This window comes from Cryobacterium tagatosivorans (genome assembly GCF_004402215.1).
GTDB lineage: Bacteria > Actinomycetota > Actinomycetes > Actinomycetales > Microbacteriaceae > Cryobacterium > Cryobacterium tagatosivorans.
In genome coordinates, this window is sequence record NZ_SOEZ01000073.1 from 1 (window position 1) to 47703 (window position 47703).

Annotated in this window: 39 protein-coding genes, 1 tRNA gene, 1 pseudogene and 1 riboswitch; of the genes and pseudogenes, 26 read left to right on the top strand and 15 right to left on the bottom strand. The window is 70.1% G+C overall.

The annotated features are described in order from the left end of the window. Positions 1–736 (bottom strand): annotated as a pseudogene (locus E3O23_RS14980) (hypothetical protein); the annotation flags it as partial. A 207-nt stretch (positions 737–943) separates the two neighbouring features. On the opposite strand from E3O23_RS14980, the gene sucC reads away from it, so the two are divergent. The 11 genes from sucC to E3O23_RS15030 all read left to right on the top strand — a co-directional run bounded on the left by sucC (position 944) and on the right by E3O23_RS15030 (position 14192). Then, positions 944–2113: an ADP-forming succinate--CoA ligase subunit beta gene (gene sucC, locus E3O23_RS14985; RefSeq protein ID WP_134492372.1), complete on the top strand. Its 1170-nt coding sequence runs from the start codon at positions 944–946 to the stop codon at positions 2111–2113. Positions 2114–2124: 11 nt separating this feature from the next. Next, entirely contained in the window at positions 2125–3012 is an 888-nt protein-coding gene (gene sucD / locus E3O23_RS14990) for a succinate--CoA ligase subunit alpha (protein ID WP_134492374.1), read from the top strand. 281 nt (positions 3013–3293) lie between these two features. Next, entirely contained in the window at positions 3294–4526 is a 1233-nt protein-coding gene (locus E3O23_RS14995; protein WP_134492376.1) for a cell division protein PerM, read from the top strand. Between the two features lie 9 nt (positions 4527–4535). After that, entirely contained in the window at positions 4536–5129 is a 594-nt protein-coding gene (gene purN / locus E3O23_RS15000) for a phosphoribosylglycinamide formyltransferase (protein ID WP_134492378.1), read from the top strand. Next, positions 5126–6811 carry a bifunctional phosphoribosylaminoimidazolecarboxamide formyltransferase/IMP cyclohydrolase gene (gene purH, locus E3O23_RS15005; RefSeq protein WP_134492380.1) on the top strand — a complete coding sequence of 562 codons (1686 nt, stop codon included), beginning with the start codon at positions 5126–5128 and terminating at the stop codon, positions 6809–6811. The genes purN and purH overlap by 4 nt, the downstream gene beginning before the upstream one ends. Positions 6812–6987: 176 nt before the next feature. Next, complete coding sequence (locus tag E3O23_RS15010) at positions 6988–8100, top strand: Glu/Leu/Phe/Val dehydrogenase dimerization domain-containing protein (protein WP_134492382.1); 1113 nt, start codon at positions 6988–6990, stop codon at positions 8098–8100. Positions 8101–8154: 54 nt separating this feature from the next. Continuing rightward, the gene (ddaH, locus tag E3O23_RS15015; protein WP_134492384.1) at positions 8155–8925 is read left to right on the top strand and encodes a dimethylargininase; all 771 of its coding nucleotides are present in this window, start codon (positions 8155–8157) and stop codon (positions 8923–8925) included. A gap of 169 nt (positions 8926–9094) precedes the next feature. After that, positions 9095–9223 (top strand): hypothetical protein, encoded by a 129-nt coding sequence (locus E3O23_RS18710; RefSeq protein ID WP_255453310.1) that lies wholly within the window; start codon positions 9095–9097, stop codon positions 9221–9223. Positions 9224–9408: 185 nt separating this feature from the next. Beyond that, entirely contained in the window at positions 9409–11262 is a 1854-nt protein-coding gene (locus E3O23_RS15020) for an ABC transporter ATP-binding protein (protein ID WP_134492386.1), read from the top strand. After that, positions 11259–13064, top strand: coding sequence for an ABC transporter ATP-binding protein (locus tag E3O23_RS15025; protein WP_134492388.1), 1806 nt, complete (start codon positions 11259–11261; stop codon positions 13062–13064). Before E3O23_RS15020 ends, E3O23_RS15025 begins: the two co-directional genes overlap by 4 nt. A 54-nt stretch (positions 13065–13118) precedes the next feature. Next, complete coding sequence (locus tag E3O23_RS15030) at positions 13119–14192, top strand: tellurite resistance/C4-dicarboxylate transporter family protein (protein WP_134492390.1); 1074 nt, start codon at positions 13119–13121, stop codon at positions 14190–14192. Here E3O23_RS15030 and E3O23_RS15035 read toward each other — a convergent pair. The 4 genes from E3O23_RS15035 to E3O23_RS15050 are packed head-to-tail and all read right to left on the bottom strand — an operon-like array spanning position 14137 to position 16863. Next, positions 14137–15633: an alpha-amylase gene (locus E3O23_RS15035; RefSeq protein WP_166790534.1), complete on the bottom strand. Its 1497-nt coding sequence runs from the start codon at positions 15631–15633 to the stop codon at positions 14137–14139. The genes E3O23_RS15030 and E3O23_RS15035 overlap by 56 nt on opposite strands. Positions 15634–15688: 55 nt before the next feature. Further along, positions 15689–16042 carry a cupin domain-containing protein gene (locus E3O23_RS15040; protein WP_134492394.1) on the bottom strand — a complete coding sequence of 118 codons (354 nt, stop codon included), beginning with the start codon at positions 16040–16042 and terminating at the stop codon, positions 15689–15691. A gap of 50 nt (positions 16043–16092) precedes the next feature. After that, on the bottom strand, positions 16093–16383 hold the full coding sequence (locus E3O23_RS15045; protein ID WP_241983498.1) for an MGMT family protein: 291 nt from the start codon (positions 16381–16383) through the stop codon (positions 16093–16095). A gap of 27 nt (positions 16384–16410) precedes the next feature. Next, positions 16411–16863 carry a GNAT family N-acetyltransferase gene (locus E3O23_RS15050; RefSeq protein ID WP_134492398.1) on the bottom strand — a complete coding sequence of 151 codons (453 nt, stop codon included), beginning with the start codon at positions 16861–16863 and terminating at the stop codon, positions 16411–16413. Between the two features lie 157 nt (positions 16864–17020). On the opposite strand from E3O23_RS15050, the gene E3O23_RS15055 reads away from it, so the two are divergent. From E3O23_RS15055 to E3O23_RS15070, 4 genes are all read left to right on the top strand, one after another. After that, positions 17021–18235: an NADP-dependent isocitrate dehydrogenase gene (locus tag E3O23_RS15055; protein ID WP_134492400.1), complete on the top strand. Its 1215-nt coding sequence runs from the start codon at positions 17021–17023 to the stop codon at positions 18233–18235. 147 nt (positions 18236–18382) lie between these two features. Next, positions 18383–20275, top strand: a complete 1893-nt coding sequence (locus E3O23_RS15060; RefSeq protein WP_134492402.1) for a heavy metal translocating P-type ATPase — start codon at positions 18383–18385, stop codon at positions 20273–20275. A gap of 129 nt (positions 20276–20404) precedes the next feature. After that, positions 20405–23491 carry a S8 family serine peptidase gene (locus E3O23_RS15065; protein WP_241983499.1) on the top strand — a complete coding sequence of 1029 codons (3087 nt, stop codon included), beginning with the start codon at positions 20405–20407 and terminating at the stop codon, positions 23489–23491. Positions 23492–23590: 99 nt separating this feature from the next. Next, the gene (locus E3O23_RS15070) at positions 23591–24805 is read left to right on the top strand and encodes an MFS transporter (protein WP_134492404.1); all 1215 of its coding nucleotides are present in this window, start codon (positions 23591–23593) and stop codon (positions 24803–24805) included. On the opposite strand, the gene E3O23_RS15075 is transcribed toward E3O23_RS15070, so the two are convergent. Then, a complete protein-coding gene (locus tag E3O23_RS15075; RefSeq protein ID WP_134492406.1) occupies positions 24798–25151 on the bottom strand; it encodes a YrdB family protein in 354 nt (117 codons plus the stop codon). The two genes, E3O23_RS15070 and E3O23_RS15075, sit on opposite strands and share 8 nt — an antisense overlap. Before the next feature lie 91 nt (positions 25152–25242). Beyond that, on the bottom strand, positions 25243–26115 hold the full coding sequence (purU, locus tag E3O23_RS15080) for a formyltetrahydrofolate deformylase (protein ID WP_134492408.1): 873 nt from the start codon (positions 26113–26115) through the stop codon (positions 25243–25245). Between the two features lie 164 nt (positions 26116–26279). On the opposite strand from purU, the gene E3O23_RS15085 reads away from it, so the two are divergent. The 5 genes from E3O23_RS15085 to E3O23_RS15105 all read left to right on the top strand — a co-directional run bounded on the left by E3O23_RS15085 (position 26280) and on the right by E3O23_RS15105 (position 32488). After that, on the top strand, positions 26280–27518 hold the full coding sequence (locus E3O23_RS15085) for an MFS transporter (RefSeq protein ID WP_134492410.1): 1239 nt from the start codon (positions 26280–26282) through the stop codon (positions 27516–27518). Between the two features lie 94 nt (positions 27519–27612). After that, a riboswitch (ZMP/ZTP riboswitch) is annotated at positions 27613–27701 on the top strand. A 27-nt stretch (positions 27702–27728) separates the two neighbouring features. After that, positions 27729–29015 carry a serine hydroxymethyltransferase gene (glyA, locus tag E3O23_RS15090; protein WP_277613943.1) on the top strand — a complete coding sequence of 429 codons (1287 nt, stop codon included), beginning with the start codon at positions 27729–27731 and terminating at the stop codon, positions 29013–29015. Continuing rightward, on the top strand, positions 29012–29896 hold the full coding sequence (locus E3O23_RS15095; RefSeq protein ID WP_134492414.1) for a bifunctional methylenetetrahydrofolate dehydrogenase/methenyltetrahydrofolate cyclohydrolase: 885 nt from the start codon (positions 29012–29014) through the stop codon (positions 29894–29896). Before glyA ends, E3O23_RS15095 begins: the two co-directional genes overlap by 4 nt. A 57-nt stretch (positions 29897–29953) precedes the next feature. After that, positions 29954–30787: a nitrilase-related carbon-nitrogen hydrolase gene (locus E3O23_RS15100; protein ID WP_241983500.1), complete on the top strand. Its 834-nt coding sequence runs from the start codon at positions 29954–29956 to the stop codon at positions 30785–30787. A 3-nt stretch (positions 30788–30790) separates the two neighbouring features. Then, complete coding sequence (locus E3O23_RS15105) at positions 30791–32488, top strand: flavin monoamine oxidase family protein (protein ID WP_134492417.1); 1698 nt, start codon at positions 30791–30793, stop codon at positions 32486–32488. Positions 32489–32516: 28 nt separating this feature from the next. Here E3O23_RS15105 and E3O23_RS15110 read toward each other — a convergent pair whose 3' ends face one another. Beyond that, the gene (locus E3O23_RS15110) at positions 32517–33056 is read right to left on the bottom strand and encodes a gamma carbonic anhydrase family protein (protein WP_134492419.1); all 540 of its coding nucleotides are present in this window, start codon (positions 33054–33056) and stop codon (positions 32517–32519) included. Positions 33057–33096: 40 nt separating this feature from the next. On the opposite strand from E3O23_RS15110, the gene E3O23_RS15115 reads away from it, so the two are divergent. The 3 genes from E3O23_RS15115 to E3O23_RS15125 are packed head-to-tail and all read left to right on the top strand — an operon-like array spanning position 33097 to position 35478. Next, on the top strand, positions 33097–33573 hold the full coding sequence (locus E3O23_RS15115) for a YbaK/EbsC family protein (protein WP_198415196.1): 477 nt from the start codon (positions 33097–33099) through the stop codon (positions 33571–33573). Positions 33574–33605: 32 nt separating this feature from the next. After that, the gene (locus E3O23_RS15120; RefSeq protein WP_134492421.1) at positions 33606–34502 is read left to right on the top strand and encodes an ABC transporter substrate-binding protein; all 897 of its coding nucleotides are present in this window, start codon (positions 33606–33608) and stop codon (positions 34500–34502) included. A gap of 34 nt (positions 34503–34536) precedes the next feature. Next, on the top strand, positions 34537–35478 hold the full coding sequence (locus tag E3O23_RS15125; protein ID WP_134492422.1) for an aldose 1-epimerase family protein: 942 nt from the start codon (positions 34537–34539) through the stop codon (positions 35476–35478). Here the strand turns inward: E3O23_RS15125 and E3O23_RS15130 are convergent. From E3O23_RS15130 to E3O23_RS15145, 4 genes are all read right to left on the bottom strand, one after another. After that, positions 35475–36980 carry an APC family permease gene (locus E3O23_RS15130; protein WP_134492424.1) on the bottom strand — a complete coding sequence of 502 codons (1506 nt, stop codon included), beginning with the start codon at positions 36978–36980 and terminating at the stop codon, positions 35475–35477. The two genes, E3O23_RS15125 and E3O23_RS15130, sit on opposite strands and share 4 nt — an antisense overlap. Before the next feature lie 56 nt (positions 36981–37036). Further along, complete coding sequence (locus tag E3O23_RS15135) at positions 37037–38482, bottom strand: aldehyde dehydrogenase family protein (protein WP_134492426.1); 1446 nt, start codon at positions 38480–38482, stop codon at positions 37037–37039. Positions 38483–38621: 139 nt separating this feature from the next. Then, complete coding sequence (locus E3O23_RS15140; protein WP_134492444.1) at positions 38622–39584, bottom strand: AraC-like ligand-binding domain-containing protein; 963 nt, start codon at positions 39582–39584, stop codon at positions 38622–38624. 108 nt (positions 39585–39692) lie between these two features. After that, positions 39693–40289, bottom strand: coding sequence for a TetR/AcrR family transcriptional regulator (locus E3O23_RS15145; protein WP_134492428.1), 597 nt, complete (start codon positions 40287–40289; stop codon positions 39693–39695). Positions 40290–40426: 137 nt separating this feature from the next. On the opposite strand from E3O23_RS15145, the gene E3O23_RS15150 reads away from it, so the two are divergent. Then, positions 40427–42376: a primary-amine oxidase gene (locus E3O23_RS15150; RefSeq protein WP_134492430.1), complete on the top strand. Its 1950-nt coding sequence runs from the start codon at positions 40427–40429 to the stop codon at positions 42374–42376. A 55-nt stretch (positions 42377–42431) separates the two neighbouring features. Beyond that, positions 42432–43703, top strand: coding sequence for a DUF445 domain-containing protein (locus tag E3O23_RS15155; protein ID WP_134492432.1), 1272 nt, complete (start codon positions 42432–42434; stop codon positions 43701–43703). Positions 43704–43718: 15 nt separating this feature from the next. Here E3O23_RS15155 and E3O23_RS15160 read toward each other — a convergent pair whose 3' ends face one another. From E3O23_RS15160 to E3O23_RS15170, 3 genes are all read right to left on the bottom strand, one after another. Further along, complete coding sequence (locus tag E3O23_RS15160; RefSeq protein WP_134492434.1) at positions 43719–45365, bottom strand: AMP-binding protein; 1647 nt, start codon at positions 45363–45365, stop codon at positions 43719–43721. A gap of 117 nt (positions 45366–45482) precedes the next feature. Continuing rightward, the gene (locus E3O23_RS15165; protein ID WP_134492436.1) at positions 45483–46664 is read right to left on the bottom strand and encodes a MarP family serine protease; all 1182 of its coding nucleotides are present in this window, start codon (positions 46662–46664) and stop codon (positions 45483–45485) included. 152 nt (positions 46665–46816) lie between these two features. Then, a tRNA-Lys gene (locus E3O23_RS15170) sits at positions 46817–46889 on the bottom strand. 91 nt (positions 46890–46980) lie between these two features. Between E3O23_RS15170 and E3O23_RS15175 the strand changes: the two genes are divergently transcribed. Next, positions 46981–47610: a DNA-directed RNA polymerase subunit beta gene (locus tag E3O23_RS15175; RefSeq protein ID WP_134492438.1), complete on the top strand. Its 630-nt coding sequence runs from the start codon at positions 46981–46983 to the stop codon at positions 47608–47610. Positions 47611–47703: the final 93 nt, after the last annotated feature.

The window sequence follows — 47703 nt, forward strand, 5'->3', positions numbered from 1 at the left end:
CCGGCCCGGATGCCGCCGCCGCGGCGGGCGCCGGCGACCGGGGCTGCGCCGCGAGGAAGCGGTCGGCCACGTCGTAACGGAGCCGGGACACGGCCGACAACAGCCACAGCCCGACGGTGAGCCCGGCGGGGGCGAGCGAGAGCAGGGCCATCCGCCGTCCGGTCGTCCACCCGGCCAGCGCCTCGAACGGCCCCGGCAGCACGGTGCAGTCGAGCGTGCGGCCGGTGTAGCACTGCTGGGCGAGCACATCGACGGCGAGGGAGGTGGTCGTGGCCACCAGCAGGAGGGTGAGGAGCACGCCGAAGAGGCGGATGATCCCGGCCCGGGCGCTCCGCCCGGCCGCGGGGCCGTGGGTCGGCAACCGCCAGCTCCAGGCCGCGGCGTTGGCGATGCTGAACGGGAGGAGGAGGGCCCAACCCACCCGGGCCAGGGCCGCGACGACGATACCGCCCGGCCCGGCGGCATCCGGGGTGCTGCGCACCATGCCGCCCCAGGAATACGCCTCGCGCCGGATCCGGGGAGGCACGGACCCCCGGGGCGCCGACGTTCCGCGCGCGCGCCGGCGCCCCAGCGACTCCGCGGTGGGGCGCCAGAAGCTGCCGAGCGTGTCGCCGGCGACCCGTTCGCTTTCGTCGCCGGGCAGGTCGAGCAGCACGTTCGGGGCGGTGTTGTTGATGCCGTGGACGCGCAGTTCGAGCACGTGGGGCGGCGCGGTAGCCGCCGGCTGCGAAGCCATCGCCCGGGCCCCCTCTCCGTCGCGACACGCTCAGGAGCGTGTGCGTCAGATGCTATTGCCGACCGCCGCGATTAGCCACTGTTTGACCCGGACGGTAGAGTTTGTCCGGGTCGTATGTCTTGACGTCGAGCTAAATCCGATGCCGACAGCGCCGCCCGACACCCCCTCACCATGCACGAACGCTATGACGCGGATTGGAAGAGCAGCGTGGATCTTTACGAATACCAGGCAAGAGACCTGTTTGAGCACTATGGAGTCCCGGTTCTCCCGGGCATCATCGCGGACACCCCCGAAGAGGTGCGTGCGGCCGCCGAGAAGCTCGGCGGCGTCGTCGTCGTCAAGGCGCAGGTGAAGGTCGGCGGCCGCGGCAAGGCCGGCGGCGTCAAGGTCGCGAAGACCCCGGATGACGCAGAGGCCGCAGGCCGTGCCATCCTCGGCCTCGACATCAAGGGCCACACCGTCAACCGGGTCATGGTTGCCGGCGGCGCGCGCATCGCGCAGGAGTTCTACTTCTCCGTGCTGCTCGACCGGGCCAACCGCTCCTACCTCTCACTCGCCAGCTACGAGGGCGGCGTGGAGATCGAGGTCCTGGCCGTTGAAAAGCCGGAGGCGCTCGCCTACGTGTCGATCGACCCGCTCGCCGGGATCGACCTGGCCAAGGCCCGTGAGATCGCGATCGACGCGAAGTTCCCGGCCGAGCTCGTTGACAAGGTCGCACCGATCTTCGTGCAGCTCTACAACGTCTTCACGGGCGAGGACGCCACCCTCGTCGAGGTCAACCCGCTCGTGCTCACCGAAGAGGGCGACATCATCGCGCTCGACGGCAAGGTCACGCTCGACGAGAACGCCGGCTTCCGCCACCCCAAGCACGCGTTCCTGGAAGACGCCGCCGCCGCCGACCCGCTCGAGGCGAAGGCCAAGGAGAACGACCTCAACTACGTCAAGCTCGACGGCGAAGTGGGCATCATCGGCAACGGCGCGGGGCTCGTCATGAGCACCCTCGATGTCGTCGCGTACGCCGGTGAGAACCACGGCGGCGTCAAGCCGGCCAACTTCCTCGACATCGGCGGCGGAGCATCCGCCGAGGTCATGGCCGCCGGCCTCGACGTCATCCTCGGCGACCCGCAGGTCAAGTCGGTCTTCGTCAACGTCTTCGGCGGCATCACCGCCTGTGACGCCGTCGCCAAGGGCATCGTGGGCGCGCTCGCCGAGCTCGGCACCTCCGCGAACAAGCCGCTCGTCGTGCGCCTCGACGGCAACAACGTCGAAGAGGGCCGCCGCATCCTGGCCGAGGCCAACCACCCGCTCGTCACACTGGCCGCAACGATGGACGAGGGCGCCGCCAAGGCCGCCGAACTCGCCCACGCAGCGAAGTAAGGAACCCCGGAATGTCAATCTTCCTCAACAAGGACTCCAAGGTCATCGTCCAGGGCATCACCGGCGGCGAGGGCACCAAGCACACCGCCCTCATGCTCAAGGCCGGCACCCAGGTCGTCGGCGGCGTGAACGCCCGCAAGGCCGGAACCACGGTCCTGCACGGCGACGTCGAGCTGCCCGTGTTCGGCACGGTCGCCGAGGCGATGGAGAAGACCGGCGCGGATGTCTCCATCGCGTTCGTCCCGCCCGCCTTCACCAAGGACGCCGTGATCGAAGCGATCGACGCCGGCATCCCGCTGCTCGTCATCATCACCGAGGGCGTCCCGGTGCAGGACTCCGCCGAGTTCTGGGCCTACGCCCAGGCCAAGGGCAACACGACCCGCATCATCGGGCCGAACTGCCCCGGCATCATCACCCCCGGTGAGGCGCTCGTCGGTATCACCCCGGCGAACATCACCGGCAAGGGCCCGATCGGCCTGGTCTCCAAGTCGGGCACCCTGACCTACCAGATGATGTACGAACTGCGCGACCTCGGGTTCTCCACCGCGATCGGCATCGGCGGCGACCCCATCATCGGCACCACCCACATCGACGCCCTCGAGGCGTTCGAGGCGGACCCGGAGACCAAGGCGATCGTCATGATCGGTGAAATCGGCGGTGACGCCGAGGAGAAGGCGGCCGAGTACATCCGGGCGCACGTCACCAAGCCCGTCGTCGGCTACGTCGCCGGCTTCACCGCCCCCGAGGGCAAGACCATGGGCCACGCCGGTGCCATCGTCTCCAACGGGGCCGGAACCGCCCAGGGCAAGAAGGAGGCCCTCGAGGCCGCCGGGGTCAAGGTCGGCAAGACGCCGAGCGAGACCGCGACCCTGCTGCGCGAGGTTCTCGCCGCACTGTAGAGAAGCATCCAGTGGAGGGGCCCGGCGTTGCTCGCCGGGCCCCTCTTGCGTGCGCCATACTGGTCCATATGGAGACTTTTCTCACCCTCGGACTCACCGGATTCGTCGTCGTCGGCGCGATCCTCGGCCTCGCGGCGATCATCGCCATGGTCCGGGCGCCGTACCACAAGTAGCCCTGCACGGCGGCCCGAAATCTCGGCCGCCCGGAATCGCCGCGGAATTCGCACGCACCGGGCGCGCACGCCGGGCGCCGCCGGATCGGCGGGTAGGCTCAGAGGCCGATGAACCGCATAACGACAGCCCTGCTCGCCGCGCTCGAGGCGCTCATTGTCGTCGCCATCGGCATCGGCATCGCGCTCGTGCCGCTGACCATCCTCTGGGCGACGCAGTTCGACCTCGGCGTCGACTGGCTCGTCTTCTGGCGGGCCGCCGCCGACGCGTGGCTGCTCGGCAACGGGGTCGATCTGCACGTGCAGCTCGGCCCCGGAGTCGTCGCCGCCCTGGGGATGCCGGCCGCCCTCGAGCCGTTCCCGGTCACCATCGCCCTGCTCGGCGTCGCCCTCATCGCCTGCCTGTTCGGGGTGCGCACCGGCCGCCGCGTCGCCGAGACCCCGCACCGCTGGGTCGGCGTCGCCTCAGCCGTCGCCACCTACGGCCTGCTCGCCACCCTGGTCACCCTCTCCGCGGGGACCGAGCTCGTGCGGCCCTCCGTGCCGCAGGGGATCATCCTGCCGACCCTGGTCTACGCCCTCGGCGTGCTGGCCGGCTCCCTGGAGGGCCCCGGCTCCGTCGGCATGCGAGCCCGTTTCGCCGGCCTGCATGCCCGGACCCGCACGGTGGCCGCGGCGGCCCTGCGCGGCGGGACAGCGGCGGCGCTCGGCGTGATCGCGGTCTCCGCGGCCGCCGTCGCCGTGCTCACCGTGGTCAACTATGCGACCGTCATCGGGCTCTACGAAACACTGCAGGCCGGGGTGATGGGCGGCATCGCGCTCACCCTGGCCCAGCTCGCGCTGATCCCCAACCTCGTCATCTGGGCCGCAGCCTGGTTCGTCGGCCCGGGCATCGCCCTCGGCGTCGGCACGAGCGTGTCGCCGGTCGGCACCTCCCTCGGCGCCGTCCCCGGGCTGCCGATCCTCGGCGTCCTGCCGCACGGCACACTCGAGCTCGGCTTCGTCGGGCTGCTCGTCCCCGTGCTCATCGGCTTCGGCGCCGCCCGGCTGACCCGCCGGCTGGCGGATGCGCAGGGCTCGACGGGTGCCCCCGCGCCGGGCGCGGCGCAGCGCCTGCTCACCGGGCTGGCGATGGGGCTCGTGGGCGGCAGCATCCTCGGGCTGCTCGCCTGGTGGTCGGCCGGCGCGATGGGCCCGGGGCGCCTGGCCGCAGTCGGACCGAACCCGCTGCTGGTCGGCGCCCTCGCCGCCGTGGAGATCGGCCTGGCCGCCGGCCTCGGCCTGCTGGTCGGCGGGCGGGCGGTCACTCTCCCGGCCCCGGAGTCCTCCTGGGCGAAACGGTAAGCTCGAAGCGTGCTGTCACTGGTCGTTTTGATCTCCGGCGGAGGATCGAACCTCCGCGCCCTTCTCGAGGCGTCCGAGGACGCCGAGTTCCCGGCCCGGGTCGTCGCGATCGGCGCCGACCGGGATGCCGACGGCCTCGCCCTCGGCGAGGAGTTCAACGTGCCGACCTTCACCGTCCCGTATTCCTCGCACGCCGACCGGGAGAGCTGGGGTGACGAGCTCCTCGCGCAGATCCAGCAGTGGCAGCCCGACCTCGTCGTGCTCAGCGGCCTGATGCGCCTGCTGCCGCCGCGCGTCGTCGCCGCGCTCTCCCCGAACCTGATCAACACGCATCCGGCGTACCTGCCCGAGTTCCCCGGCGCCCACGGCGTGCGGGACGCGCTCGCCGCGGGGGTCAGCCAGACCGGGGCCAGCCTGATCGTGGTCGACAACGGCGTCGACGACGGGCCGATCATCGCGCAGGAACGGGTGCCCGTCCTGCCGGGCGACACCGAATCCACCCTGCACGAACGCATCAAGACCCTCGAGCGTCGCCTGCTGGTGCAGGCCGTCCTCGACATCGCCAACGGACACGTCAACCTCAAGGAGCCTTCCCACACATGAGCGGCCACACACAGAGCACGGCAGCGAGCCTCTACCGCGACCGGGACGTCATTCCCGTGCAGCGCGCCCTCATCTCGGTCAGCGACAAGACCGGCCTGATCGACCTCGCCGACGCGCTCGCCGCCGCGGGCGTCGAAATCGTCTCCACCGGCTCGACGGCGGCCACCATCCGCGCGGCCGGCCACGAGGTGACGGACGTCGCCACGGTCACCGGGTTCCCCGAATCCCTCGACGGCCGGGTGAAGACCCTGCACCCCGCCGTGCACGCCGGCATCCTGGCCGACCTGCGCCTCGAGGCGCACGAGGACCAGCTGAAGGACCTGAGCATCGCCGCCTTCCAACTCGTCGTCGTGAACCTGTACCCGTTCGTCGAAACCGTGCAGTCCGGCGCGGCCCCGGCCGACGTGATCGAGCAGATCGACATCGGCGGTCCAGCCCTCGTGCGCGCCTCGGCCAAAAACCACGCGAACGTCGCGATCGTGGTCGACCCGGAGGACTACCCGGAGATCATCGCCGCGGTGCAGGCCGGCGGAACCACGCTGCGCCAGCGCCAGAAGCTCGCCTCACTCGCCTTCGAGCACACCGCCGGCTACGACCTGTCGGTGTCGGCCTGGTTCACCGAGAACGTGTACGACCAGTGGGCCGACGACACCGAAGCCCTCGGCGAAGACATCGTGGAGGCCTTCGACGCCGTCAGCGGGGTCGAGGTCGAGATCGAGATCCCGTTCTTCCCGGACACCCTCGTCATCGAGGCCAGCCGCAGCGCCGTGCTGCGGTACGGCGAGAACGCCCACCAGTCCGCCGCGCTCTACGCCGGCGAGGGCGGGCAGGGAATCGCCCAGGCCGTGCAGCTGCACGGCAAGGAGATGTCCTACAACAACTACGTCGACGCGGATGCCGCGGTGCGCGCCGCCTTCGACTTCGACCAGCCGGCCGTCGCGATCATCAAGCACGCCAACCCCTGCGGCATCGCCGTCGCCGCGGCGAAGGCGCCGGATGCGATCGCCTCCGCGCACCGTCGGGCGCACGACTGCGACCCGGTCTCCGCGTTCGGCGGCGTGATCGCCGCCAACCGCACGGTCACCCTCGGCATGGCCGAGACCGTCAGCCAGATCTTCACCGAGGTGCTCGTGGCCCCCGGCTTCGAACCGGCCGCGTTCGAGCTCCTCCGGGCGAAGAAGAACATCCGCCTGCTCGAACTGCCGGCCGACTACCGGCGCTCGTCGCTCGAGCTGCGCCAGATCTCCGGCGGCCTGCTCGTGCAGGAGTCCGACACGTTCGAGGACTTCAGCTCGGCCGGCTGGACGCTCGCGGCCGGAGCGGAGGCCGACGAGGCCACCCGTGCGGACCTCGAGTTCGCGTGGAAGGCGTGCCGCTCGGTGAAGTCGAATGCCATCCTGCTGGCGCGCGGCGGAGCATCCGTCGGCGTCGGCATGGGCCAGGTCAACCGGGTCGACTCCTGCCACCTCGCGGTGCTCCGGGCCGGCGACCGCGCGGCCGGTTCGGTCGCGGCCTCCGACGCGTTCTTCCCCTTCGCCGACGGCCTGCAGGTGCTGCTCGACGCCGGCGTCACCGCGGTCGTGCAGCCGGGCGGTTCGGTGCGCGACGAGGAAGTCATCGCCGCCGCGGCCCTGGCCGGCGTCACCATGTACTTCACCGGCGAACGCCACTTCTTCCACTAGCACCCCTTCCCCCTCGTGTGGTCCCGCGAAACCGCAGTTGTGCACGTTATGCGTGCCTTTTAATGCGCACAACTGCGGGTTCGCGGCGGGGGAAAGGCTTTAGTCTTGAGGTATCCCGCCCAACACAATTGAGCGGCACACACCTGCCCACAAGGCCTCCACAGGAAGAACCATTCATGACTCTCACGCAACCATCACTGTCGCTGGATGCCCTCGCCGGAATCCCGTTCACGCACGAGCGCGTGCTCATCAGCACGGGCGTGCGTTCCGGACTCGTCATCACCGTCGCCGTGCACTCCACCCGCCTGGGCCAGGCCCTCGGCGGCGCCCGCGTCTGGCAGTACGAGAACTGGACCGAAGCCGTCGCCGACGCGCTGCGGCTCTCGGCCGCGATGACGCTCAAGAACTCGGCCGCCGGCCTCACCCGCGGCGGCGGCAAATCGGTCATCTACCTGCCGACCGGGACTGTGCTCACCGACGAGCAGAAGCGCGACGCCATGCTCGACCTCGGCGACGCCATCGAAAGCCTGAACGGCGCCTACATGACCGCTGAGGATGTGGGCACGAGCGCCGAGCTCATGGCCATCGTCGCCGAGCGCACGCCGAACGTCTGCGGCCTGCCCGCGTCCAGTGGCGGGGTGGGCGAACCGGCCGACGCGACGGCCGCGGGCGTCTACGCGAGCCTCGTCGCCACCCTCGAGGCGCTGTTCGGCAGCCGTGAGGTCGCCGGGCGCCACATCGTGATCTCCGGCCTCGGCCAGGTCGGCGGCCGGCTCGCCCGGGCGCTCGCCGCCGCCGGCGCGCAGCTGACCGTGACCGACGTCAACCTCGACAAGCGCGAGCTGGCCGAAGAACTCGGCGCCGACTGGGTCCCCGTCGCCGGCGCCCACCGCGTGCAGGCCGACCTGTTCGTGCCCTGCGGCCTCGGCGGGGTCCTCACCCCGCAGGTGATCGGCGAGCTGAACGTGCTCGGCGTCGTCGGAGCCGCCAACAACCAGCTCGAGTCGTCCGAAGGCGCCGCCGAGCTCGACGCGCGCGGCATCCTCTGGGCCCCCGACTTCGTGGTCAACGCGGGCGGCGTGATCTACCTCGCGCTCGCCGGCGAGCCGGACGCCGACCTCGACGCCATCGCCGCCCGGGTCGACGCCATCGGCGACACCGTCGCGACCATCTTCACGGATGCGCGCGCGCAGGGCATCACGACGCTGGAGGCCGCCGAGCGCCTGGCCGCCGCCCGCCTCGAAGTACCCCGCGAACCCGCAGTCGTGCGGGTTATGAACGCCGAATGACGCGCACAACTGCGGGTTCGCGGGGGGAAAAGGCGCGGGAACTAGGCTGACGGGATGAAGCACGCGAGGCGCATTGCCCTGGTCCGACGTCCGGCGAGCACCCTGGCCGAGGGGCAGTTGACGCACATCGAACGCACCCCGATCGATGCCCGGCTGGCCCGCGCGCAGTGGCGTGACTACGTCGCCGCCCTCGAAGCCGAGGGCTGGGAGACCCGGGAGGTCGATCCGGCCGACGAGCTGCCCGACTCGGTCTTCATCGAGGACGCCGTCGTCATGTTCGGCGACGTGGCCGTCGTCACCAGCCCGGGAGCCGAGAGCCGCCGCGGCGAGAGCGCGGGGGCCGCGGCCGCGGTCGGCGGGCTCGGCGTGACCGTGCACCGGCTCGAGCTGCCCGGTACCCTCGACGGCGGGGACGTGCTGAAGGTCGGGAACACCGTCTACGTCGGCCAGAGCCTCCGCACGAACGCCGAAGGCACCCGCCAGCTGGCCGCCATCGTGGTCCCGCTCGGCTACGCGGTCGTCCCGGTGCCGGTCACCCGCGCCCTGCATCTGAAGACCGCCGTGACGGCCCTGCCCGACGGAACCATTGTCGGCTACCCGCCGCTCGTCGACGACGAGGGGCTGTTCGATCGTTTCCTGGCCGTCCCCGAGGCGGAGGGCACCGCAGTCGTCGTGCTCGACGAGCAGACCGTGCTGATGTCCTCGTCCGCGCCGCGCAGCGCGGACCTGTTCCGCGAACGCGGCTACCGCGTCGTCACGGTCGGCATCTCCGAATTCGAGAAGCTCGAGGGCTGCGTGACCTGCCTGAGCGTGCGCATCCGCTGACCAGCACCCCCGCGAAACCGCAGTCGTGCGCGTTATTCGCGTGTTTTAGCGCGCACAACTGCGGTTTCGCGGAAAAGAGCAGCTTGCGCGGCGGCGGCCCGGGGCCTAGTCTGAAAGGCTGCCTGATCAGGGGGGCAAAGACGAAGAACGACGCGCTCAGGAGGCCGACATGACGAAGACAGCACAGCCCAGGTTCGCAACGATTGCGAGCAGCGGCGCTGCCTTTGGCATCTCCATCGCCTCGGCCAGCCCGTTCGCTGCCCGTCCGCTCGTCGCCGGCCCGCTGACCGCCGCTTAGCGCCTCGGGCTCCAGCGCGCGGCTGCCCAGCGCAGCACCGCGCGGCAGCCCCCAGCACAGCCAATTTCGTTGGCGGCAGCCGCCGCCTGCACGCCGGAAGCGCACGTCTTCCGCCGCCCGCGCGCGATTCCGATCGCCGCGATGCCCGCTTTTCTCGACGCCACGCACCTTTTCAGGACTCCCAGATGACCGCACTAGCCGAACACTCACCCCCGGCGCCCCCGGAGGCGACTCCACACGCCCGGAAGAACACCTTCCGCACCCTGCTGCGGCTCTACCCGTACGCGAAGCCGGCCATGCCGCGGATCTACCTCGGCATGGTCGCCGCCCTGCTCGCGGGCCTCGTCGCGCTGGCGATCCCGCAGGTGCTGCAGTGGCTCGTCGACGGGACCCTGTCGCAGGGCGACCCGAGCCAGATCTGGCCGGCCGTGCTGATGGTGCTCGCCCTCGGCGTCGTCGAGGCGATCCTGATCGCCCTGCGGCGCTGGTTCGTACTGCGCCCCGGCACCTTCATCGAGGCCCGGATGCGCAACGGCCTCTACGCCCGGCTGCAGGACCTCCCCGTCACGTTCCACGACCGCTGGCCGAGCGGCCAGCTGCTCTCCCGCGCGGTCAGCGACCTCAACCTGATCCGCCGGTGGATCTCCTTCGGCCTCGTGCTGCTCGTCGTGAACTTCCTCACCATCGTCGTCGGCGTCGTGATCCTGGTCTCGATGAACTGGATCCTCGGCGTGATCTTCGTCGTCTGCTCGATCCCGATCTGGATCTACGGCTACGTCTTCGAGGAGAAGTACTCGATCATCGCCCGGCGCAGCCAGGACCAGGCCGGCGACCTCGCGACCGCCGTCGAGGAGTCCGTGCACGGCATCCGCGTGCTCAAGGCCTTCGGGCGCGGCAGCCACGCCATGAAGAACTTCGCTTCGCAGGCCGAAAGCCTGCGCGGCACGGAGATCGAGAAGGCCAAGGCGATCGCCGGCATCTGGCTCTGGCTGCTGCTGGTGCCCGATGTCGCCTTTGCGCTCTGCCTCGTCGCGGGCGTCTGGCTGGCCGGGCAGGGCCAGTTCAGCGTCGGCGAGCTGGTCGCCTTCTTCGCGACGGCGACCGTGCTGCGCTTCCCGGTCGAATCGATCGGGTTCCTGCTGTCAATGACGTTCGACGCGCGCACGGCCACCGACCGCTTCTTCGACATCCTGGATGCGCCCAACGCGATCACCGACCCGGAGCGGCCGGTCACGATCGAGGCGCCCCGCGGCCGACTGGCCTTCGAGGACGTGCACTTCCGCTACCAGGATTCGCCCGAGCGCTTCCCGGACCTGCTGGACGGCATCGACCTGGTGCTCGAACCGGGCGAGACCATGGCTCTGGTCGGCCTCACCGGCTCCGGCAAGTCGACCCTGACCGCACTGACCACGCGGCTCTACGACGTGACCGGCGGCCGGGTGACCCTCGACGGAATCGACGTGCGCGACCTCGGCCGGGAGGAACTGCGGACCCACCTGGCGATGGCGTTCGAGGACGCCACCTTGTTCTCGGCCTCCGTACGCGACAACGTGCTGCTCGGCCGGTCTGAGCTCGCGGAGCCGAGGCCCGAGGCGGATGCCGTGCTCGAGGAGGCCCTGCAGATCGCCCAGGCCGGGTTCGTGCACGACCTGCCGCAGGGCGTGGACACGCTCGTCGGCGAGGAGGGCATGAGCCTCTCCGGCGGCCAGCGGCAGCGCCTCGCACTCGCCCGCGCGGTCGCGGCCAGGCCGGCCGTGCTCGTGCTCGACGACCCGTTGTCGGCGCTCGACGTGGACACCGAGGCGCTCGTCGAGGCCGCCCTGCGCCAGGTGCTCGCGTCGACCACGGCGCTGGTCGTGGCCCACCGCCCGTCGACGGTCATGCTGGCCGACCGGGTGGCTCTGCTCGAGGACGGCCGGATCACGGCCGTCGGGCGGCACTCCGAACTGCTCGCGCGCAGCGAGCACTACAAGTTCGTCATCTCCAGCCTGGAGGACGAAGAACGACGAGAGTCGATGCGGAAAGAGGACTCGCTGTGAGTGTCACCGGGGTAGAGGGCGAAGAACGCCATGACTTCACCCGGGCGGAAAGCGCCCAGATTCGCCGGCGGTCCCTGCGGCTGCTCGGCTCGCTGCTGCACCCGGTGCGCTGGCCGGTGGTCGGGGCCATGCTCGTCGTGGTCGTCTCCACGGCCGCGCAGGTGGCCGGCCCGGCGCTGATCGCCTTCGGCATCGACAAGGGACTGCCGGCGCTCATCGCCCAGGACTGGATGCCGCTGGCCCTGGCCGGCGGCGCCTACCTGTTGACCGGGATCATCGGCGCGCTGCTGATCGCCTGGTACACCGTGCTATCCGCCCGGATCAGCCAGGCCGTGCTGATCGACCTGCGCAAGCGGGTGTTCCTGCACACCCAGAAGCTGAGCCTCGAGTTCCACGAGTCGTACACGTCGGGCCGGATCATCTCGCGCCAGACCAGCGACCTCGACGCGATCCGCGAGCTCCTCGACTCGGGCATCAACCAGCTCGTGCAGGGCGTGCTCTACATGGTCTTCACGGCCATCGCGCTGTTCTCGCTCGACGGGCAGAGCGGCCTCGTGCTCTTCGTTGCGCTCGTGCCGCTGATCGTGCTCACCCGCTGGTTCCAGCTGCGCTCGCAGACCCTGTTCCGGCAGTCCAGGGTGGCCTCGGCGAGCCTGATCGTGCACTTCGTCGAAACGATGACCGGCATCCGGGCGGTCAAGGCGTTCCGCAAGGAGAAGCGCAACGAACAGCAGTTCGCCGGCCTGGTCGAAAGCTACCGCGACGTGAACGGCCGGGTCATCCAGTTGTTCGGCATCTTCGACCCCGGCCTCGTGCTGATCGGCAACGTCACGGTCGCCGCCGTGCTGCTGGTGGGCGGATTCCGCGTCGTCGACGGCCAGCTGGCCATCGGCGCGCTCCTGGCCGCGCTGCTCTACACCCGACGATTCTTCGACCCGATGGAGGAGATGGCGATGTTCTACAACTCCTACCAGTCGGCCGCGGCCGCGCTCGAGAAGATCTCCGGCGTGCTCGAGGAGCGCCCGGGCGTGCCCGACCCGATCAAGCCGGTCGACCTGTGGAAATCCGAGGGCGACGTGCGTTTCGACAACGTGCAATTCGCCTACAAGAGCGATCGCGTCGTCCTGCCGCACTTCGACCTCACGATCCCGGCCGGGCAGACCATCGCCCTCGTCGGCTCGACCGGGGCGGGCAAGTCGACGCTGGCGAAGCTGATCTCGCGGTTCTACGACCCGTCCGCGGGCCGCGTGTTGCTCGACGGCGTCGACCTGCGCGACCTGCACCCGAAGGACCTGCGCCGGGCGATCGTCATGGTCACCCAGGAGGCGTACCTGTTCAGCGGGTCCGTGGCCGACAACATCGCCATCGGCAAGCCGGATGCCACCCTCGAGGAGATCATGGCGGCCGCGCGGGCGGTGGGCGCGCACGACTTCATCGAGGGGCTCCCCTCCGGCTACGACACCGACGTGAACAAGCGCGGCGGACGCGTGTCGGCCGGCCAGCGCCAGCTGATCTCGTTCGCCCGGGCGTTCCTCGCCGACCCCGCCGTGCTCATCCTCGACGAGGCGACGTCCTCGCTCGACATTCCGAGCGAACGCCTCGTGCAGGAGGCGTTGCAGACCCTGCTGAGCGACCGCACCGCCGTGATCATCGCGCACCGGCTGTCGACCGTCGCGATCGCCGACCGGGTGCTCGTGATGGAGAACGGGCGGATCGTCGAGGACGGCACGCCGGAGGAGCTCATCACGGGCACCGGCCGGTTCTCCCAGCTGCACGCGGCCTGGCGCGAGTCGCTCGTCTAGGAACCGGCGACCTGCCGCGGGTGCATCGGGCACCCGCGGCAGTACCCTGAGCCTGTGACGAATGACATCGGGGCGCGGGTCGGTGCGGCGGTCCGCGGGATGCCCCCGGGCTACTTCGCCCTCGTCATGGCCACCGGGATCGTCTCGGTCGGAATGAACCTGATCGGGGCCCTTCCGCTCAGCTTCGTCCTCCTGGTCGTCTGCGCCGCGGCCTACGCCGTGCTCGTCGTGCTGACTCTCTGGCGGTTCGTCGCCTACCGGTCGGCCTTCGTCGGCGACCTGCACGACCCGCACCGCGGGTTCCAGTTCTTCACCTTCGTCGCCGGCACCAATGTGCTCGCCGCCCGCCTGGCCGTCGAGGGCTGGTACGGCGCGGCCACGGTGCTGCTCGGGATCGCCGGGGTCGCCTGGCTGCTGCTCGGCTATGCCGTGCCCTGGTTCGCGGTGCTCGGCAACGAGGTGCGCCCCGCGCTCCCGGCGGCGAACGGAACCTGGTTCATCTGGGTGGTCGCCAGCCAGTCGATGGCGGTGGTGGCGGCCTCGCTGGAGCCCGTGTCCGGCGACGCCAGGTCGTTGCTTGCGGTACTCGCGATCCTGTCCTGGTCGGTGGGCCTCTTCCTCTATGGGGCGGCCGGCGTGTTCGTGACCCTGCGCCTGATGCTCTACGAGATCCGCCCGGAGAACCTCGACCCGCCCTACTGGGTGTCGATGGGCGCCTGCGCGATCACAGTCCTCGCCGGCGCGCGGATCGTCGAAATGGCGGACACGCCGATGGTGAACGCGACCCGCGGCCTCGTGGCGGGCGTCTCCGTGCTGTTCTGGGCCTTCGCCACCTGGCTGATCCCGGTGCTCATCGCGGTCGGGGTGTGGCGCCACGCCTGGAAGCGGGTGCCGCTGCGCTACGAGGCGACGATGTGGAGCATCGCGTTCCCGGTGGGGATGTACGCGGTCGCCGGGATCTACCTCGGGCAGGCCGACGAGCTCCCGCTGGTCGGGCAGATCGGGGCGGTCTCGCTCTGGGTTGCGCTGGCCGTCTGGCTGACCGTGTTCGTCGCGATGGCCCGGCAGCCGTTCAGGACAGGCGGGCTCCCACGTGAATGGCAACGGCGCCAACGGGTGGCACGCTGAGCGAGGCCGTGCCGTCGGCGGCGACCTCGACGGCGTCGCCCGAACAGGCTTCGGCGGCCGTCGGCGTGCTCCCGCCGGTCACGACGTCGCAGTAGGTCCCGGAGGCCAGGCCGGTCTGGAACCGCCGGGCGAGCGGCGCGTCGCCCGCGTTCATCGCGACGAACCCGCGCTCGCCGCGGCTGAACGCGTACCCGTCGCCCCGGGTCCACGAGTTGACGAGGGGGGCGTCGCCGACGGCGCTCCGCCAGGACACCATGCCGGCGATCGCGTCCCAGCGGTGCTGGCAGACCCAGTCGCCGTCGGCGTACCTCTCGGCGGGGCCGACCGTTCCACAGTCCGCATCCTCCACCCGGCCGGAGGCGTCCTGGGCCGGCCCGTCATCGCCGGGGCTGAAGGCGTAGCCGGAGTAGAGCACGGGGGCACCGTAGGGGAGGGCAAGCGTGAGCACGTTGGCGAGAACGTACTCGGCGCCATCCGTGTAGTTCAGGGTTTCCCCGTTGCGTTCCGTGTCGTGGTTGTCGACGAAGGTGCGGGCGACCCGGCCGGGCAGGAAGCCCCAGTCCTCGCCGAACCCCTCGCTGACGCTCATCGTGCCGGACTCGACCATGCCCTCCAGTTCGCGCGCGAAGCCGAACTCGAACACATCGCCGTTGCCCGTGTACATCTCGGGCTGGACGGCCTCCCGGGAGCCGCGGATGACCTCCTGCACGACGTAGGTGTCCGGCGGCAGCGGCGCGAGGATCGCCGCCAGGTCGGCGGCCGCGATGTGCTTGGCCGCGTCGATCCGGAAGCCGTCGACTCCGAGCGAGAGCAGGTCCGCCAGGTACGCAGTGAGGGTGCCCCGCACGTGCGTGGTCTCCGTGGCCAGGTCGGCGAGGTTCACGAGTTCGCAGTTTTGCACGTCGAACGCCGCGCGGTAGGTGGTGATGTCGTCGCCCTCGCCCCGGCCGCAGTGGTGGAAGTCCCCGGCGGCGTCGGAGTAGAGCCCCGGGTAGTCGTAGTGTTCGTGGCTGCTTTCGGCCCAGCCCACGCCCGCCGCGTCCCGGCCGGTCATGTGGTTCAGCACGGCGTCGGCGAGCACGTCGACGCCCGCCTCGTGGCAGGTCGCCACCATCGACGCGAACTGGTCGCGGGTGCCGAGGCGTGACTCGACCCGGTAGCTGACCGGCTGGTAGCTCGTCCACCATTCCGGTCCGGTGACGTGCTCGTTCGGGGGAGAGGCGAGCACCCAGGCGATGCCGGCGGGCCCGAGGTTGTCGGTGCATTCGCGGGCGATCGAGTCCCAGTTCCACTGGAACAGTTCCACGCCCACATCGTGGGTGCCGGCCGGCCTGTCGGCGGCGGGCCGGACCGCGGGGGCCGGGCCGGAGCATCCGGCGAGCAGGGTGACGGATGCCGCGATCAGCGCGGCCGCGGCGGCAATCGGCGTTCGGTGGGACAACTCGGCACCGCTTCCCGCGCCGCCTCGATGCAAGCGCTTGCACCGAGGATAGCGGCTAGTCGGTGCTCGGGCCGAGGCGCGCCTCGCCGGAGGGCGCGCCCCCGCCCGCCGGTGCGTCCTTCAGCTCGACGAAGATGGTGTGTGTTTCGCTGTCGCCGATGTTCTCGCCGGCGTGAACCTGTGCGGGCAACCATCGGGGAACGCCGGCCGGGAGCTCGACGTCGACCTCCGCTCCGTCGGAAGAGAGCCTCCGGCGGAAGGAGCTGAGCGTGAACATCACACTGTCCGGATGATGGTGCGGCGTGGTCTTGTCGCCGGGTCCGTCGCGGTACTCGAGCACGCGCACGCGCTCGTTCTCCATGATGACGCGGTACAGGCCGGGGTTGCTGACGACGGGGTCGCTGCTCATGGTGCACGATAACACCGCGTGCGGCGGCGTGGCCAGAGGCTCTTCCAGGGCTACTCGGGCGACCAGCGGGCTGCGGCGTAGTCGATCCGGTACGCCGCCCCGCCCGAACCCACCAGCGGCGTGCCTTCGGCCAGGTAGAACGGCAGGGCGCGGTCCTCGTGCTCGGTCGGCGGATGCCCGCCCGCGCGGATGACGCGCCACCACGGCACGTCCGACCCGTAGTTCGACATGACCTGGCCGACGGCGCGGGCCGCCCGGGAGCCGAGCGCGGCGGCCACATCGCCGTAGGTCATCACCCGGCCGGGCGGAATCGCGTCGACGACGTCGAGCACGTGCGCCACGAACGCGCTGTCGGGGCCCGGGCGCACCTAGAGCTGGAGCGCGCCGATGGTCTCGCCGAACTGGGTCTGGCCCACGTCGGTGAAACCGATCCGGTGGAAGAACTCTTCCGGGCCTTCGGCGCCCGGCTCCCAGATCACGTTGATGTGGTCGAACCCGCGCGAGCGGGCCTCCTCGGCGAGGGCGTCCGCGGCGAACTTGCCCACGCCCTTGCCCTGGGCCGCGGCGTCGACGTTGATCCGCCAGATGCAGGCGCGGAACTCCTCGTGCTCGGACTCGGGGTCGAAGTTGCCGTGAATGAAGCCGACGACGTCATCGCCCTGGAGCACCACCCGCTGCCAGGACGTGGCCGGGTTGATCACCGTGGCCGCTACCGAATAGGAGACCGGCGCGATGAACTGCTCCTGCCCCGGCTTCAGGCTCAGGTTGTTGGCCGCAACGATGTTGCGTGCAGACAGTTCTTCCAGTCGGAGCGTAGCCATGGGAACAGGCTAGCCTGCGGCCGGTCCGGCCGGTAGTCGGGGAGGCGCGCGCACCAGATGAACTCCCGGTAAAGTCTCTCGATGTCAAGATACTTGCACTCCTCTAGTAAGCTTGGCGTCGGCCATTCGCGGCCCACCTACTTTCTGAGGAGAACCATTGTCGAAGATCAAGGTTGAAGGCACAGTCGTCGAGCTCGACGGCGACGAGATGACCCGCATCATCTGGCATGCCATCAAGGAAACGCTGATCCACCCGTACCTCGACATCGACCTCGAGTACTACGACCTGTCGATCCAGAAGCGCGATGAGACCGACGACCAGATCACGGTCGACGCGGCCCACGCCATCCAGAAGCACGGCGTCGGCGTCAAGTGCGCGACCATCACGCCCGACGAGGCACGCGTCGAGGAATTCGGCCTGAAGAAGATGTGGGCCTCGCCCAACGGCACCATCCGCAACATCCTCGGCGGCACGATCTTCCGCGAGCCGATCATCATCTCCAACATCCCGCGCCTGGTCCCGGGCTGGAACAAGCCGATCATCATCGGCCGCCACGCATTCGGCGACCAGTACCGCGCCACGAACTTCCGCTTCGAGGGCGAAGGCACGCTCAGCATGACCTTCACCCCGAAGGACGGCAGCGCACCGCAGCAGTTCGAGGTCTTCCAGTCGCCCGGCAGCGGTGTCGCCATGGGCATGTACAACCTCGACAAGTCGATCACCGACTTCGCCCGTGCCTCGCTCAACTACGGCCTCGAGCGCAACTACCCGGTGTACCTCTCCACGAAGAACACCATCCTCAAGGCCTACGACGGCCGGTTCAAGGACATCTTCCAGGAGATCTTCGACGCCGAGTTCAAGCCCGCCTACGAGGCTGCCGGCCTCACCTACGAGCACCGCCTCATCGACGACATGGTCGCGTCCGCCATGAAGTGGGAGGGCGGCTACGTCTGGGCCTGCAAGAACTACGACGGCGACGTGCAGTCGGACACCGTCGCGCAGGGCTTCGGCTCACTCGGACTGATGACCAGCGTGCTCTCCACCCCCGACGGCAGGGTCGTCGAGGCCGAGGCCGCGCACGGCACGGTGACCCGCCACTACCGCCAGCACCAGCAGGGCAAGCCCACCTCGACCAACCCGATCGCATCGATCTACGCCTGGACCCGTGGGCTCACCCACCGGGCCAAGCTGGACGATAATGCGGCCCTGGCCGAGTTCGCGCTCACGGTCGAGGATGTCGTCATCAAGACCGTCGAAAGCGGCAAGATGACCAAGGACCTCGCGCTGCTCGTGGGACCGGACCAGTCCTTCCAGACCACCGAGGAGTTCCTCGCGGCGATCGACGAGAACCTCCAGGCGCGCCTGGCCTAACGGCCCCGCACGTCCCCGCTGCCGCCCGGCAGGGTAACAGCCCCGACCTCACCAGGTCGGGGCTGTTTTCGCATCCGGGCGGGGGAGCGGGTCAGGACAGCCTGTCCTTGCTGGCGAGCGACACCGGCCGGGGGAAGAATGTTGACCATGCAAACCCTCGTCCATGCCGCACGCCGGTATCCCATCGTCGCGGCCACCATCCTGGTCGCTGTGGTGGGCCTGGCCCTCTGGCTGGCCGGCGCCGCCGCCGCCGTGCAGTGGCTCTTCAGCGGGTTCGGCCTGTTCGTCGCCGGGATCGAGGCCGTCGGCATGGCCAGGCAACTGCGCCGGGGCAGCTTCGGCATCGACTTCCTCGCGATCACGGCCATCGTCGCCACCGTCCTCGTCGGCGAGTACCTGGCCACGCTGATCATCGTGCTCATGCTCTCCGGCGGGGCCGCCCTCGAGGACTACGCGGTCAACCGGGCCAAGCGGGAGTTGAACGCGCTGCTGAAGCGCGCACCGCAAGTCGCGCACCGGGTGCGGGACGGGCAGGCGGAGGTCGAGGATGTCCCGGCGGGCGAGGTGCGGGTCGGCGACCTGATCCTCGTGCGCCCGGCCGAAATCGTCCCGGTGGACGGCGACCTGGTGTCCGACGGGGCCGCGTTCGATGAGTCCTCGCTCACCGGGGAGAGCCTCCCGGTCGAGCGCGGCAGCGGGGATCCGGTGCTCAGCGGATCGATCAACGGCCGGGCCGCGGCGACAATCCGGGCCACCTCGACGGCCGCGAACAGCCAGTACCAGCAGATCATCGCGCTGGTCGAGGAGGCGTCGGCGAGCAAGGCGCCGGTCGTGCGCCTGGCCGACCGTTACGCGGTGCCGTTCACGGCCGTGTCCCTGGCGATCGCCGGCCTCGCCTGGTTACTCTCCGGCGATCCGACCCGGTTCGCCGAGGTGCTCGTCGTCGCCACCCCGTGCCCGCTGCTGATCTCGGCGCCGGTCGCCTTCATGGGCGGCATGAGCCGCGCCGCCCGCAACGGCATCATCGTCAAGGGCGGCGGCGTGCTCGAGACGCTCGCGCGCGCCCGCACCGTCGTCTTCGACAAGACCGGCACGCTCACCCACGGCCAGCCGACCATCGTCGGCGTGCGCCCGGAGCATCCGTTCACCGAGCGCAATCTGCTCGCGCTCGCGGCCTCGGCCGAGCAGTATTCCTCCCACGTGCTTGCGGCGTCGGTCATCGTGGCCGCCAGGGACCGGGGCCTGGAACTCACGAGCACCGAGCGGGCCAGCGAGGTGCCGGCCAACGGCGTGGTCGCCCGCCTGGGCGACCTGGAGGTCATGGTCGGCAAGTTGTCCTTCGTCGCCGATCGGGCCCCGGACGCGGCGGCGACGCCGCTGGACGGCGGCGAACTGGCGATCTACGTGGCCGTCGACGGACGCTTCGCCGGGAGCATCGTGGCCGCCGACCGGCTGCGGGACAACGCGAAGGCCACCATCTCGGCGTTCGCCGCCCGCGGGGTGCGCGACACCGTCATGCTCACCGGCGATGCCCGGCCGACGGCCGAGCACATCGCGGAGCTGGTCGGCATCACCCGCGTGCAGGCCGATTGCCTGCCCAGGGACAAGGTCGACGCCGTCCGGGCGATCGCCGGCCGCCCGGTCATCATGGTCGGCGACGGCGTCAACGACGCGCCGGTGCTCGCCGCCGCGGACGTCGGCATCGCGATGGGGGCGAAGGGCGCGACGGCCGCCAGCGAGTCGGCCGACGTCGTCATCCTGCTCGACGACCTCTCGCGCACCGCACGCGCAGTGGCCATCGGCCAGGACACGATCCGGATCGCGCTGCAGAGCATCTGGCTCGGGATCGCCCTGAGCCTGGGCCTCATGCTGCTGGCCGCATTCGGCTTCATTCCGGCCACGGCCGGCGCGCTCTCCCAGGAGCTCGTCGACCTGGCCACGATCCTCAACGCCCTGCGCGCGATCGGCGGCCGGCGGGATGCTGCGGTGTCCGCCGCGTCGACGCCTGTGCGTCTTGCGCCCTCCGCAGCCCGGACCTGAGCGTCGTGCCCCCAGTACGGGGGTCATTCTCCACACAATGCACCGATCATCCGCTAGTTTCGGTCTCGTGCGCGTCCCTCGGGCGGGGGCCAGCATGCCATTCAACGACGAACGGATTGGACACCGCACGTGATCTTACGAACCCGGCGACGCAGCTCCTCTGGACACGAACCACGAACGGGCCGGGCGCTGCTGCGCAGCGCGACCGCCGTGACCCTGACCGTCGGGATGGTGGCCGCTGCGGCCCTCCTCGGCGGCACCGCGGCTACGGCCGCAGCCCCGCCCGCTACCAGCGCGGCGACGACCAAGCCGGCCGCGAGCTTTGAGAGCGGCCGCTACGTGGTGACCCTGGCCGCCAGCGCCGTCGCCACCTACGCCGGCGGGGTGAACGGATTCGCGCCGACCAAACCGGCCAAGGGAAAGCAGCTCGACGCCCGGTCGAAGAATGCCACGGCCTACGCCGGCTACCTCAAGGCCCAGCAGAAGAAGATCGCGGCCTCCGCGGGAGTGAGCATCAGCGACTCCTTCACCACCGCGATCAACGGCTTCGCCGCCAACCTGACAGCGGCCCAGGCCGCCAGGCTCTACGCGAACCGCGCGGTGCTCTCGCTCGAGAAGGACTCGATCCGCCACATCACGGCGACGCCCTCGACCGAGTTCCTCGGCCTCGGCAACTCCGCGGGCCTCGGCGGCCTCTGGGAGTCCACGGGCGGTGTCGCCACCGCCGGTGCCGGTGTCGTCGTCGGCATCGTCGACACCGGCATCGCGCCGGAGAACGCCTCGTTCGCCGGCGCCCCGCTCGGAACCACGGCCGGCGCAGCACCGTACCGCGCGGCCGACGGCAGCATCAGCTTCAAAAAGGCCGACGGCGGAACCTTCACCGGCGCCTGCGTCACCGGCGAGCAGTTCGCCGCCTCCGACTGCAGCACGAAGATCGTCGGGGCCCGGTACTACGTCAACGGCTTCGGCGCCTCGCAGATCGGCAATGCGAGCGTCGGCGAGTACGTCTCCCCGCGCGACGGCGACGGACACGGTTCGCACACGGGCAGCACGGCCGTGGGCAACCACGCCGTCGCGGCATCCGTGGGCGGAATCAACTTCGGCACCATCTCCGGTGTCGCCCCCGCGGCGAAGATCGCCGCGTACAAGGTCTGCTGGTCGGGTCCGGACCCGGTCAGCCAGGACGACGACGGATGCGCGACCAGCGACCTCGTCGCCGCGATCGACCAGGCCACTGCCGACGGCGTCGACGTGATCAACTTCTCCATCGGCGGCGGCGCGGCGCAGACCACGGTCTCCGCCACCGACGTCGCCTTCCTCGGGGCGGCATCCGCCGGCATCTTCGTGGCAGCCTCGGCCGGCAACTCCGGTTCGGCGGCCTCGACGCTGGACAACGCCTCTCCGTGGATCACCACCGTCGCGGCCAGCACCATCCCGAGCTACGAAGCCACCGCCACCTTCGGCAGCGGCGCGAAGTACGCCGGCGGCTCGATCACTGTCCCGACGGCCGGTCTGACCGGTTCCCTGGTGCGCGGCGACCTGGTGGCCGCCCGCCGGGGTGTCGACCCGCTGCTCTGCGGCCCGAACTCGCTCGACCCGACCAAGGTGGCCGGCAAGATCGTCTTCTGTGCACGCGGCGTGTACGCCCGCGTCGACAAGTCGGCCGAGGTCCTGCGCGCCGGCGGCATCGGCATGGTGCTGGTGAACCCGTCGTCGAGTTCGCTCGACCTGGACCAGCACTCGGTTCCGACCGTGCACCTGAACGGCGACGCCTACGCCACGGCCTTTGCCTACGCCGCCACCGCCGGTGCGACGGTCACGCTCACGCCCGGCAACGTGCTGGGCACGACGCCGCCCACGCCGCAGGTCGCCGGGTTCTCCTCGCGCGGACCCGTGCTGGCCGACGGCAGCGACATCATCAAGCCGGACATCTCGGCCCCCGGTGTCGCCATCCTGGCCGACGGCGCCAACGCAGCGGGCCAGGCCGGCACGTACCAGTTCCTCTCCGGAACGTCGATGTCTTCACCGCACATGGCCGGCCTCGCCGCGCTGTACTTCGGTGAGAAGCCCACGGCCACCCCGGCCGAGGTGAAGTCGGCGTTCATGACCACCGCCTACAACACGAAGAACGCGACCGGCGGGGCGGTGACCGACCCGTTCACCCAGGGCGCGGGCCACGTCGACCCGACGAAGTTCTTCAACCCGGGCTTCGTCTACCTCAACGGCGCGGGCGACTGGTGGTCCTTCATCAAGGGCGCCGGCTACACCTGGGATGGCTCGGACGACGTCACCGCGGTCGACCCGTCGAACCTCAACCTGGCGTCCATCGGCATCGGATCCCTGACCAAGGCCGAGACGGTCACCCGCACGGTGACGTCCACGCAGGCGGGCACCTTCACCCCCACGGTGATCGGGCTCGACGGCATCACCGCGGTGACCTCGCCGGCTGAGCTCGTCTTCGATGCGGCCGGCCAGGTCAAGTCGTACACGGTGACGTTCACCCGCACGACGGCGCCCCTCGACAAGTTCGCGACCGGTTCGCTGAACTGGACGAGCGGCACAACCGTGGTGCACAGCCCCCTGGCGGTCAAGCCCGTCACGCTCGAGGCGCCCGGCAACGCCGCCGGAACCGGCGTGTCCGGCTCCGTGAGCATCGCCGTGACGCCGGGTTCGACCGGCCCGATCGCCCTGACGACCGACGGCCTCGCGGCCGGCGTGCAGCTCAAGGAGAAGAAGGGCGGCCCGGGCAAGGCCTACAGCGGTAACGGAGTCGCCGGCACGGAGATCACCTTCAACGTGCAGGTTCCGGCGGGGACGGCGCTGCAGCGCTTCGACCTCGACTCCCTCACCGATGCCGCCGACCTGGACCTCATCGTCTACCGGTTGGACGGCAAGGGCGGCACCGCGGTCGCGGGCTGGCAGTCGGCCACCGCGGCGACGGACGAGCACGTCGACCTGATGAACCCGACCGCCGGGTACTACCAGGTCATCGTGTCGGTCTTCAGCGGCACCGACAAGTACGACCTGACCACCTACACGGTCATGCCGGACGGCGGCGTCGGAACCTTCACGGTGCCGGCCTCCATCGACGGTGTCCAGGGCGTCCAGACGTCATACACGGCGTCCTGGTCCGGGCTGGCAGCCGGAACGGACTACCTGGGCCTGGTGCGCTACGGCACCTCCGGCTTCTCGACGATCGTGTCGGTGAAGAACTAGGGGGAACGGGCGGCTCGGCCGCCAGACGAGGGCGACGGATGACACCATCCGTCGCCCTCGTTGCGTTGCGGCACCCGGCTGAACGCCTAATCTGAGGGGATGCGACGCGTCCACTTTCTGCCCGGCCCCCGGCGCCAGGCGGGGAGGCCGCGCTTCTCCCGCGACGTCTACGTGCTCGGCGTCATCGCGTTCTTCGTGATGGTGGGTTTCGGCGTGGTCGTGCCTGTGCTGCCCGTCTACGTGCGCAGCTTCGGGGTCGGCTACGTCGAGGTCGGGGCCGTCGTCTCCGCGTTCGCGCTGATGCGCCTCGTCGCCAGCCCGTTCTGCGGCCGCTTCATCGACTGGTGGGGCGAGCGCACGACCCTGGCCGTCGGGATCGGAATCGTCGCGGTCTCCAGCGGACTGGTCGGCATCGCCCAGGACTACCCGCAGCTGCTTCTCCTGCGCGGTGCGGGCGGCATCGGCTCGGCCATGTTCACCGTGTCGGCGATGACGCTGCTGCTCGGCTCGACGTCGCCGGGCATCCGGGCAAGGGCGATCGGTTTCTACCAGGGCGGGTTCCTGATCGGCGGCATGGCCGGTCCCGCGCTCGGCGGGCTGCTGGCCACGATCTCGCTCACCGCCCCGTTCTTCTTCTACGCCGGCACCCTCGCCGTCGCCGGCCTGGTCGGCCTCTTCCTGCTGCGCCCGGCCACGCGCGGCGTCGCCGCCGGCCCCGGCGGCCAGGCCGAGCGCATCCCGTTCCGCACGGTGCTCCGCGACCGCCGGTTCCGCGCCGCCTGCCTGGCCAACTTCTCGCAGGGCTGGACGTCGTTCGGCGTGCGCAACTCCCTCATTCCCGTGCTCGTCGTCGAGGTGCTGCGGGGCCCCAGCTCCTGGACGGGCCTCGCCTTCGCCGCCGCGGCCGTCGCCCAGACGCTCGCGCTCGCCCCGGCCGGCCGGTTCGTCGACCTGGTCGGCCGCCGCCCGGCGATGATCGGGGCCTTCGCCCTGGCGGCCGTGACGATCCTGGCCGTGCCCTTCGCCGGCAATATCTGGCTGCTCACGGGCCTGCTCTGCCTGTACGGCGTGGCGGCGGCGTTCATGGGCACCGCGCCGGCCGCGGCCGTCGGGGACGCGGCGGGGGCATCCGGGGGACGGCCGGTGGCGGTGTTCTCGATGTTCGCCGACGTCGGCGCCATCGTCGGGCCGCTCGTGGCCGGCCTGCTCGCCGACACCGTCTCCTACCCGGCCGCGTTCGCGGTGGGCGCCCTGCTGTTCCTGGCGACGTCCGCCTACGCGCTGCGGATGCCGCGGGAGGCGCGCGTCAGCTGAGCTCCTTGCGGCCGGAAATGATGCCGCTGACCGTGGCGACGACCGCGAAGACCGCGGCGACGACGGGCTGGCCGAGGTCCCACCAGGCGAGCGCCGCCGCGCCGAAGACGCAGATCTCGACCACGGCCTTGCCGAACGGGTCGAGCCGGATGACGGCCTTGGGGGAGCGGAACAGGCCCCAGAGAAGGATCGCGAAGGCCGGGGCGAGGATGCCGACGAGCACGCCGGGCCAGGGCAGCGGCCACCCGGCGAATCCCCAGAAGCCGAGGCTGAAGAAGGCGAACAGTTCCAGCAGGAAGCGCAGGATGTCGTTGGGGCCGATCTTCGTCTCGCTGGTGTCCGTCACCCGCCAATCCTACCGACGCCCAGCCCCCGCGAAACCGCAGTTGTGCGCGCTAAAACGCCCTTATAGCGCGCACAACTGCGGTTTCGCGGGACTATCTGAAGATGATGGTGCGGACGCCGTCGACGAGCACCCGGTTCTCCGCGTACCACTTGACCGCCTGGGTGAGCGTGCGGCTCTCCTCGTCCTGGCCGATCGCGACGAGCTCGCCCGGGGTGCGGGAATGGTCCACCCGGACGACGTTCTGCTCGATGATCGGCCCCTCGTCGAGGTCGCCGGTCACGAAGTGAGCGGTCGCGCCGATCAGCTTCACCCCGCGGGCGTGCGCCTGCTTGTAGGGGTTCGCGCCCTTGAACCCGGGCAGGAAGGAGTGGTGGATGTTGATGGCCCGGCCGGCGAGGCGTTCGCACAGCCCGGGCGAGAGGATCTGCATGTACCGGGCGAGCACCACCAGCTCGATGTCGTTCTCCTCGACCGCGTCGACGACGCGAGCCTCGAACGCGGCCTTGCTGGCGGCATCCGTGATCGGCAGCGACTCGAAGGGCACACCGTAGAAGCCGACCAGGTCGCGGAGGGAACCGTGGTTGCTGAGCACCAGCGGGATCTCGACCGGCAGCTGCCCGGCGCGCTGGCGGAAGAGCAGGTCGTTCACGCAGTGCCCGGCCGTCGAGGCGAGCACGAGCGTGCGCAGCGGGCGGCCGACGACGTCGATGACGGGCGTCATCCGGTAGCGCTCGATCACGGGCGCCAACTCGGTCTCGAGCTCCGCGCGGTCGGCGGGGGACTCCACCTGGAGGCGCATGAAGAACCGGCCCGTGTCGGCGCTGGAGAACTGCTGGCTCTCGGTGATGTTCCCGCGGGCCCGGACGATCGCCCCGCTCACCGCGTGCACGATCCCGGGCTGGTCGGCGCAGACGAGCGTGATCACCCAGTGGTGGTGGGCAACCGGCGGCGGGTTACTGGTCATGCCCCCAGATTAGCGGCCCCTCGGCGCCGGCGCCCCCGTCGGTTAGACTGCTTCCGGCCGGCGGAATCCGCCCGGCCCCGGGCGCGCACGTCGGCGCGCAGTCGATCCTTGCCCCGCCCACCGGTGTGAACGGCAGGATCCGCCGTCCGTGAGCCATAGCCCCCATGTCGAAAACCACCCCCCACGTTCCGCTCCGCAGCCCGGCTGTCTTCCCCTGGCTCGGCCTGATCACGCTCTCCTCCGCCGTCTTCCTCTCGGTGACGTCCGAGATGCTGCCGACCGGGCTGCTGCCCGAGATGAGCCGCGACCTCGACGTCACCCAGTCCCGGATCGGGCTGCTGGTCAGCTGGTTCGCCTTCACCGTGGTGCTCACGAGCACTGGGCTCGCGCACCTGACCCGCCGCCTGCCCCGGCATGGGCTGATCGTGGCCGTGCTGATCGCGTTCGCGCTGGGCAACGTGCTCACCGCCGTTGCCCCGACCTACGAGTTCCTCGTCGTCTCCCGGGTGGTCGGCGGGATGGCGCACGGGCTCTTCTGGTCGGTCGTCGGCGCGTATGCCGCGCACCTGGTGCCCAAGGAGCAGATCGGCCGCGCCGTGTCGATCACGATCGCCGGCGGCACGGTGGCCTTCGTGTTCGGCGTCCCGGTGGCGACGGCCGCCGGGCAACTCCTCGGCTGGCGCCTGTCGTTCGCCGTGCTCGCCGGGCTCATGCTCGCCGGGGCCGTGCTGGTCTGGCGGCTCCTGCCGCCGGTCGAGCACCACGCCGGCAAGAAGGCTGCCGGCACGAGGGATGCCGCGGCATCCGCTCCCGGCGCGGCCCCGCCCCGCCGGGACCCCACGGTGCCCGCCGTCGTGCTGGTCTGCGTCATCACGGCGGTGACGATGATCGGCCACTTCACCTTCTACACCTACATCGCCCCGTTCCTGATCGAGCAGGTGGGGGTCCGGAGCGGCGACGTCGCGCCCCTGCTCTTCCTCTTCGGCATCGCCGGTGTGGTCGGCCTCATCCTCGCCGGCACGGTCTTCGGCCCGCGGCCGCAGCGCGGCCTGCTGATCAGCCTCGCGCTCGCCGCGGTCAGCGTCACCGTGCTCGCCGTGTCCACCGAAACGCTGCCGGTGGCGGTCACCGCGTTCGTTCTCTGGGGGCTCGCCTTCGGCGTCCTGCCCCCGCTGATGCAGACCAGGCTCCTGCACGCCGCCTCGCACCGCATCCGCGACACCGCGAGCGCGTTCTACACGACCGCGTTCAATACCGGGATCGGCGGCGGCGCCCTCCTCGGCGCCGTGCTGCTCGACACCGTCGGGCTCGAGGTCGTCCCGTTCGTCTACGCCGGCATCCTCGTCGCCGCGTTCACGCTCGCGCTGGTCAGCGGCCGGATCGTCCGCCGGCGGGCGACCTGAGCCGGCCGGCCGCCGCCCGGTAGACTGGACCCGACACTCTGACCTGACAAGCCGGGAGGGCCGCATGACGACGATCCCGCCCGGGCTGATAGGATCGCACTGTCGCAACTGGCGTAGCACGAAGATGGGTCACCATCGGGGAGCGACTGACACGGTTAGTGGCCGCACGCCTGGGCCGCAGCATCCACCGATATGTCTAAGGAGACCCCCGTGCCAGCCAACTCCGTGCCCTCCACGTTCAACGATTCCCTGCAGGACGTTGACCCAGAGATCGCCGCCGTCCTCGAGCAGGAACTCGGTCGCCAGCGCGACTACCTCGAGATGATCGCGAGCGAGAACTTCGTTCCGCGCGCCGTCCTGCAGTCGCAGGGGTCCGTCCTGACCAACAAGTACGCCGAGGGCTACCCGGGACGCCGCTACTACGGCGGCTGCGAGTATGTCGACGTCGCCGAGCAGCTCGCGATCGACCGGGCCAAGGCCCTCTTCGGCGCCGAGTACGCCAACGTCCAGCCGCACTCCGGTGCGACCGCGAACGCCGCGGTGCTCGCCGCGATCGCCACCCCCGGCGACACGATCCTCGGCCTCGAACTCGCCCACGGCGGCCACCTCACCCACGGCATGAAGCTCAACTTCTCCGGCAAGCTGTACAACCCGGTCGCCTACGGCGTCGACCCGGAGACCTTCCGCGTCGACATGGACGTTGTGCGCGACAAGGCCCTCGAGCACAAGCCGAAGGTCATCATCGCCGGCTGGTCTGCCTACCCGCGCCACCTCGACTTCGCGGCCTTCCGCAACATCGCCGACGAGGTCGGCGCGCTGCTCTGGGTCGACATGGCCCACTTCGCCGGCCTTGTCGCCGCCGGGCTGCACCCGTCCCCGGTGCCCCACGCCGACGTCGTCTCGAGCACCGTGCACAAGACCCTCGCCGGTCCCCGCTCGGGCTTCATCCTCTCCCGCGACATGCAGCTGGCCCGGAAGCTCAACTCCAACGTGTTCCCCGGCCAGCAGGGCGGGCCGCTCATGCACGTCATCGCCGCGAAGGCCACCGCGTTCAAGCTCGCCGGCGAACCCGAGTTCAAGGAGCGCCAGGAGCGCACCCTGCGCGGCGCCAGCATCCTCGCCGACCGGCTCACCGCCGACGACTCCAAGGCCGGCGGCGTCGACGTGCTCACCGGCGGAACCGACGTGCACCTCGTGCTCGCCGACCTCCGCAACTCGCCGATCAACGGCCAGCAGGCCGAGGACGCGCTGCACGAGGTCGGCATCACCGTCAACCGCAACGCCGTGCCGTTCGACCCGCGCCCGCCGATGGTCACCAGCGGCCTGCGGATCGGCACGCCGGCCCTGGCCACCCGCGGCTTCGGCGACGCCGAGTTCACCGTCGTCGCCGACGTGATCGCCGAGGCGCTCAAGCCCGACGCCGACATCCCGGCCCTCCGCGCCCGGGTGAAGGTCCTCACCGAGGCGTTCCCGCTCTACCCGGGCCTGCAGCAGTGACGGCTGTCGTCCTCGACGGCGTCGCCACGGCGTCGGCCGTCAAGGCCGAGCTGGCCGAACGCATCTCGGCCCTCCGCTCGCACGGCGTCGTTCCGGGCCTCGGCACGCTGCTCGTCGGCGACGACCCCGGCTCCCGCTCGTACGTCGCGGGCAAGCACCGGGACTGCGCCGAGGTCGGCATCGAGTCGATCCGGATCGACCTGCCCGCCTCGGCGACCTCGGCCGACGTGCGCGCCGCGATCGCCGACCTCAACTCGAGCCGCGAGGTGACCGGGTACATCATCCAGCTGCCGCTGCCGGTCGGCCACAACGACAACGCCATGCTCGAACTGATCGACCCGGCCAAGGACGCCGACGGGCTGCACCCGACCAACCTCGGCCGGCTCGTGCTCGGCATCGAGGGCGAACTGAACTCGCCGCTGCCCTGCACCCCGGCGGGCATCGTCGAGCTGCTGCGCCGCTACGAGGTGCCGATCGTGGGCCGCAAGGTCGTCGTGATCGGCCGCGGGCTCACCGTCGGCCGCCCGCTCGGCCTGCTGTTCACCCGCAAGGGGCTGGATGCCACGGTGACGCTCACCCACTCCCGCACGGTCGACCTGGCCGACGAGGTTCGCCGCGCGGACATCGTCGTCGCCGCCGTCGGCGTGCCGCACCTCGTCCGGGCCGACTGGGTCAAGCCGGGGGCCGCCGTGCTCGACGTCGGCATCACCCGGGTGACCGACCCGGCGACCGGCAAGGGCACGCTGACCGGGGACGTGCATCCGGATGTCGCGGCCGTCGCCGGCCACCTCTCGCCCAACCCCGGCGGAGTCGGACCGATGACGCGCGCCATGCTGCTCGGCAATGTGGTCAAGGCCGCCGAACAGGCCCTCCGCAAGTAGCGGGCGCCCCCGGGCGGCATCCGGGGGAAGATGGAGACCAGCGACCGAGGAGGTCCGGTGGAGCACCAGCCCAGGCACGACAGGCAGAGCGTCAGGCTGGCCATGCTCCAGGCGCGCGCGGAGCCGCTGGCGATAGCGGCGAACCTGGCCCTGGTCGACGCCGCCGCCCTCGAGGCGAGCGAAGCCGGCGCGGACCTCCTGCTCACCCCGGAACTGTTCGCCACCGGCTACGCCCCCGGCCGGATCGCCGCGTCCGTCTCGGAGGCCGGCGTCGCGGAAGCCCACGAGGCGCTTCGGGCGATCGCGGCCAACCGGGGCATCGCGCTCGCCTTCAGCCTGCCCGGACCGGGCCCGGCCGCCGAGCGGCAGATCACGGCGACCCTCGTCGACAAGGCCGGCACGGTCATTCTCGGCTACGCCAAGTCCCATCTTTTCGGGCCGGAGGAGGCGTCCAGTTTCCGGGCCGGAACGGAAGCGCCCCAGGTCGCGGAGCTGCTGGGCCTGCGGATGGCGCTGCTGGTCTGCTACGACGTTGAGTTCCCGGAGACGGTGCGTGCCGCGGCGGTCCGCGGCGCCCAGGTCGTGCTCGTGCCGACCGCCCTCACGGCCGGCTATGAGAACGTCGCCCGGGTGCTCGTCCCCGCCCGCGCCCTGGAGAACTCCCTGACCGTCGCCTATTCGAACCATGTCGGCGTCGAGGACGGCCTCGACCTGGCCGGCGCCAGCGTCGTCGCCGGGCCGGACGGCAACCTCCTCGTGGACGCGGGGACCACCACCGGCCTCGTCTACGCCGACCTCTCGATCCCCGACGTGGACGTCGACTACCTCGCCGACCGCAGACCCGGGCTCTACCGAGCCTGGGAACAGACCCGCACGAATCAGGAAACGTAAGCAATGACGCTGGCCACCAATCTGCCGCACACCCCCCTCTCCGGCGAGACCGGCGGGCCGCCGATCACGATGCTGAACCCGGACTTCCCGTTCAGCTACGACCACTACCTGGCGCATCCGGCCGGGCTCGGCGAGGTGCCCGAGCTCAAGTACGGCACGAAAGTCGCCGTCATCGGGGCCGGCCTGTCGGGCGTGATTGCCGCCTACGAGCTGCTCAAGCTCGGCCTGCACCCGGTCGTTTACGAGGCCGATCGGATCGGCGGGCGGCTGAAGACCGAGGGCTTCGCCGCTGCACCGGGTGTCGTCGCCGACCTCGGCGGAATGCGGTTCCCCGAGTCTGGTCGGGCCTTCTACCACTACGTCGACACGGTCGGCCTCGAGACCCTCGACTTCCCGAATCGGCTCTCGGACGTGACGCCGAGCACGCTCATCGAGCTCGAGGGCGAATCGTGGTACGCGGAGACGGACGCGGACCTTCCGCCGTTCTTCACCGAGGTGGCGGATGCCTGGCGCCGCGCCCTGCTCGAAGAGGCGGATCTCGCCGCGATCCAGGGGGCGATCCGGCGACGCGATGTCACGGGGATCAAGCAGATCTGGAACCGGCTCGTGGCCGAGCTCGACGAGCAGACGTTCTACGGCTTCATCGGCGGCAGCGCGGCCTTCCGGGAGAAGAGCTTCGCCCACCGCGAGGCGTTCGGGCAGGTCGGATTCGGCACCGGCGGCTGGGACACCGACTTCTCCAATTCGATCCTCGAGATCCTCCGGGTCGTCTTCACCGACGCCGACGACAAGCACCGCCGCATCGTGGGCGGCGCGCAGCGACTGCCGGACGGGCTCTGGACGCACGCGCCGGAGAACATCGCGCACTGGCCGGCCGGGACCACGCTGTCCAGCCTGCACAACGGAGTGCCGCGCGGCGCCGTGGCCTCCATCCGGCGCGGTGAGGGCGGCGGCATCCGGATCGGTGAGAAGTGGGGAGCGACCAGCGAGTTCGAGGCCGCCATCGTGACCTGCCAGTCGTGGCTGCTCTCCGCGCGCATCGACACCGAAGAGGGGCTGTTCCCGCCGCGGCTGTGGACCGCGATCGAACGCAGCCACTACATGCAGTCGTCGAAGACGTTCGTCATGGTCGACCGCCCGTTCTGGAACGACATCGACCCCGAGACCGGCCGCCATGTGCTCAGCATGACCCTCACCGACCGGCTGCCGCGGGCCACCTACCTGATCGACGACGGACCGGACAAGCCCGCGGTGATCCTGCTCTCCTACACCTGGAACGACGACGCGCTCAAGTGGCTCTCCCTCAGCGCCGACGAGCGGACGACCCTGATGCTGCACTCACTGCGTCAGATCTACCCCAAGCTGGACATCGGCTCGCACATCGTCGGCGAACCGATCACCGTTTCCTGGGAGGCCGACCCCAACTTCATGGGGGCGTTCAAGAACAACCTCCCCGGCCACTACCGGTATCAGGAACGCCTCTTCGGCCACTTCATGCAGGACCACCTGCCCGACGCCCAGCGCGGAATCTTCCTCGCCGGGGATGACATCTCGTTCACCGCCGGCTGGGCCGAGGGCGCCGTCACGACCGCCCTCAACGCGGTCTGGGGAACGGTCAAGCACCTCGGCGGCCGGTCCGCCGCCGAGAATCCCGGACCAGGGGACCTCTGGGAGGAACTCGCGCCGATCGTGCTGCCCTAGCCGGGCTGCCGGCCGGGCTGGTCGCGGATCAGTCCTGGATCGCCGACCGGTGCAGGGCGGAGTGCGCGAGGTACACCTCGGCGTTGTGGCGGTTCCCGGCGATCTCCTCGTCCGTGAGGAGCCGTCGCACCTTGCCGGGGACCCCGGCGACCAGCGAGCCGGGGGGAACCACGGTGCCCTCGAGCACGACGGCCCCGGCGGCGACGAGCGAGCCGGCGCCGATCACGGCGCCGTTCATCACGGTCGACGCCATCCCGACCAGCACATCGTCCTCGATCGTGCAGCCGTGCAGCACCGCGCCATGGCCGACCGAGACGTTGCGCCCGACCGTCAGCGGGTAGCCGCCGTCGACGTGGCAGGACACGTTGTCCTGCAGGTTCGAGCCCTCGCCGATCGTGATCGGCTCCGCCTCGGCGCGGAGCACGGAGTTGTACCAGACGCTGGCCCGATCGAGAAGGGTGACCCGGCCCACAAGGATGGCCCCGGACGCCACGAAGGCGGAGTCGGCGACGCTCGGGGCGGGGATGTTCGGGAGCGCGATGATGCGCGCGGAAGGATCGATTGCCATACCCGCAGCCTAGTCGTGGCCGCGGTTTAGACTTTCGGGCATGGTGAATCGCATGCATCCGGCCGTCGACCTCGTTCGCGGCGCGCTCGGTGAGCACGGCCTCCACCCGGAGATCCGCTGGTTCGACGAGGCCGCCACCACCGCGCAGGCGGCCGCAGGGGCCCTCGGCATCGACGTCGGCGCGATCGCCAACTCGCTCATCTTCACCCTCGACGGGCAGCCGCTCCTCGTGCTCACCAGCGGCGCGCACCGGGTCGATGCCGTGTGGCTGGGGGAGCAGCTGGGCGGCACGATCGGGCGGGCGTCCAAGGACGTCGTCAAGCAGGCCACCGGGCAGGTGATCGGCGGGGTCGCGCCGGTGGGGCATCCGTCGCCGGTGCGCACCCTGGTGGATGTCGCACTCGCCGACCACCCCGTCGTCTGGGCGGCCGCCGGCCATGCCCACACGGTGTTCCCGACCACGTTCGAGGAACTGCTGCGCATCACCGGCGGAAGGGCCACGGCCGTCGTCCCCTAGGGTGAGGAGCACTCCCAACCGAAGGAACGTCCATGCGCGCTCGTCATGCACTCCCCGCCCTCGCTGCAATCGCCACACTGATGCTCACCGGCTGTGTCGACAATTCCGCGCCGAGCGCCGAGGGAAGCGGGACGCCCTCCGGCGCGGTCGTCGAGAAGGATGACGCGGCCGCCGCGCTCCTGCCGGACTCGCTCGCGAAGGCGGGCACGCTCGTCTTCGGGACGAGCCCGAACTACGCGCCCAACGAATTCAAGAACGATGCGGGCGAGCCCATCGGCTGGGCCATCGAGGTCAGCGACGCGATTGCGGCGAAGCTCGGGCTGACCCCCAGCTACACGATCGCCCGGTTCGAAAACATCATCCCTGGCATCGTCGGCGGCACGATCGACGTCGGCCAGTCCTCCTTCACCGACAACCTGGAGCGGGAGAAGCAGGTCGACTTCGTGAACTACTACACCGCCGGCATCCAGTGGGCCTCGGCCACCGGCAAGACGGTGGACCCGGACAACGCCTGCGGACTCAAGGTCGCCGTGCAGTCGACGACCTACCAGGACACCGTCGAAATCCCGGAGAAGAGCGCCGCCTGCGTCGCCGCCGGCAAGAAGCCGATCCAGAAGGTCGCCCTGGACACCCAGGATGCCGCCGCCAACGCCGTGACGCTCGGGCAGGCCGACGCCTTCACCGCCGACTCGCCCGTCACCCTGTACGCGATCGAACAGCTCAAGGGCAAGCTGCAGACCGCTGGGGAGACCTTCGACGCCGCGCCCTACGGCATGGCGGTCGCGAAGGATTCCGGCATGGCCGAGGCCGTGCAGGCGGCGCTGCAGTCCATGGTCGACGACGGCTCCTACGCCGAAATCCTCTCGGCCTGGGGCGTCTCGGACGGCGGGCTCGACACGATCACGATCAACGCGGCGTCGAAGGGCTAGCGTCCGGGCCGCCGCGCCGGAATAGGCTGAACCCATGCGAGCGGCAACGGGACACCAGTACGAATTGACGGCGGCGACGCCGAGCGGGCCGGCCACGGCGACCATCACCGAGGTCGCGGCCGGCCTCCGGGCGTATTCCGTGGGCGGCATAGACCTGGTCGAGACGTTCCCGGCCGAGTCGGTTCCGCCCAAGGCCGCCGGCATCGTGCTCGTGCCGTGGCCCAACCGCATCCGCGACGGCATCTGGCTTCACGACGGCGTGAAGCGGGAACTCGCGCTGACCGAGCCGGCCCTGCACAACGCCAGCCACGGACTTCTCCGGTTCACTCCCTACCGCGAGCTCGCCCGCACGGCGGGATCGGTCACCCTCGGTGCCACCGTCTTCCCGCAGACCGGCTACCCGTTCCAGCTCGACACCGAGGTCACCTACGCCCTGGCCGACGACGGCCTCGAGGTCACCCACGTGCTGCGGAACGTCGGCCAGGCGGATGCCCCGGTCGCCCTCGGCGCCCACCCGTACCTGAAGATCGGCGACGTGCCCACCGGCGACCTCACGCTGCGGGTCGCGGCCGGGACCCACATCGACGTCGACGACCGGCTGAACCCGGTCGGCGAGACGCCGGTCGACGGCACCCCGTTCGACCTCCGCGCCGGCCGGCCGGTCCGGGACCTCGACCTCGACGACGGCTTCGGCGGCGTCACTTTCACGAACGGGCGGGCGGAGCACTCGCTCACCGCACCGGACGGACGCCGGGTCGTGCTCTGGGGCGACGAGAACATGGGCTACGTGCAGGTCTTCACGCCGCGGAACTTCCCGGTCAGCACCGGTGCCGGCGAACCGGTCCGCGGGCAGGCCGTCGCCATCGAGCCGATGACGGCGCCCGCCAACGCCTTCAACAGCGGAGCAGGTCTCCGCCGGCTGGCGCCGGGGGAGACCTGGACCGTGCGCTGGGGCATCCGGCACAGCGGTTTCTAGGACAAGACGTCCCTGACCAGCGCGTCGTTCTCGGTCTTCCCGGCGCGCAGCACCGCGTAGCCGCCGGCGAGCAGCGCGAATGGCAGGGCGACCAGGACCCAGCCGATCGGGCTCAGCCCCCACGCCGTCACCGTCGGGTCGACTCCCTCCGCCACGGTCCCGGCGAGCAGCCCGAACCGGCTCATCAGGAGGTATTCGCCGAGCACCAGGCCGATGGTCGCCAGGATCGGCGCGATCAGCGTCTGGAAGACGTTCTCGCTGCCCTTGTTCCGGTGGAAATAGACGATGATCGCGACGCAGACGAGAATCTCGATCAGCACGATGGAGATCACGGCGAGGCCGCTGAACCAGAAGAACAGGTTCAGTACCGGGTCCAACTGGAAAATGGCGAACACGGCGATCACGAGCCCGGTCAACACCGACGTGACGATGGAGGCCGCCGCGGGGGCGCCGCGGCCGTTGACCCGGCTGAGCGGCTTCGGCAGCGCGCCGCCGCGACCGAGCGCGAACAGGTAGCGGCTGGCGGAATTCTGGAATGCCAGCAGGCCGGCGAAGAGGCTGGAGAGCACGAGGATGCTCATGACCGTGGCCATCCACGGTCCGACATACTGGGTGGCCAGGGCGAACAGCACGGCCGCCGGGTCGGCGAGGGGCACGTCGCCGACCATCGAGAGCTCCACGGTCTTCTCGACCACGGTCGACGCGCCCATACCGGTCACCATCGCGAACGCGGTCAGCGCGAAGAGGGCCGTGATGAGCCCCACCGCGAGGTAGGTCGCGCGCGGCACGACCTTCTTCGGGTCCTTCGACTCCTCGCCGTAGATGGCGGTGGCCTCGAACCCGATGAAGGAGGCGAACGCGAAGGCGAACGCGATGCCGGCCGAGCCCGCGAGCCCGCCGGCGACGATCGCCGCGGGGTCGAAGGATGCCCAGACATTGACGCCCTCCGGGCCACCGTCAACGAGGATGGCCACCGAGGTGACGACCAGGGCCCCCACCTCGAGCAGCATCATCACCCCGAGCACCTTTGCCCCGACGTCCACGCTCAACAGCGAGAGCAGGGTCACGACGGCCCACGACAGGAGAGACCAGCCCCACCAGGGCAGGAGCCCGACCTGCCCGGACATGACCGCGCCGAAGAATCCGTAGATGGCCAGCTGGATGGCGAGGTACGCCAGGATCGACACGAAGGCCGACGCCCCGCCGAGATGCTTCCCGAGGCCGCGGCCGATGTAGGCGAAGAAGGCCCCCGCATTCGTGACCCGCTGGCTCATCGCCGCGTAGCCGACGCTGAACAGGAGCAGGGTGATGCCGACGACGAGGTAGGCGCCGGGAGCCGCCGCCCCGTTACCGAGCACGATGGCCACCGGAACGGCCCCGGTCATCCCGACCAGCGGGGCCGCGGCGGCGACGACGAAAAAGACAATTCCGATGACACCCAGGCGCCCCTGGCGCAGGGACGTTTGCGGTTCGGTGTGGGACGCGGTGCGGGTTGTCGTCATGGTTTTCTCCTCGGTGAGGTCGTGGGTTCAGTACGGCAGCGGGGTCGGGGGTCGGATCAGCTGCCGTAGTGCATCCAGACGCCCTTGGTCTGGGTGTACGCGTCGATGGAATACGGCCCCATTTCGTTGCCCCAGCCGCTGGTCTTGAACCCACCCCAGGGCGCGGCCATGTCGGGAACCGGCGGCATGTTCACGAAGATGGCGCCGGCGCGGATGCCGTTGGCCAGCCGGTGCGCCACCGTCATGTCCTTCGTCCAGACCGTCGCGGCAAGCCCGTAATCGGTGTCGTTGGCACGGTTGATCAGGTCCTGCAGCTCGTCGTCGTCGTCGTAGGACATGATCGACAGCACCGGTCCGAAGACCTCCCGGGTGGCGATGTCCATTCCGTCGCGGACGCCGGCGAAGATGGTCGGCTGGTAGAAGAAACCCTGCTCGCCGGACCTGGCGCCGCCGGTGATCAGTTCAGCGCCCTCCGCCCGGCCGGCGGCCACGAGGGCCTCGACGTGGGCGAAGTGCTTGGCCGACACCAGCGGGCCGAGCTGGCTGGTCGGGTCGATGCCGGGTCCGATCTTCATCCCGCTCACGCCGGCCGCCATCTTTTCGACGAATTCGGCCTCGCGCTTCTTGTTCACGTAGAAGCGCGTGTACGCGGCGCAGACCTGGCCGGAGTTCAGCATCCCCCCGGCGATGTTCCCGCCGACGGCGGCGTCGATGTCCGCATCGGCGGCGATGATCGAGGGCGCCTTGCCGCCGAGCTCGAGGGTGACCTTCTTCAGGTTGGAGGCGGCGGAACCGGCGACGATGGAACGGCCGACGGCGGTGGATCCGGTGAAGGAGACCTTGTCGACCTTCGGGTGGTCCACCAGGGCCTGTCCCGTCGTTCCGTCGCCGGTCACCAGGTTGATCACGCCGGCCGGGAAGCCGGCCTGGGCGGCCAGCTCGACGAGACGGATGGCGGTCAGCGGCGTCTGCTCGGCCGGCTTGATGACGACCGTGTTACCGGTGGCCAGGGCGGGGGCGAGCTTCCAGGAGAGGATCATCAGCGGGAAGTTCCACGGCGTGATCAACGCGCAGACGCCGATGGGCTCGCGGCGGGTGTAGTGGTGCGTGTCCGGGAAGGAGATCGGGGAGGTGCGGCCCTCGATCTTGGTGACCCAGCCGGCGTAGTACCTGAAGTGCTCCGCGGCCCCGCTGACCGAGATGTTGCGGGAGATGCCGATCGGCTGCCCCTGGTCCCTGGTCTCGAGTTCCGCCAGTTCGTCGGCGTGGGCCTCGATCAGGTCGGCGAGCCGGAACAGCAGCCGCGCCCTGGCGACCGGGAGCATGTCGCGCCACTCCGGGGCGTCGAAGGCAACCTGGGCGGCGTCGACGGCGGCATCCACGTCGACGGCACTGGCAAAGCCGACCTCTTCGATGATCTCCTCGGTGGCCGGGTTCCAGGTCGTGATCGTGCCGCCGGTCGCGCCGGTCCACTCACCGTTGATGAACAGCTTCGTTGCCATGGTGTGACTCCTCGTTGAGTTCCCAGCCGACGCAGTGCGGCAGTGGCCCCCTGCGTTGGAGACCTGTACCGACTCTCTCCCGGGGAACCGGGTGGAGGCTTGTCTTTCCGGGAACGGCAGTTGACTGGGAGTGAAGGCTTCAGGCGCGGCGGTAGGCGCTGGGCGGCTCGCCGAAGGCGAGGCGGAACGTGCGGCTGAAGTGTGCGGCGTCCAGGAATCCCCAGCGGGCGGCGATGGCGGCAACGGGGCGATCGCCCAGGATGGGGTCCCGCAGATCCCGACGGCAGCGCTCCAGTCGCCGGGTGCGGATCCAGCCCGCCGCCGTCGTGTCCGCCTGGTGGAAGATGTTGTGCAGCTGGCGGGTCGAAATGAAATGAGCGGCGGCGATCCCGGCCGGGGAGAGCTCTGGGTCGCCGAGATTCGCTTCGATGTGCTGGCGCATCTTCGTCAGCATCTCGCCGTGCGACCCGCCGACCGGGTCGCGGCGCACGTTCAGTTCGCTTTCGAACATGGTGGCGACCAGGTCCACCGCGTTGTAGGCGAGCCGGTGGCCGCTGGTGCCGGAGAGGGCGTCGAGGTTCTCGGCCAGCCGGACCATGAAGGGGCTGATCATCCGTCCCAGCCCCGCGTCACCGGCCATGCGGACCGCCGTCAGCTGGGCGATCGAGTCCGCGGGGAGGTCGAAGGCATCGTGGGGGATCATCAGCACCAGGAGCCGGAAGTCCTCCGCGAAGGCCAGGGTGTACGGGCGGTGGGTGTCGTACACGGCGATGTCCCCCGGGCGCAGCGTGGCCTCGCGTCCGTCCTGGATCAGGATGCCGTGGCCGGACAACTGCAGATTCAGCTTGAAATAAAGGCGGTCCGACCTCGAGATGAGAGCCGGCGTACGCAGCACCTCATGGCCGTTGGCGGTGACTTCGACGATCGAGAGATCATCGAGAACGCGCGAGCGGAGCCGGCCGGTGAACTGCGCCGCGTCGGATCGGACCTCGAGGGGGACGAAGGACTGGGAGACCAGGTTGCGCCACTGGGTGAAGCTGTCCGCCACGGCCGTCTGCACCGGTTCCAGCGCACCCCGGGAACCGGTGCGGATGTTCGTCATGGTCACGAGAGGCCTCTTCCGGTAGCGCTTCGGCGCGCATCCCCAGCAATCTAGTCCGGAACAACGGCGTTGTCACTCTTTTTTCAACACTCGGCGAAGAACCCCCGGTCAGTCGCCGGTGGAGAGAACGCGGAGGTAGCCCTCGAGCTGGCTGACCAGGCGGGCGGGGGAATGCTCCGCCGGGGAGAGAACCGCGGTGATCTGCGCACCCAGCACCACGCTCATCAGATGCCCGACGATGTCGGCATCCGGGACGGTGGTGTGGATCTCGCCGGCGGCCCTGGCCTCGAGCAGGTGCTCGTGCAGCCGGCCGCGCCACTGCCGCATGGACTCTTCGTTCAGGGTCGCCTTCGACGGGTCGGTCAGCGCCTTCTGCCAGAAGGGGATGACGATCCGGGCCTCCTGGAGCCGGGTGTCGTCGAGCGGGAGGATCTCGTGGCAGAAGGCGCGCAGCGCGGCCAGGCCGGTGTGGCCGGCCGTCGACTTTTCCATGCGCTCGTTGGTCTGGTTGAACACGTGGCCGAAGGCGAAGGTGAGCAGGTCGTCCTTGCTGGGGAAGTAGGGCTTCAGCGCCCCGTTGGCGAAGCCGGCCTCAGCCGCGATGTCGCGCATGGTTGCGCCCTCGATGCCGTGGCTGGCAATGATGCGCCAGGTCGCCTCGACGAGGTCGACCCGTCGCTGGTCGTGGTCGACGACTTTCGGCATGCTGCCCCTCGAGAAAATACTGCCCGGAATAGACCTTGTCAGCGAGCCTAGTGAAAAGCTATGGTTCTACAACCATAGAAATAAAACCGCTATCGAGTCGCAGTGCTGCGGCTCGGGACACCCGGAAAGGTGTAATCATGACTTGCTGTTCACCGACAGTCACGATCGCTCCACTGACCACCACCACCGCGTATTCCCTGGCCACGGCCGAGGAAATCAGTGTGGTTCGCGGAGTCCTGGTCGACGCGGGCCTGCTCGGGGACAGCATCCGCGTCGCGTACCTGGGGCTGCTCGATCCGCCGCGAGGCGCCCGCGAACAGCGGCCCGACCGGCGGTTCCGGATCTTCCTGCACGATAACTCCGGGGCCGCCCCGCGGGATGTCGTCGTATCGGCCACCGCGGGGACGGTCGAGTCGGTTGTCGTGCTCGACACCGCGGTGAGCGGCGAACTTCCCGTGCTCGAGGAGGAATTCGCCGCCGTGGAGGAGCTCCTCACCCACGATGCGCGCTGGCTCAAGGCCCTCGCCGATCGCGGGCTCGACCTGGCGAAGGTCCGGGTGGCTCCGCTGTCCGCCGGTGTCTTCGAATACCCGGAGGAGAAGGGCCGTCGGATCCTCCGCGGACTGGCCTTCGTCCAGGACTTTCCGGAGGACAGCGCCTGGGCCCACCCCGTGGACGGTCTCGTCGCCTACGTGGACATCGTCAGCAAGACCGTGGACCAGGTCATCGACTACGGCGTCGTGCCGATTCCTGCCGAGCACGGCAACTACACCGATCCGACCCTGACCGGACCCGAGCGCACGACGATCAAACCGATCAGCATCACCCAGCCCGACGGCCCGAGCTTCTCCGTGACCGGCGGCAACCACGTCGAGTGGGAACGATGGAGCCTGGACATCGGCTTCGACGTGCGCGAAGGCCTCGTGCTGCACAACATCGGTTTCCAGGACGGCGACCGGCGCCGGTCCATCATCAACCGGGCTTCGATCGCGGAGATGGTGGTGCCCTACGGCGACCCGTCGCCGGTGCGGTCCTGGCAGAACTATTTCGACACGGGCGAATACCTGGTCGGCCAGTACGCCAACTCGCTGGAGCTGGGCTGCGATTGCCTGGGCGAGATCACCTACCTCAGCCCGGTCATCGCGGACGGCTTGGGCAACCCGCGGGAAATCCGCAACGGGATCTGCATGCACGAGGAGGACTGGAGCATCCTGGCCAAGCACAGCGACCTCTGGACCGGCATCGACTACACCCGCCGCAATCGCCGCCTGGTGATCTCGTTTTTCACCACCGTCGGCAACTACGACTACGGCTTCTACTGGTACCTCTACCTGGACGGCACCATCGAGTTCGAGGCCAAGGCCACCGGCGTCGTCTTCACCAGCGCCTATCCGGGAAAGGGATACGCGTACGCCTCGGAGCTGGCCCCGGGCCTGGGCGCGCCGTTCCACCAGCACCTGTTCAGCGCCCGGCTGGACATGGCCCTGGACGGCGCCACCAACCGCGTCGAGGAAGAGGAGGCCGTGCGCGTGCCGATGGGCGCGGGCAACGAGCGCGGCAACGCATTCAGCCGCCGCCGCACGCTGCTGGCCACGGAAGCAGAGGGGGTCCGAGAGGCGAACATGGCCGCGGGGCGAACCTGGCACGTGTCCAACCCGAACTCGCTGAACCGGCTGGGCGAGCCGGTGGCCTACAAGCTGTATCCGCAGGGCCAGCCCACCCTCCTGGCCGATCCGCAGTCGTCGGTGGCGCGGCGGGCCGCGTTCGCCACCAAGGACCTGTGGGTCACCCGCTTTTCCGAGGATGAGCGCTACCCGACCGGGGACTTCGTCAACCAGCACGCCGGCGGGGCAGGATTGCCGGCCTACATGGCAGCGAACCGGGACATCGACGGGCAGGACATCGTGCTCTGGCACACCTTCGGCCTGACCCACTTCCCCCGGGTCGAGGACTGGCCGATCATGCCGGTGGACACCGCGGGCTTCAAGCTGCGGCCGGACGGTTTCTTCGATCGCAGCCCCGTGCTCGACGTCCCGGCCAACGAGCCAGGGCACACGCCCGCCGCCGAGGGGCACTGTGCCTGTTAGCGAGGACGCGCCGCCGCGGGCGTGTTGATCGTCGCCGAAGTGGCAAGCTGGGGGGATGGTTGCGACCCGGATCCTTTCCCCGCCGGATGCCGCGCGTCTGGTGGCCCTGACCAGGATGAAGCGGCTCGCGGTCGGCCTGCTCGCCCTGATGGCCGTCGTCTTCGCCGTCTCCTTCGCCCTGCAGGAGCGTTACCCGGCGCTGGAGTACGTGCGGGCCGCGGCCGAGGGCGGCATGGTCGGCGCGATCGCGGACTGGTTCGCGGTGACCGCGCTGTTCCGCTACCCGCTCGGGCTGCGCATCCCGCACACGAACATCATCGCCCGGCGCAAGGACGAGATCGGCGCGAGCCTGGGCGAGTTCGTCGAGACGAACTTCCTCTCCGAGGCCGTCGTGCGCGGCAAACTCGAGTCGCTCGGGGTGTCCCGGCGGCTCGGCGGCTGGCTGGGCCGGCCGGAGAGCGCCCGGCGGGTCACCGACGAGCTCGCGCTCGCCGGCACCGGCCTGCTCCGGCTGCTCGGCGACGAGGCGGTCAAGGACCTGATCGAGGCCGTCGTGCGCGAACACCTGCTGCGGCCGGAATGGGCGCCGAGCCTGGGCCGGGTGGGCGAGCGCCTCGTCGCCGCCGGACAGCAGAGCGCCGCCGTCGATGCGGTGCTCGAACGCACCGAGGACTGGCTGGCCGCGCACCCGGAGGCCTTCGGGCATGCCGTCTCCCAGCGGCTGCCCCGCTGGCTGCCCGGTTTCGTCGCAGAAATGGTCGACGACCGGGCCTACCGCGAGGTGCTCGGCTTCGTCGCCGCCGTGCGGGCGCAGCCCGGGCATCCGCTCCGGCAGGTGGTCGACCGGTACCTGGCCGAACTGATGAGCGACCTGCAGCACGACCCGGACACCATCGCCCGCGTCGAGGCGCTCAAGGCCGGCCTGTTCGACAATGCCCGGTTGCGCGAGTTCGCCGGCGAGGCCTGGGAATCGGTCAAGGCGACCCTGGCCGAGGCGCTGGCCGACCCGGCCAGCGGCCTGCGGGCGGGCATCCAGTCGACGGTGACGGATGTCGGGGCGCGGCTGGCCGAGGACGCCGCCCTCGGCGCCCGGATCGACCGCTGGCTGGCCGACGCGCTCAGCCACCTGGTCCAGAGCTACCGCCACGAGATCGCCGGGGTGATCACCGAAACCGTTGAACGCTGGGATGCCGCGGAGACGTCCGAGAAGATCGAGCTGCAGGTCGGCCGGGACCTGCAGTTCATCCGGATCAACGGCACGGTCGTCGGCGCCCTGGCCGGGCTGGCGATCTTCGCCCTCGCCCAGGCGCTCGTCTCGCTCGCCTGAGCGGCCGCGCGGGCGTCAGGCGCCGGCGCGCATCCGGGCGATCGCCTCGTCCCGCATGTCGACCTTGCGGATCTTGCCGGAGACCGTCATCGGGAAGCTGTCGCGCACGTCGGTGAACCTCGGCACCTTGAAGTGGGCGAGCCGGCCGCGGCAGAAGTCGGCCAGGTCGTCGGCCGAGATCATCTCCGCGCCGGGCTTGAGGATGATGCAGGCCATCAGCTCCTCCCCGTACTTGTCGTCGGGGACCCCGATGACCTGCACGTCCTGGATGGACGGGTGCAGGTAGAGGAACTCTTCGATCTCGCGCGGGTAGATGTTCTCCCCGCCGCGGATGACCATGTCCTTGATCCGGCCCTCGACGCTGATGTAGCCGGCCTCGTCCATCAGGGCGAGGTCGCCGGTGTGGATCCAGCCGTCGTCGTCGATCGCCTCGGCCGTCTTCTCCGGCTCGTTCCAGTAGCCGGAGATGACGCTGTAGCCGCGCGTGCACAGTTCGCCGATGATGCCGCGCTCCACGGTCTCGCCGGTGCCCGGGTCGACGACCTTGCTCTCCAGGTGCGGCATGGTGCGGCCGACGGTCGAGGTGCGGCGGGCGATGTCGTCATCGCCGCGGGTCATCGTGGAAACCGGCGAGGTCTCCGTCATGCCGTAACAGATGGCCACATCCTTCATATGCATCTCGCCGATGACGCGCTTCATCACCTCGACCGGGCAGGTCGACCCGGCCATCACCCCGGTGCGCAGGGTCGACAGGTCGTAGTCGGCGAAGTTCTCCAGCGCCAGCTCGGCCACGAACATCGTCGGGACGCCGTAGAGCGAGGTGCCCCGGTGGTCCTGCACGGCCTGCAGCACCGCGGCCGGGCTGAAGTTGCGGCCGGGGAGGATGGCCGCGGCCCCGTGCGAGTAGATGTTGAGGTTGCCGATGACCATGCCGAAGCAGTGGTAGAACGGCACGGCGAGCACGACCCGGTCGTGCTCGGTGTACTCCAGCAGTTCGCCGATGAAGAACCCGTTGTTGAGGATGTTGCGGTGCGTGAGCGTGGCGCCCTTGGGGAAGCCCGTGGTGCCGGAGGTGTACTGCAGGTTGATCGCGTCGGTGGCCTCCAGCTCGGCCAGCCGGGCGGCCAGCCGCGCGGCGGGAACGTTCGCGGCCGCGGCCGTCACGTCGGCGTAGCCGAACTCGCCCGGCCGGCGTTCGTGGCCGTCCGGCTCGAGGAAGACCAGCTCGGCGAGCTCCTCGCAGCCCTGGTGCGCCGTGCGCGCCATCGCGGCGTAGTCGCTGTTCTTGTCCGACGGGGCGGTGATCAGCATGCGCATCCCGCACTGCCGGACCACGTATTCGAGTTCGCCGTAGCGGAACGCCGGGTTCACGTTCACCAGGATCGCGCCGACCTTCGCGGTGGCGTACTGCACGATGGTCCACTCGGCGCAGTTGGGCGACCAGATTCCGATCCGGTCGCCGCGCTCGACCCCGAGGGAGAGCAGGCCGCGGGCGAGCGCATCCACCTCGGCGTTCAGCGCGGCGTAGGTCCACTGTCGGCCCGTGGCGGCTTCGATCAGGGCATCCCGGTCGCCGAAGAGCGCCACATTCCGCTCGAAATCCACGCCAATGGTGGTCTCGAGGAGCGGCTGGTCGGACGGTGCGTCGGTGTACGAGAGCATGCAGGATCTCCTTTGATCGCCGGGCCAGCCTCAGCGAAGAGAATGACAACTGCTACCCAGCAACGTACCAAGGTGCGGCAGCGGCCAACGAATCGCGCGTCGCCCGGGGAGCCGGAATCAGTCGCGGACGCAGTGCCCGGAGGCCACCGGCGCGGAGAGGGACGCAGCGCGGGCGGCGACCGGTGCGAGTTCCTCCATCGCCAGGGCGTAGCCGACGTTGGGCGTGTTCTCCGCCTTGGCGAAGATGACGCCGGCCACCTCGCCGTCGAGGCTGAGCAGGGGGCCTCCCGACTCGCCCTGCTGCACGTCGGAGGCCAGCGTGTAGACCTGCCGCGCGGAGGGGTTCGCGCCGTAGATGTCGGCCACGGCGACCGAGTCGACGGAGATCACCTCGGCCGGGTCCGAGTCGAACGGGCCGCCGAGGGGGTAGCCGTCGGTGACGGCCTCGGTTCCCGGCGCGAGGTTCCCGGTGAGCCGCAGCGGGGCGGTGGTGAGCCCGCTGACCGCGATCACGGCGAGGTCGTCGACCGGGTCGAAGTAGACCACCCGGCCCGGCAGGGCGCCGGCGCCCGGCACCTCGACGACCGGTTCGCTCACGCCGGCGACGACGTGCGCGTTCGTCACGACGCGGCCGGCGGCCACGACGAAACCGCTGCCCGACTGGTTCTGCCCGCACGAGTAGGCGTTCCCGGTGATCTTCAGCACCGACCGCGCCGCGGTCACGAGGGCGGGGCTGCCCGTGTTGACGTTGGGGATTTCCGGGGTGGGGCCGGTGAAGGCCTCGACGATACGCGGCAGGCCATCCTCCACGGCCGCCGAGCGGACCTGGGCGAGGAAGCGCTGCACCGGCGCGGGGGTCAGGTCGTTGATCGTGCGGACCACCCCGGAGGACGCGATCGCCGGCGATAGGAAGGGCACCCCGAGGGCGCCGATGCTGAACGCGAGCATGGAGGCCACGAGGGCGGTCGCGACCAGGGCGACGCCGGCGCCGAGCACCCGGTCGACGACGCGCAGTTTCGTCCGGTGCGCGCGGCGACGGATGGCGTGGCCGATCGACTCCCCGACCGTGAGGCCGCCGAGCACGAGCACCAGGGCCGCCACCAGCGTCACCGGGGTACGCCACTCGGGCGCCGGGATCCAGGGCCCGATCAGCGGGACGAGGAAGAACGCGACGGTGCCGCCGGCGATGATCCCGGCGATGCCGCTCAGGCTGCGGACCAGGCCGCTGCGATAGCCGTTGACCAGCGAGACGACGAGCACGAGCACCAGCAGCACGTCAAGGACGATCGGTTCCTGCATTCGGCGTCCTTCCGTATCGCTCGTTTGTTCGTGGGCCGGGAACAGGATAACCGAGGGAACTGAGAGCGAACATGCGTCGCCGGCGCTACGTGCGGGAGCCACAACAGGGAGACGCCATCGCCGTCGATGCCAGGGGAGACGCCGGACAAGGGTGGGCCCCGTCGGGCTCGAACCGACGACCCAAGGATTAAAAGTCCTTTGCTCTACCAACTGAGCTAGAGGCCCGCGGGTAATAATCTATCGCGGATTTCCCGGAGCTTTTGTCGGTACCGTTGAGGCAGACCCGCCACCAGCCGACAAAACGAGGGAGGACACGATGGCAGAGGACTTCCACAAGCCGACCCAGTTCTCCGGCAGCAAGTTCGAATCCTTCCAGGGCGGGGACGACCCGGCGTCGATCAGCCGCGTCGCCCACGAAACCGCCCAGGCGCTCCTCGCCCGCGTGCGCAGCGACCCCGATCCGCGCATCGTCGAGCGGCTGATCGCGTACACCGACGAGCACGGAATCGACACGGTCGCCGAGCTGTGGTCCCGGGCCGCGCCCCGCAGCCTGCCCGGCGCGCTCTGGCGCATGTACCTGATTCGGCTGCTCATCCGGCAGGACCCCGACGGCACGGCGTTCCTCTACCAGCGCGGGGTGGATGTGGCCGTGTCGATCGACCCCGTCGTGGCGGGTGCGATGATCCCGACCGGACCGGCCGAGATCATCGCGGTCGCCGATGAAATCCTCCGCGGCGTGTTCTCCGGCGACTTCGCCGTCGCCCTCGACCGCGCCGCAGCGTTCTGCCGGGTCACCGGGGCCGGGTGCACGAGCGTGGCCGACGACCTGGATGCCACCGAGCCGGCCAGGTCCTCCGAGCTGACCACCCGGGCGCTTCGGTTCTCCACCACAGCCCAGGACCTCGCCGCCTGCGCCCGCCTGTGGCGGCATCACTCGCTCGACTAGGGCGTGTCTCCTAATCGAATCGTGATTCGTTTGGGAGGCTGGAGGAATGTCGCGTACTGCTCTGCTGACCGATGACCAGTGGACTCGGATTGA

Bases quoted from the DNA above. Each gene is read 5' to 3' on its own strand.
- E3O23_RS15115 (WP_198415196.1), top strand. From the start codon at position 33,097: ATGGTGAATCGCATGCATCCGGCCGTCGACCTCGTTCGCGGCGCGCTC.
- E3O23_RS15120 (WP_134492421.1), top strand. From the start codon at position 33,606: ATGCGCGCTCGTCATGCACTCCCCGCCCTCGCTGCAATCGCCACACTG.
- E3O23_RS15050 (WP_134492398.1), bottom strand. From the start codon at position 16,863: ATGGCTACGCTCCGACTGGAAGAACTGTCTGCACGCAACATCGTTGCG.
- E3O23_RS15110 (WP_134492419.1), bottom strand. From the start codon at position 33,056: ATGGCAATCGATCCTTCCGCGCGCATCATCGCGCTCCCGAACATCCCC.
- E3O23_RS15010 (WP_134492382.1), top strand. From the start codon at position 6,988: ATGACTCTCACGCAACCATCACTGTCGCTGGATGCCCTCGCCGGAATC.
- E3O23_RS15060 (WP_134492402.1), top strand. From the start codon at position 18,383: ATGCAAACCCTCGTCCATGCCGCACGCCGGTATCCCATCGTCGCGGCC.
- E3O23_RS15150 (WP_134492430.1), top strand. From the start codon at position 40,427: ATGACTTGCTGTTCACCGACAGTCACGATCGCTCCACTGACCACCACC.
- E3O23_RS15040 (WP_134492394.1), bottom strand. From the start codon at position 16,042: ATGAGCAGCGACCCCGTCGTCAGCAACCCCGGCCTGTACCGCGTCATC.
- purH (WP_134492380.1), top strand. From the start codon at position 5,126: ATGAGCGGCCACACACAGAGCACGGCAGCGAGCCTCTACCGCGACCGG.
- E3O23_RS15085 (WP_134492410.1), top strand. From the start codon at position 26,280: ATGTCGAAAACCACCCCCCACGTTCCGCTCCGCAGCCCGGCTGTCTTC.
- E3O23_RS15140 (WP_134492444.1), bottom strand. From the start codon at position 39,584: ATGACGAACATCCGCACCGGTTCCCGGGGTGCGCTGGAACCGGTGCAG.
- E3O23_RS15125 (WP_134492422.1), top strand. From the start codon at position 34,537: ATGCGAGCGGCAACGGGACACCAGTACGAATTGACGGCGGCGACGCCG.
- E3O23_RS15105 (WP_134492417.1), top strand. From the start codon at position 30,791: ATGACGCTGGCCACCAATCTGCCGCACACCCCCCTCTCCGGCGAGACC.
- E3O23_RS15020 (WP_134492386.1), top strand. From the start codon at position 9,409: ATGACCGCACTAGCCGAACACTCACCCCCGGCGCCCCCGGAGGCGACT.
- E3O23_RS15175 (WP_134492438.1), top strand. From the start codon at position 46,981: ATGGCAGAGGACTTCCACAAGCCGACCCAGTTCTCCGGCAGCAAGTTC.
- E3O23_RS18710 (WP_255453310.1), top strand. From the start codon at position 9,095: ATGACGAAGACAGCACAGCCCAGGTTCGCAACGATTGCGAGCAGCGGC.
- E3O23_RS15070 (WP_134492404.1), top strand. From the start codon at position 23,591: ATGCGACGCGTCCACTTTCTGCCCGGCCCCCGGCGCCAGGCGGGGAGG.
- ddaH (WP_134492384.1), top strand. From the start codon at position 8,155: ATGAAGCACGCGAGGCGCATTGCCCTGGTCCGACGTCCGGCGAGCACC.
- purU (WP_134492408.1), bottom strand. From the start codon at position 26,115: ATGACCAGTAACCCGCCGCCGGTTGCCCACCACCACTGGGTGATCACG.
- E3O23_RS15145 (WP_134492428.1), bottom strand. From the start codon at position 40,289: ATGCCGAAAGTCGTCGACCACGACCAGCGACGGGTCGACCTCGTCGAG.
- E3O23_RS15155 (WP_134492432.1), top strand. From the start codon at position 42,432: ATGGTTGCGACCCGGATCCTTTCCCCGCCGGATGCCGCGCGTCTGGTG.
- E3O23_RS15135 (WP_134492426.1), bottom strand. From the start codon at position 38,482: ATGGCAACGAAGCTGTTCATCAACGGTGAGTGGACCGGCGCGACCGGC.
- E3O23_RS15165 (WP_134492436.1), bottom strand. From the start codon at position 46,664: ATGCAGGAACCGATCGTCCTTGACGTGCTGCTGGTGCTCGTGCTCGTC.
- E3O23_RS15160 (WP_134492434.1), bottom strand. From the start codon at position 45,365: ATGCTCTCGTACACCGACGCACCGTCCGACCAGCCGCTCCTCGAGACC.
- E3O23_RS14995 (WP_134492376.1), top strand. From the start codon at position 3,294: ATGAACCGCATAACGACAGCCCTGCTCGCCGCGCTCGAGGCGCTCATT.
- E3O23_RS15130 (WP_134492424.1), bottom strand. From the start codon at position 36,980: ATGACGACAACCCGCACCGCGTCCCACACCGAACCGCAAACGTCCCTG.
- sucD (WP_134492374.1), top strand. From the start codon at position 2,125: ATGTCAATCTTCCTCAACAAGGACTCCAAGGTCATCGTCCAGGGCATC.